Origin of the sequence: Streptomyces cellostaticus (assembly GCF_023630175.1) — a bacterium.
In the GTDB taxonomy this organism is placed as follows: Bacteria; Actinomycetota; Actinomycetes; order Streptomycetales; family Streptomycetaceae; genus Streptomyces; species Streptomyces cellostaticus_A.
On the sequence record NZ_JALLIN010000026.1, the window covers coordinates 55,977 to 106,607 of the forward strand.

The window sequence follows — 50,631 nt, forward strand, 5'->3', positions numbered from 1 at the left end:
CGGTCTACGGCGTCTCCACCGGCTTCGGGGCCCTGGCGACCCGGCACATCAGCCAGGAGCTGCGTGCCCAGCTGCAGCGCAACATCGTCCGCTCGCACGCCGCCGGCATGGGCCCGCGGGTCGAGCGCGAGGTCGTACGCGCCCTGATGTTCCTGCGGCTGAAGACCGTCTGCTCCGGACACACCGGGGTCCGGCCCGAGGTCGCGCAGACCATGGCCGACGTGCTCAACGCCGGGATCACCCCGGTCGTGCACGAGTACGGCTCGCTGGGCTGCTCCGGCGACCTCGCCCCGCTCTCCCACTGCGCCCTGACCCTGATGGGCGAGGGCGACGCCGAGGGTCCCGACGGCGCCGTCCGGCCCGCCGGCGAACTGCTCGCCGAGCACGGCATCGCCCCCGTCGAGCTGCGCGAGAAGGAGGGGCTCGCCCTCCTCAACGGCACCGACGGCATGCTCGGCATGCTGGTCATGGCCCTCGCCGACCTCGACACCCTGTACAAGTCCGCCGACGTCACCGCCGCCCTCAGCATGGAGGCGCTGCTCGGCACGGACAAGGTGCTCGCCCCCGAGCTGCACGCCATCCGCCCGCACCCGGGCCAGGGCGCCTCCGCCGCCAACATGCTGGCCGTGCTCAAGGGTTCGCAGCTCACGGGCCACCACCAGGACGACGCCCCCCGGGTCCAGGACGCCTACTCGGTGCGCTGCGCCCCGCAGGTCGCCGGCGCCGGCCGGGACACCCTCGCGCACGCCCGCCTGGTCGCCGAGCGCGAGCTGGCCTCCGCGGTCGACAACCCCGTGGTGCTGCCCGACGGGAGGGTGGAGTCCAACGGCAACTTCCACGGCGCGCCCGTCGCCTACGTCCTGGACTTCCTCGCCATCGCGGCCGCCGACCTCGGCTCCATCGCCGAGCGCCGCACCGACCGGCTGCTGGACAAGAACCGCAGCCACGGCCTGCCGCCGTTCCTCGCCGACGACGCCGGCGTCGACTCCGGCCTGATGATCGCGCAGTACACGCAGGCCGCCCTGGTCAGCGAGATGAAGCGGCTGGCCGTCCCGGCCTCCGCGGACTCCATCCCGTCCTCCGCCATGCAGGAGGACCACGTGTCCATGGGCTGGTCCGCCGCGCGCAAGCTGCGCACCGCCGTCGGGAACCTCGCCCGGATCGTCGCCGTCGAGCTGTACGCGGCCACCCGGGCCATCGAGCTGCGGGAGGGCCTGAGCCCGGCGCCCGCCTCCCGTGCGGTGATCGACGCCGTGCGCGCCGCCGGCGTGCAGGGCCCGGGCCCGGACCGGTTCCTGGCCCCCGACCTGGCCGCCGCGGAAGCCTTCGTCCGCGGCGGGCGGCTCGTCAGCGCCGCCGAGTCCGTGACGGGGCCGCTGGCCTGACCTCCCGTCCGTGCCCCCGGCGGCCCCGGGGGTGCCTCGTGCGACGGGGCCTCCCGGAGCGCCGCTCCGGGAGGCCGGGTCCGCCGGGTGTCCCCTCGCGGGGACGGGCCGTCACTTCAGCTTGGCCGCCTGGGCCTTGATGACCGGCGCCGAGACCGTGTACGGCTTCTTGGACATCATCGCGCCGATGTTGACCGTGGAGTACGTCGCGAGGGTGTTGCCGTGCCGCACGACCTCGCCGTGCAGCGGCATGGCGCCCTCGTCGGAGCCGGCGTTGGTCGCCGTGAAGGCCACCGACGCGTCACCGGTGCCGGAGGACTTCTCCTCGGCGACCTTGGTGAACTTCCCCTTCTCGCCGTCCTGCTCACCGGTGAAGCCGCCCGAGCACGCCCGTACCGCGTCCGAGACCGACTTCAGGGCCTTCTCGGCGCCGTCGCCGTCGTACGAGGCCAGGGTGACCACGGTGACGTCCAGGTCCATGGACTTGTTGAGCGCCTCCTCGAACTTGCCGTCGGCCAGGTCGTCCAGGGACGTGGCGTCGTCCGTGGGGTCCTTCTTGTCCTCCGTGGCCATCCGGCTGGTCTGCTCCGCCGGCTCGCCGGGCGCGATGGCGGTCAGGGCCCGCAGCAGCGGGTCGCAGCGGCTGTCCTCCGCCTCGACCTTGCTCTTGTCGGGGATGCCGCCCTTGACGGCCTCGACCTTGAATCCCGGCACCTCGCCCTTGGCGATGACCAGGTCCTTCAGCTCGGCGGCGCTCAGCGCCTTCGCCGAGCCCTTCTCGCCGTCCCCGGAGCCGCCGTCGGAACAGCCGGTGATGAGGGCGAGCGACAGGACGCCCGCAGCCGCGGTGGCGCACAGCCGCACGCCCGATGATCTCTTCATGAGCGGACTATGAAGGCGCTGTCAAAGAATCGTCAAGCGGAATTAAAGGCCCAGGCGTTCCCTGCGCACCGAATACACCACGAACCCGGCGCCCACGGCGAGGAACAGGCTGCCGCCGACGACGTAGGGCGTGGTGTCGAAGCTGCCGGTGTCGGCCAGCTCCGTGGCGTCCGCGGCGCCGGCCGTCGTGGCCTCGCTCACGGCCTTCGCCTGCTGGGTGACCGGTCTCGACGAGGCCACCTCGGTCGTCGCTCTCGCCGTGTCGTCCTGCGACGCTTTGGCGGACGGGACGAACCACAGGGCGCACAGCAGCGTCCCCGCGGCGGTGGCGGTCAGCAGCGGACGGCGAGCGGATGACACGGAATATCGATCCCCTTGTGACGCTGGCGAATTGGCCGTGTGGGGGCGATGTTAGTGAAAGTCGCGGGTCACAGGAAAGTCACGAGGGGTTTCAGTCGTACGCTCTCGCCATGGACACGGAAGAGACATCCAGATTTGTACGCCTTCGGGTGGAGTTGGTCCTCGAGGTGGAGGACGAGGACGGGCTGACCAAGGCCGCGCTGCGCCGGCTCGCCGCCGATCCGGACCTGCCGCAGGAGGAGCGGTCGCACGCCGAGGGTGCTGTGACGGAGGACACCGCCGAGGCCCTTGCGTATCTCGTGGACCCGTTCGACCTGGTCAGCGAGGTGCCCGGGGTGGAGCTGCAGCAGGCCTCGTGGTCCAGCGAACGCATCGACTACGACCCCGACTCACCGGACTGGGACCTGGACGAGGATGATGGAGAAGGAGAGGACGAGGAAGAGGGCGGCATCGGCTGAGCGTCCTGGGGCACTTGTGCACCCCGGACGGCAACCGTCGTCCGGGGCTTTGTCGTCTCAAGGGGAGCATGGACGACTTCGGTACCACCCGTCACGGGAGGGCGTGGGATGCCCCACACCCGCGCGCCAGGTGGGGCGGGAGGAATCGCCCGTAGCGTTGAGGGTTCCCATGGGGACTCGGGGTTTTCGCGATTTCGGCAACGATGGAGAAGCGTGTGATGACGGACGGTAAGCGGCGCAAGGGCCTGACGGTCGCGTCCGCACTGCTCGGCGGTGTGCTGGCACTCACCGGGTGTTCCGGAGGCGGCGACGACGCCAAGGCGTCCGGCAGCGGTGACACCTCGCAGGCCAAGGCCGACGAGGCGGCGGCCAAGAAGTCGTCCGCGGCCCAGATCACCATCACGCCGAAGGACGGCTCGAACAACGCCTCCATCAACAACTCGGCCGCCGTCGAGGTCGCCAAGGGCACCCTCACCAACGTGTCCATGACCACCGAGGACGGCAAGGCCGTGTCCGGCGAGCTGTCCGCCGACAGGACGAGCTGGAAGCCCAACGCCCAGCTCGAGCGGTCGACCACCTACAAGCTCGCGGCCGAGGCCAAGGACTCCGAGGGCCGCGTCGCCCACGAGAACGCCTCCTTCACCACGGTCTCGCCGACCAACAGCTTCATAGGCAACTTCACACCGGAGGACGGTTCGACCGTCGGCGTGGGCATGCCGGTGTCGATCAACTTCGACAAGGCGATCACCAACAAGGCCGCCGTGCAGAAGGGGATCTCGGTCACCTCCAGCAGCGGTCAGGAGGTCGTGGGCCACTGGTTCAACGCCAACCGCATCGACTTCCGCCCGGCGGCGTACTGGAAGGAGAACTCCACCGTCACGCTGAAGCTGGCGCTCGACGGTGTCGAGGGCGCCTCCGGTGTCTACGGCGTGCAGCAGAAGACGGTCACCTTCCACATCGGCCGCAACCAGGTCTCCTACGTCGACGCGCAGACCAAGAAGATGAAGGTCACGCAGGACGGCAGGACGATCAAGACCATTCCGATCTCCGCCGGTTCGCCGGAGAACAAGACGTACGAGGGCATCATGGTGATGTCCGAGAAGTTCAAGCAGACCCGCATGAACGGCGCGACCGTGGGCTTCACCGACGACGACGGCAAGGGCGAGTACGACATCAAGGACGTGCCGCACGCCATCCGGCTGACCAGCTCCGGCACCTTCCTGCACGGCAACTACTGGGGTGCGAAGTCCATCTTCGGCAACGTCAACACCAGCCACGGCTGCGTGGGCCTGTCCGACACCAAGGGAGCCAAGGACTCCGGCACCCCCGCCGCGTGGGTCTACGAACACTCCCTCGTCGGTGACGTCGTGGTGATCCGGCACACCGGTGACAAGACCGTCTCCCCGGACAACGGCCTCAACGGCTGGAACATGGACTGGGAGCAGTGGAAGGCCGGTTCGGCCGTCTGATCCCGCCCCCGCCTCCGCACGACCAACTCCGGTGCCGCCCCTGTCCGCAGGGGCGGCACCGGCCGTTCTCCGGGCCCCTGCGGGGCCTCCCGCGGCCTTCCCGGTCCTTTCGCGGGCCGAGGCGCGGCCTTCTCATGGTTCTTTTATCTCGGCCTTATCGAGTCATCACGGCGCGTCCCTAGCTTGCGGGCATGTTCTTCACCTACCTGAGGCGCGAACTGCGCCGCCGCAGAAAGGCGGCCCTGGTCGTCGCCTCCGGTCTCGCGCTCGGCATCGCCCTCGTCATCGTGGTCGACTCGGTGTCCAGTGGCATGGCGAAGGCCCAGGACGAGGTCCTGCAGTCGCTGTACGGGCTGGGCACGGACATGACCGTCACCAAGGCCGCGTCGGCGTCCACCGGCGACGCACAGCGTCCGCGCTTCCGGTTCGACGCGCAGAACGACGGCGACACCACGTCCCAGAGCAGCGACCGGGTCATGGTGCAGGGCCTCACCACCCTCGCCTCCTCGACCGTCGCCGAGGTCGAGCAGCAGCAGGGGGTCTCCTCGGCCGTCGGCGGGCTCAGCCTCAACGTGGTGAAGGTCGACGGCCGTTTCACCCGCGGCCAGTTCCAGCAGAACGGCAGCGGCGGCACGCGGCAGGGCCGCACGGGCGGTGCGGAGGGCGGGCAGCCGCAGGGCGAGGTGCGCGGCGGCGGAGCCGACTTCGACATCAACCAGTACACCGTCTTCGGCACCGACGTCACCAGGTCCGCGCTCGGCCCGCTGACCTCCTCGAAGATCACCAGTGGCCGCACCTTCCGGACCACCGAGACCGACGCCGACGTGGTCGTCGTGGACGCGGCCTACGCCAGGACGAAGAAGTACAAGGTCGGTTCGACGGTCACCGTCAAGGGCACCGAGTTCAAGGTGATCGGCATCGCGACCGCCGGCAGCGGCGACGCGGCGGCCAACCTGTACGTCCCGCTGAAGCGGGCCCAGACCCTCGCCGGTGAGAAGGACAAGATCACCACGATCTACGTCGAGGCGACCGACTCCCAGCGGATCGACTCGGTCAAGAGCGCCATCCGGAAGAACGTCTCGGGTACGACCGTCACCACGTCCGCGGACCTGGCCAGGACCGTCTCCGGTTCGCTCTCCACCGCCTCCTCGCTGGCCACCCGGGTGGGCAGGTGGCTGTCGATCGTGGTGCTCGTGGCCGCGTTCCTGGTGGCGGGCCTGCTGACCTCCTCCGCGGTGTCCCGCCGGGTGCGCGAGTTCGGCACGCTGAAGGCCCTGGGCTGGAGGTCCGGCCGGGTGACCCGGCAGGTGGTCGGCGAGGCCGTCGTCAACGGTCTGGTCGGCGGCGTCCTCGGTATCGCGCTCGGTCTGGCGGGCGCCTACGCCGTGACGGCGCTCAGCCCCAGCCTGCAGGCGCAGCTCGGCGGCGGTACGGGCGGCTCGGGCCTCGGCGGCGGGCCGGGTGGCGGCGGCTTCGGGGGCCCCGGGCGGCAGGCGGCCAGGACGCTCGAGGTGGCTCTCACGGCCCCGGTCGGCGTCACCACGATCGTCCTCGCGGTGGGCCTCGCGGTGGCGGGCGGCCTGATCGCGGGCGCGTTCGGTGGCTGGCGGGCCTCGCGGCTGCGGCCGGCCGACGCGCTGCGGCGCGTGGAGTAGCGGCCGGCCCGCACGAAGCCTCGGCGGTCCCGCGCCGCACACGATCCGAACGCACCTCAGGAGTCTCCATGTACGAACTCAGGAACGTCACCAAGCACTACACGAGAGGCAGGGAGACCGTCCACGCCCTCGACGGCGTGGACCTGACCATCCCCGACGGCGACCGCCTGGTCATCCAGGGCCCCACCGGCGGCGGCAAGTCCACCCTCCTGCAGATGCTCGGCGCCCTGGACCGCCCCACCTCCGGGGAGGTGGTCCTGGACGGCACCGACCTGGCCGGGCTCCCCGAGGCCCGGCTGACCCGGGTCCGCAGCGAGAACATCGGCTTCGTCTTCCAGTCCTTCAACCTGATCCCCACCCTCACCGCCCAGGAGAACGTCGAGACCGCCCTGGTCCCGCTCGGGATGAGGGCGCGGGAGCGGCGCGAACGCGCGGCCGAGGCCCTGAACTCCGTGGGCCTCGGCGAGCGTGCGGCGCACCTGCCCTCGGAGTTGTCCGGCGGACAGCAGCAGCGCGTCGCCATCGCCCGCGCCCTCGTCAAGCGGCCCAAGGTGCTGCTCGCCGACGAGCCGACCGGCAACCTCGACGAGGGCATGCGCGACGAGATCATGGACGTGCTCGAACGCCTGTGGAAGGAGCACGGGCTGACCTTCGTCATGGTCACCCACGACTCCTCGATCGCCAGGAAGGCCCCGCGACTGGCCACCCTGCGCAAGGGGAGGATCACCGTCGAGGAGAACGCGGGCGCCTGACGGCGTGCAAGCAGCCGCGGCGGCCGCCACCGTGGCCGCCGCCCGCGCAACGGCCGTGAGGAACCCCCTGCTGTGCCAGTGGCGGGTGGTGGCACCGACCCTCTCGGCGTTCGTCACCGACCTGGGCCTGTGACAGTCCGGTCACCCGGCCGGTCCACCGGGGGACACGCTCCGGGCCGGAGCCGGTTCAGGCCGACGGCACGCCTCGGGCCGCGTCCGCGCCCCAGCTCGCCAGCAGCCGCAGGGACTGCGCCGACGGGGAGTCCGGCTCGGCGTGGTAGGTGATCAGCGCCTGGTCGGCGTCGTCCGCCAGCCGGAACGTCTCGTAGTTGAGGGACAGCTCCCCCACCAGCGGGTGCCGCAGGCGCTTGACGCCGTGGCTCCGCTCCTTGACGTCGTGCGTCGCCCACAGCCGGCGGAACTCCGCGCTCTTCACGGACAGTTCGCCGACCAGGGCGGACAGCCGGGGGTCGTCCGGGTAGCAGCCCGCGTCCATGCGCAGGGCGCAGACGATGTCGATGGCCTTCTGCTCCCAGTCGATGAACAGGTCCCGGTAGTCCGGGCGCAGGAAGACCATCCGCGCCCAGTTGCGCTCGGCGGGCGCCAGCTCCGACCAGTCCCCGAAGATCGCGGCCGCCATCCGGTTCCAGGCCAGCACCTCCGAGCGCCGGCCCACCACGTACGCCGGGACGCCCTCCAGCGAGTCCAGTAGCCGGCGCAGCGCCGGGCGCACCTGCTGCTGCCGTGCCGCGGGCCTCTTCTTGTGCGCCGTCGGCTTGGCGAGGTGGGTCAGATGGGCGTGCTCGGCGTCCGTCAGGCGCAGGGCCCGGGCGATGGAGTCCAGCACCTCCGCCGAGACGTTCCGGCCGTTGCCCTGCTCCAGCCGCGTGTAGTAGGCCACCGACACCCCGGCGAGCTGGGCCAGCTCCTCGCGGCGCAGCCCCGGCACCCGGCGGCGCCGGCCGAAGTCGGGCAGCCCCACGTCCTGCGGTTTCAGCCGGGCCCGCCGGCTGCGCAGGAACTCGCTCAGCTCGGCCCACCGGTCCAGAGGTGGTCCCGCGGCCGCTTCCGGCTGTACGTCCATACGGCAAGTATCCGTGGTGCCGCGTGGTAGTACGCAGGCGAGCCTGACCCCGCCAGTGGTAGGCACGGCGGTCGTACGAAGAAGCGGACCTGGGTGACTCGTGGGACTTGGGGCACGCTGGAAGACGTGCCTGGCCGGAAGGCTGCCGGGCACCGAGAGTCTGCTAGGAGATCCCCCATGACCACTGTTGCCGCCTATGCCGCGCCCGCCGCGAAGGCTCCGCTGGAGCGCACCACCATCGAGCGGCGTCCGGTCGGCGAGTCCGACGTCCTGATCGACATCAAGTTCGCCGGCATCTGCCACTCCGACATCCACCAGGCCCGTGAGGGCTGGGGCGAGGCGATCTTCCCGATGGTCCCCGGCCACGAGATCGCGGGCGTCGTGTCCGAGGTCGGTCCCGGCGTCACGAAGTTCGCCGTGGGCGACCGGGTGGGCGTCGGCTGCATGGTCGACTCCTGCCGTGAGTGCGACAACTGCAAGGCCGGGCTGGAGCCGTACTGCGACCGCGGCCCGACCTGGACCTACAACGCCGTCGGCAGGGACGGCGAGCCCACCTACGGCGGCTACTCCGAGAAGATCGTCGTCGACGAGAACTACGTGGTCCGCGTCCCCGACGCTCTGTCCCTGGACGTGGCCGCACCGCTGCTGTGCGCCGGCATCACCACGTACTCGCCGCTCAAGCGCTGGAACGCCGGTCCCGGCAAGCGGGTCGCCGTCGTCGGCCTCGGCGGCCTGGGCCACATGGGCGTCAAGATCGCTCACGCGATGGGCGCCGAGGTCACCGTGCTGTCCCAGTCCCTGCGCAAGAAGGACGACGGCCTGCGCCTGGGTGCCGACCACTACTACGCCACCAGCGACCCGGCGACCTTCGAGAACCTGAAGGGCACCTTCGACATCATCCTCAACACCGTCTCGGCCCCGATGGACTTCGGCGCCTACCTGTCGCTGCTGCGCACCGGCGGCTCGATGGTGAACGTCGGCCTGCCCGAGGAGCCGGTCCACGTGGCCCTCACCTCGCTCTTCGGCAACCTGCGCAACCTGACCACCTCCAACATCGGCGGTATCCCCGAGACCCAGGAGATGCTGGACTTCTGCGCGGAGCACGGGCTGGGCTCGGAGATCGAGCTGATCGGCGCGGCCGAGATCAACGAGGCCTACGAGCGGGTGGTGGCCAGCGACGTCCGCTACCGCTTCGTCATCGACACGGCCACCATCTGAACCGTCCGACGGGTGGCTCCCACCGGCCGGCGCGCCGAGCGCGCCGGCCGGCGGCCGCCGGTCCCGCCTCGGCCCGGCCGGCACCGCGGCCGCCTCACACGACGTCGAAACCCTCACCATCGGCGTACGACCGCACGGTCACCGCACCGTCCGCGCCCGGCCGCACCACGTGCGCCCGCCCGCGCCCCGTGATCCGGGCGGCCGGACCGGCCACCTCCACCACGGTGTCCTCGTCGACGGCGACTCCGCAGGGCGCGTCCCCGCGCCCCACCACCGAGACCAGCCGCGCCAGCGTCCCCCACTGCGCGGCGTGCACGTCGACCGCGAACGGCACCAGGCCCAGACCCGGCCGGACCGCGACCTCCTCAAGGTCCTCCGCCGTGTCCCCGGGACAGACGGGAACCCCGTCCACCAGCCAGCCGCCGACGACCGCCCGCCGGGCGGCGACGGCGGCACCCGCGGAGAAGCCCGCGTACGGCAGTCCGCGCTCGGCGAGCAGCCGCGGCAGCCGGTCCGCGCAGCCGGCGAACGCCTCCTGGTAGGCGGGCGTCAGGCCGCCGCACACCAACAGCCCGTCGGCGCCGTCCAGCACCTCCTCCGGCTCGAACCGCCCGCCGAGCGGCACGAGCGCCGGGACCGGCGTGCACCCGGCACCACTCCTGTCCAGCGCCTGCGCGAACCGCTCGAACTGCTCCCGCCCGTCACCCTCGTCCACGACGGCGCAGCGGATCCGCGGCACACCGCCGGCGCGCTCCGCGGCCGCGCGCAGAAACGGCGCGTACACCTCCGCGTGGTCCCGTCCGCCCCCGATCAGAAACGTACGACCGCCCATCCGGCCCCTCCCGTTCACTCGTCCCCACTCGTCCCCTCGTCCTGGTGCGAGGGGCGAATGTACGGGGTCGGGGCCGGCGCCGTCGCCCGAATATGCGCCGCCGGGCGTCAGTCCGCGGCCGTCACCCTGTGGGCCACCGTGTCGCGCACCTGGCAGAAGTGGCGTGCCATGCCGTCGCCCCGGTAGCGCCAGGGCAGCGCGTCGACATGGCCGTCGACCAGCTTGAACTGCTCCAGCGCCGCCTCGTCGCGGTCCTGGAGGTGGAGGTAGAACGCCAGCAGGTGGCGCAGCTCCGGCAGGCGCGGGTGGGACGGGTCGGCGGCCGCCGCGTCCGCGAGGGCCGCCTCCACCCGGGCCAGCATCAGCGGGGTGTTGTCGGCGGCGGTGTCGTCCGAGTCGTCGTGCTCGAAGTGCGCGATGAGCGGGAGCGCGGTCAGCAGGCTGCCGGCCGGCGCCTCGGCCGCGGCGCGCTCGGCGAAGTCGAACGCCAGCCGCTCGGAGCCGCGCCACTTGGCGCACCAGTACTGGAGCGCCGAGAAGTGCGCCTCGTAGTGGTGCGGCGCCCGGGTGGTGATCTGCGCCCAGAGCTTCTCCATCTCGGCGTTCGGGTAGCCGAGTCCCAGCGCCACCCAGATCTCCGTGATGTACGGCGTCGGGTCGTCGGGGTTGAGCGCGGCCGCCCGCGCGATCTCCTCGCGGGCGCCGCGCAGCATCCGGTGGAAGCCTTCGGCCTGCTCCCGCGTCGTGTGCTCGCCCGTCTTGGCGCCGCGCAGCTTCCAGGCGAGGACCACCGTGCTGCGCGCCCGGACCATCGCCGCGTCGGGGTCGTCGGGGCGCGCCGTCTCCCAGGCGAGCAGCCACTCGTCCTCCTCGGCCGCGCGTTCGGCGAGCAGGAAGCCGACCGCCGACCGGCGTTCCCAGTCCCGGCCGATGCCGCTCAGCAGTTCGGCGGCGGGCCGCCAGTCGCCGGCCCGGACCGCGGTGAGCGCGGCCGCCCAGTCCGCGGGCAGCGGGGCGGCGTGCTCGGTGTTCTGCCGCTCGACGGGCAGCAGTCCGAGTCTCTCCGCGGCCTTCGCGGCCGCGGCCGCCTCCGCGGCGTCGGTGTCGTCGTCGGAGTCGGAGTCGGAGGAGAAGAACTCCTTCAGGAAGACCCAGGCCAGCCAGAGTGCGAAGAGCACCGCGGGAGCGGCCAGGATGCCGAGGATCCAGAGCAGGACGGTCATGGGGAGCGGGGTCCGTTCGTCGGGGACGGCGTCGGAGTGCCGGAAGAACCGGCGTGGGGGAGCCGGCGTGGCGTGGACGAGGGGTCGGGTGGATGCGTGGGTGCGGGCGGTGTGCCCGCGGTTCACGCGGGCGGAGTCGCCGCCGGGCTCAGGAGGGCTCGCAGCGGGGCGGTGTCGGGGCGGTCGGCCAGCGCCGCGTCCACGGCCGCGTCGAGCGCGGCCTCGGGACCGCCGTCCGGGTCGCTGTCCGGGGTGCTGCCCGGGACCGGGCCGGTCAGTCGCGCGGCGGCCGCCCGAGACCAGGAGAACTCCCAGCTCAGCAGCGAACGGGTGCTGAACTCGGCCAGCACCATCGTCCGCAGCGACGAGCGGAGCTGGGGACGGACGAACTCACGGAAGGCCCGGCCCTTCGCCGCGGCCGCCTCGTCGGACAGCGGCAGCCGCTCGGCCAGGCGCCACAGCCGGCCGTCGTCGACGACCTCCAGCAGCGCCGGCAGCGTGGCCGGCTGTCCGGTGTACTCGGCCAGCGCCCGGTGCAGCGGGGTGTGCGCGTCGGACATGCCCTGGGCCATGGCGGCGTCCAGCAGTTCCTGCCACGCGGCGGCACGCGGGTACCCGAGAACCTCGTCCGACAGGACGGCGTCCTCCAGCGCGACCAGGGTCTTCTCCGGGTCGGTGAGCAGAGCGAGCGCCGGGCCCCCGGCCTCCGCCGCGCGTCCGTCGGCGGGCAGCGCCTCGAGCCGGCGCACCCGTTCGGCGATCGGCGGATGGGAGTCGTAGGGCGAGGCCGGCGCCGTGGGCAGCGTTGCCCGCAGCCTCGCCAGCTCCTCCTCGCGGGCGGCGAGCAGGCGGCCGAAGCCCCCGAAGAACTCGCCGCGCGGCGGCATCAGCCGCACCGGCAGGCCCAGGGTGGCGTACGAGTCGAGGTAGAAGTCGTGCGAGGCGGACAGGGCGGGGATCTCGCGCAGGGCGGAGGCGATCGCGTCGCGCCCGGCGATCCGGGCGGCGGCCCGGTCGGCCGCGTACTCCTGGGCCCTCGCCGTGGACAGCGAGGCACGCAGATAGAGCTTGCCGTACAGGGTGTAGATCGACGCCATCATCCGGTAGGTGACCCCGGCCCCGGTGGTGTCGACCTCCTTGGCCTCCTTGCCCTTCGCGACCCGCTTGGCGGACGCCTTCTCCTGGCGGCCGCGCTCGGCGGCCACCTTGCCGTCCGCCTTCTCGTGGAAGTGCTCGACGACCCGGGCGATCTGCACCCGGCCGCGCACCACGAGTGCGGACAGCCGGGTGTCGCCGCCCGTGTAGTGGCCGTACTCGTGGGCGAGCACACCGCGCAGCCGTGCCTCGGTCAGGCCGGTGAGCAGCGGCACGCCCAGGTAGAGGCGGCGCGGGCCGGGCCGCAGGCCGAGCAGGCGGGTGTCCTCGCTGACGGCCGCGTTGACGTCGGCCGTCAGCACGATCCGGTCGGGGGCGCGGGTACCGGTCGCCGCGGCCAGTTCCCGCACCAGTGCCCACAGCCGGGGCTCGTCGGCGTCGGTGACCTCGATGCCGGGCGGACCCTCGCCCTTCGGCGTGCGCAGCATGAACATGCCGCGTACGACCGGGATGGCGAGCAGCACGGAGACGGCGACGATCTTCATGCCGGCGGCGCCGTGCACCCACGTGAACACGGCCACGTCGACACCGGCGAGCGCCGCGAGCAGCAGCAGGCTCAGCAGATGGAAGCCGCACAGCAGAACGACGGCGCGCAGCGCGCGCAGAGTTGCACCCATCGGGCAGATCCCCCCCACAGGACCCGGAGAAATGAACAGGCCGACGTGCGCCCCCCGGACGGTGCTGCCGGTGAGTGTGGGGGGACTCGGAGCAGACGTCGAGCGGGCGCGAGGCGGCCTCCGGGATACGCCCGGACCGGCTCCCGGCAAAGCGCGGGCAAAGCCCGGAGCAAGCGGAGTATGCCCTACCGAAGATCGACGGGGCAATCCCAGCGATCCCGGCCGTGACCAGTGCGGACCGGTGCCGGACGGAGCGGACCGGCCGTCAGCCCGGCAGACCCGCCGGGGTGCCGCCGGCCGCCTCGTAGCCGGCCACGGCCAGCGCTCGGTGGGCGGCGAAGGCGGCGGCCGGGTCGGCGGACAGGGTCCATGGCAGCGCGCCGACATAACCGTCGACGTGCGCGAGCTGGTCCATGGCCTCAGGCCAGCGCTCGGCCCGGACCAGGAAGAACAGCAGCAGATGACGGACGTGCGCGACCAGTTGGTCGTCCGCGCGGGCGGTGTGCACCGCGTGCAGTGCGCCCTGCACCGCCCGGGTGACCACCTCGCTCTGGTAGAAGCTCCGGACCAGGTTCACCTCGGGGATGTGCTGGAAGACCGCGAAGAGCGGCAGCGCAGAAAGCAGCGAGCCCTCCGGGGCACGGGCCGCGGCGTCCTCGGCGAAGGCGTACGCCTCCTCGCGGGAACCGTGCCACTCCTCCCCCCAGTACCGCAGCGCGGCCAGATGCGCCCCCATGTGGTGCGGAGCGCGGTCCGCCACGGTCCGCCACAGCTTCTCGAACTCCTCCCGCGGACTGCCCAGACCCCGGGCGGCGGACAGCTCCACGATGTACGGCACCGGGTCGCCCGGGGCGAGCAGCGCCGCCTCGCCGCAGGCCTGCCGGGCCTCCTCCATGATGATCCGGAACGCTTCCGTGCCCGGCGCGGACGTCCGCCACGCCTGCTGCGCGAGGAACTCCGCGTACACGGCCGCGCCGCCCGCGTCCTTGGGCCGCTCCGCCCGCCACACCCGCAGCCACTGCCCGCCGGGCGTCTGGTGTATCCCGCCCGGTTGCTGCGCCAGCTCCAGTGCCGCCGCGCCCGCGAAGGCCTGCACACGCTGCCAGCGCGCCTCGCCCTCCGCGTCGGTGCCGGCCAGCAACTGGGCGGCGGCCCCGTAGTCCCGGGTGCGCCGCACCACGTCCAGCACGTCCAGCAGATCCTTGTCCGGGCCGGGCAACCGCACGTCCAGCTCCTCCTCGGGCACGAGGCCGTAGGCCGCCGCGCGCGCGGGGTCCGGCCGGCCCGCCGGACCGCCCGCGCCCGCCCCTCGCCCGCGCCGCAGGACCGGGAGCAGCACGAAGCACAGCAGGACCAGCGCCATGAGCAGCCAGAGAATCGCCATGCCACAAGCGAACCAGACGCCGCCGACGATTGGCCAACCCCGCCCGCCGCGCCTGTGGAAAACCCGCGCGCCGTGCCTGTGGAAACCCCGGGCGCCCGGCGCCGCCGAAGCCCCGGGACCCGGCGCTCCCGGGTCCGCCGGACACCACCATCCGGCCGAGCGCACTACGCTCGGTCCACATGAGCGACAGGCACATCAGTCAGCACTTCGAGACCCTCGCGATCCACGCGGGCAACACCGCGGATCCCCTCACCGGCGCGGTCGTCCCGCCGATCTACCAGGTCTCGACCTACAAGCAGGACGGCGTGGGCGGACTGCGCGGCGGCTACGAGTACAGCCGCAGCGCCAACCCGACCAGGACCGCCCTCGAGGAGAACCTCGCCGCGCTGGAGGGCGGCCGGCGCGGCCTCGCGTTCGCCTCCGGCCTGGCGGCCGAGGACACCCTGCTGCGTACGCTGCTCAGCCCCGGCGACCACGTGGTGATCCCCAACGACGCCTACGGCGGCACGTTCCGGCTCTTCGCCAAGGTGGTCACCCGCTGGGGCGTGGAGTGGTCCGTCGCCGACACCAGCGACCCGGCCGCCGTACGGGCCGCGATGACGCCGAAGACCAAGGTGGTCTGGGTGGAGACCCCCTCCAACCCGCTGCTCGGCATCACCGACATCGCCACCGTCGCCCAGGTCGCCCACGACGCGGGCGCGCGGCTCGTCGTCGACAACACCTTCGCCACGCCCTACCTCCAGCAGCCGCTGTCGCTCGGGGCCGACGTCGTGGTGCACTCGCTGACCAAGTACATGGGCGGTCACTCGGACGTGGTCGGCGGCGCCCTGATCGCCTCCGACCAGACGCTGGGCGAGGAACTGGCGTACCACCAGAACGCGATGGGCGCCGTCGCCGGCCCCTTCGACTCCTGGCTGGTCCTGCGCGGCGCCAAGACCCTCGCGGTGCGCATGGACCGGCACAGCGAGAACGCCACGCGGGTCGCCGACATGCTCACCCGGCACCCGCGCGTCAGCAGCGTGCTCTACCCGGGCCTGCCCGAGCACCCCGGGCACGAGGTGGCCGCCAAGCAGATGAAGGCGTTCGGCGGCATGGTGTCCTTCCGGGTCCGGGGCGGCGAGGAGGCCGCCGTCGAGGTGTGCAACCGCGCCAAGGTCTTCACCCTCGGCGAGTCGCTGGGCGGCGTCGAGTCGCTCATCGAGCACCCCGGCCGGATGACCCACGCCTCCGCGGCCGGTTCCGCCCTGGAGGTCCCGGCCGACCTGGTGCGCCTGTCCGTCGGCATCGAGAACGTCGACGACCTGCTCGAGGACCTGCAGCAGGCGCTCGGCTAAGGGCTGTCCCGTATTCCCCGGTGGGTCGGCGCACGGCGTCGGATGCGGTGCGTCGCACGGCGGAGGGTCGTCCTCGTACGGGGCGTACTCGGGCGATCCGACAACGCGGCGAGGTGCCGTGGCCGTCGTCGTGCGCCCGCCGGGGATCGCGGGACAGCCCTCAGTGCCGTGCCGGGCGCCGCGAGCCGGTGAACCTCTCCGCTCACGGCATCGGGTGGGGTCCCTCCCGGTCACGGCACCCGGTCGCGTCCGGGACGTCGCGGCGTACGGCCCGGCGCCGGCGCCGCCGCGCCCGGTGCGTGCCCGGGCCGCCCGGTCGAGGGCCGGGGGAGTGCCGACCTGGAGCCCGGGCCCTCGCATACGCATGCGAGGGCCCGGGCTTCTGGCCTTTGCGGCGGTCGGGGCACCCCCGCAAGGCACGCTCCGGGCGCCGGGAACGCCGTCCACGTCACCAGCCGGTGAGCGGCACGGTCGTCTGCGACGGCGGCTCCGCCCAGGGCTGCGCCCGCACCGCCCACACGGTGAAGGCCACGGCCGCCGCGCACAGCAGCAGCCACATCAGGCGGTGCGCGAGCAGCCGGCGCCGCAGCAGCCGGCCGCCGCGGCGGACGGCCTCGGCGTGCAGGTCGGGCGGTACCGGCACCGGGACCTCCTCCAGGATCCGCCGCACGGCGGCCTCCCGCTGGGGGCGGTTCACCGCCGCCTCCCACCCGGTGGCCGCCTCACGACGGCGCCACCCTCGTGCCCATCGCGCCCGGCGCCGCCCTGCGCGCCGGATGCAGGACAGTGGCCGTCGCCCGGTCGCAGACGGCGTGCACCCGTTCGACGGGCAGGCCCAGCAGGGCCGCGGTCTGCTCCTCGGCGACCCCCTCGAACATCCTCAGCACCAGGATCAGCCGCTCCTGCGGCGCCAGCTCCGCGAGCGGGCTGCGCGGATGCGGGCGGGCCCGGCCCGCGGCCCCGTAGTGCCGCCAGGCCTCGTGCGCGAACCGGGTGGCCAGGTACTGGCGTGCGCACTCGTAGGGATCCTCGCCGCGCAGCCGGTGCCAGCGGGCGTAGGTGTGGGCCAGCGCCGGCACCAGCAGCCTCCGCGCGCGCGGGCCGTCGTCCGGGGCCTCTCCGGTGAGCAGGGTCGCGGCATGCAGCAGCCGCCCCGCCGCGCCCGCGACGAACGCCTCGAACTCCCGGTCCCGGCGGGCATCGCGGGACGCCTGCCGATCACGCACCGCGCCTCCCCCCTGAGGGGGTCCCGTCCGGTACGGGACGGACGCACCGCGCACCACGCAGGACCCGGTCTCATATCAGGCCAGTGGCGGCCCGGGGTCAAGACTCGGGACCGCACCCGTCGTCCGGGGGGCGCGTCAGGAAGCGGGCGCCGCCTCGGCCGCCGGTACCGGCTGGACCGCCATCCGGGAGGAGAGCGCGGTATTGAAGCGCGTGAGGAGCGCGCAGAACTGCTCGCGCTCCTCCGGGGCCCAGTCGTGTGTCAGCTCGGCCATCAACTGACGCCTCGACGAACGTACTTCCTCCAGCCGGGCGGCCCCGCGCGGGGAGAGCTGGAGCACCACGGCCCGTCCGTCCTCCGGGTGCGAGGTGCGCTTGACGAGGCCCGTGTCGACCAGCGGGGCCACCTGCCGGGTGACCGTGGAGGAGTCGATCCCCATGCTCGCGGCGAGCGCCTTGACGCCCATCGGACCCTCGCTGTCGAGACGGTTGAGCAGCAGGTAGGCGGCACGGTCCATGGTGTTGCGCACCTGCCCGACGCCACCGAGCCGGGTCTGTTCGGCACGCCGGGCGAACACCGCCACCTCGTGCTGGAGGGTGTCGAGAAGACCGGTGTCACCGACGGTCGTCATGTCCATCGACATTTCAGGTGTTGTGGGCATGGCCGGAGGCTCGCTTCATGAGGGCTGCTGGGTTGGGGGACAGGGTACGCGGCCCGGACGCGGACCGTACCGGCGCTGCGCAAACCCGGTCTCGGAGCTTGGTCACACCCGTCACGTACGACCGTGAACTGCGAGACTCGGTTCATGAGCTACCGCACGGCCGGCTCCTTGCGCTCCGTCACCCTCGATGACGTGCGCGGAGCCCAGAAGATGCTCTCGGGTGTGGCGCGGCGGACCGCGATGGAGGGCAGCCGGCACCTGTCCCAGCTGATCGGCGCGCCGGTGCACCTCAAGTGCGAGAACCTGCAGCGAACGGGCTCCTTCAAGCTGCGCGGCGCCTACGTCCGGATCGCCGGGCTGCTGCCGGAGGAGCGGGCCGCCGGGGTGGTGGCGGCGAGCGCCGGCAACCACGCGCAGGGCGTGGCCCTGGCCTCCTCGCTGCTGGGTGTGCACGCCACCGTGTTCATGCCGAAGGGCGCCCCGCTGCCCAAGATCAGCGCGACCCGGGAGTACGGCGCCGAGGTGAGGCTGCATGGTCAGGTGGTCGACGAGACCCTGGCCGCGGCGCAGGAGTACGCGGCTACGACGGGCGCGGTGTTCATCCACCCCTTCGACCACCCCGATGTCATCGCCGGCCAGGGCACGGTCGGCCTGGAGATCCTCGAGCAGTGCCCGGAGGTGCGCACGATCGTCGTCGGCATCGGCGGCGGCGGGCTCGCGGCCGGCATCGCGGTCGCGGTCAAGGCGCTGCGCCCCGAGGTCCGGATCGTCGGTGTGCAGGCGGAGGGCGCGGCGGCCTATCCGCCCTCGCTCGCGGCCGGCCGTCCGGTCCAGGTGCAGAACCCGGCGACGATGGCCGACGGCATCAAGGTGGGCCGGCCCGGTCTGGTGCCCTTCGAGATCATCGGCGACCTGGTGGACGAGGTGCGCACGGTCACCGAGGACCAGCTCTCGGCGGCGCTGCTGCTGTGCCTGGAGCGCGCCAAGCTGGTCGTCGAGCCGGCCGGGGCCAGCCCGGTCGCGGCCCTGCTGGCCGAGCCCGGCGCGTTCCCCGGCCCGGTCGTCGCCGTGCTGTCCGGCGGCAACGTCGACCCGGTGCTGCTCCAGCGGGTGCTGCGGCACGGCATGACCGCCCAGGGCCGCTACCTGGCGGTCCGGCTGCGGCTGACGGACCGCCCGGGCGCGCTCGCGACGCTGCTCGGGGTGCTGTCCGTGGCCGACGCCAACGTCCTCGACGTGAGCCATGTGCGGACCGACCCCCGGCTCGGGCTCACGGAGGCCGAGGTGGAACTGCACCTCGAGACGAAGGGCCCGGCGCACTGCGTCGAGGTCGGCCAGGCGCTGCGGCAGGCGGGCTACACGGTCATCGACTGAGGCACCGGACCGGACCGCCGTGGGGCGGTGTCACCCGTCCGGGGAAAACCATTGGCGGACGCGATACATCGCGTTATGGTTGGCGGGTCGCTCGCGGTGCGCCGCCGCCCGACGCCGGGACCCGGGGGTGAAAGCCGCTGGTGGAAAACCGAAGGCGGCGGCGGGCACGCGAACCTAGCCTTTCCGAAGCATCCCCGACGACGTGGAGACCCACATGCCAGGCGCCATCTATGCCGAAGGCCTGGTGAAGACCTTCGGCGACGTAAGGGCACTGGACGGCGTAGACCTCGATGTCCCCGAGGGCACCGTCCTCGGCCTGCTCGGGCCGAACGGCGCCGGCAAGACCACGGCGGTCCGCTGTCTGACGACACTGCTGCGGCCCGACAGCGGACGCGCCGTCGTGGCGGGCGTGGACGTCCTCAGGGACCCCGACGCCGTACGCCGCTCCATCGGCCTCTCCGGCCAGTTCGCCGCGGTCGACGAGTACCTGACCGGCCGGGAGAACCTGCAGATGGTCGGCCGGCTGTACCAGATGGGGGGCAGGGCGGCCCGGCAGCGCGCGGTCGAGCTCCTGGAGCAGTTCCATCTCACCGAAGCCGCCGACCGTCCCGCCAAGACCTACTCCGGTGGCATGCGCCGCCGTCTCGACCTCGCCGCCGCCCTGGTGGTCTCGCCGCCCGTGATGTTCATGGACGAACCGACCACCGGCCTCGACCCGCGCAACCGGCAGCAGCTCTGGGAGGTCATCAAGCAGCTCGTCTCCGGCGGTACGACCCTGCTGCTGACCACGCAGTACCTGGAGGAGGCCGACCACCTCGCCCACGACATAGCGGTCGTCGACCACGGCCGGGTCATCGCCACGGGCACCTCCGACCAGCTCAAGGCCCGCACCGGCGGTGAGCGCGTCGAGGTCGTGGTGCACGAGCGGGAGCACATCGCGACCGCCGCCGAGGTGCTGCGCGGCTTCGGCAAGGGCGACACCACGGTCGAGGAGCACACCCGCAAGCTCACGGTGCCCGTCACCGGCGGTGCCAAGCTGCTCGCCGAGGTCATCCGGGAGCTGGACGGACGCGGGATCGAGATGGACGACATCGGACTGCGCCGCCCCACCCTCGACGACGTCTTCCTCTCCCTGACCGGCCATGTGGCGGAGGCCGAGGAGTCCACCGGTGACGACCGGTCCCGCAAGGCCGACAGAGGCAGCAAGGGCGCCCAGGGCGCCACGGGCAAGGAGGCCGTGAAATGAGTGCCGTGACCGAAGCCGCACCTTCCGCGGCCCCCGGCAACCCGGTCGGCCGGGCCGTCCGTGACTCGCTGATCGTCGCCAAGCGCAATCTGATCCGCATGTGCCGGATCCCCGAGATGGTCATTTTCGGGCTGATCCAGCCGATCATGTTCGTGGTGCTGTTCACCTATGTGTTCGGCGGTTCCATCCAGGTCGGCGGATCCAGCTCCACCCAGGCCTACCGCGAGTTCCTGATGGCGGGCATCTTCGCGCAGACCGTCACCTTCGCCACGGCCGGCGCCGGTGCCGGCATCGCGGACGACATGCACAAGGGCCTCATCGACCGCTTCCGCTCGCTGCCCATGGCGCGCGGCGCGGTGCTGACCGGGCGTACCCTCGCGGACCTGGTCCAGACGGCGCTCACCCTGCTCGTCCTTGCCGTGGTGGCGTTGCTGGTCGGCTGGCGCACGCACGAGAACTTCGGCAAGGTGCTCGCCGGATTCGGCCTGCTCCTGCTGCTCGGGTACGCGTTCTCCTGGATCGGCGCGCTCATCGGCCTCTCCGTGCGCACCCCCGAGGCGGCCACGTCGGGCGGCCTGATCTGGCTGTTCCCGCTGACCTTCATCTCGAACGCGTTCGTCGACGCGAACAAGATGCCGCCGTTCCTCCGGCACATCGCGGAGTGGAATCCGTTCAGCGCCACCGTGCAGGCGTGCCGTGAGCTGTTCGGCAACCTCCCCCCGGGCTACCGGACCCCGGACGCCTGGCCCATGCAGCACCCCGTGTGGAGCTCGCTGATCTGGTCGGTCCTGATCACCGTGGCCTTCCGCACGCTCGCCGTCCGCAAGTACCGCTCGGCCACCGCGTGAGGGCATGAAGACGCCCCCGGCGTCCTGGGACGCCGGGGGCGCGACATGAACCCGGTCCGGTGGGTCAGCCCGAGTACGGCTCCGCCTTCAGGATCCGCACCGAGGCCGTCTTGCCGTTCGGCAGCTCGTACTCCGCGTCCTCGCCGACCTTGTGGCCGATGACGCCGGCGCCGAGCGGCGACTGCGGCGAGTACGTCTCGACATCGGCGCTCGCGTACTCGCGGGAGGCGAGCAGGAACGTCATCGTGTCGTCCTCGTCACCGTCGAAGGCGATCGTGACGACCATGCCCGGGGCGACGGCACCGTCCGCGGAGGCCGGAGCCTCGCCCACCTGGGCGTTCTCCAGAAGCTGGGTCAGCTGGCGCACACGGAGCTCCTGCTTGCCCTGCTCCTCCTTGGCCGCGTGGTACCCGCCGTTCTCGCGCAGGTCGCCCTCCTCACGCGCGGCGGCGATCTTGGCGGCGATCTCCGTGCGCGCAGGACCAGTAAGGTACTCAAGCTCGTCCTTGAGCTTGTTGTACGCCTCCTGGGTCAGCCAGGTGACGTTCTCGCTGGTCTGGGTCACAGGGTGCTCCTCGTCGGTACTGGGAAATACAAAGCATCGCCCTACCCAGAAGAATGTTCCCTCATGGATGGGCGAAACCACGAGCCTAACAATTCAACGGCGGAAGGGGGAGGACATAAGCCATCAGAATCACATCGGCACAGGTCACGGCCTGCGCCCGGTCAGCCGGCGTGGCAGCCGAGCAGCTCGGCCGTGGTGCCCCTGGCCGTCGTGCGGAGCGTGACGACCTTGTCGATGCTCGCGGCCGGGCCGGTGAAGCGGAAGTCCGCCCGTCCCACCTCGGCGCCGTCGGCAGACTGGGAGCGCAGGGTGCAGTAGCCGGAGGCACCGGCGTCCTTGTGCACCTCGAGGTGCACCCGGACCTCGTCGTCGGCGGCCTGGAAGGCGATCACCTGGGCGCTGATCTCGTTCCGCGCGACGTAGTGGTAGGCGAAGTAGCCGATCAGGGCGAGGAGGACCACACCGAGCAGTGATCCGACGATCTTGAGCCCGCGGTCGGCACGCTCGTCCGAGGAGCGGCCGTAGCGGCCCTCGGGCAGTCGCGTGCTCGGCGTACCCATGATCGTCCTCTCCGCGGAATTAATCGCCCCCCGATTCCGTCACTATAGAAGCCTGCGATTGCGCCGAGGACACGGGGCGCCGACTTACCGAGGATTGAGTCTTGACTGACCAGCTGCGACTGATGGCCGTTCACGCGCACCCCGACGACGAGTCGAGCAAGGGCGCGGCCACCATGGCGAAGTACGTGGCCGAGGGGGTGGACGTGCTGGTGGTGACCTGCACCGGCGGCGAGCGCGGGTCCATCCTCAACCCCAAGCTGCAGGGTGACACCTACATCGAGGAACACATCCACGAGGTGCGCAAGAAGGAGATGGACGAGGCCCGGGAGATCCTCGGCGTCCGGCAGGAGTGGCTGGGCTTCGTCGACTCCGGCCTGCCCGAGGGCGACCCGCTGCCGCCGCTGCCCGAGGGCTGCTTCGCCCTGGAGGACGTCGACAAGGCGGCCGGCGAGCTGGTGAAGCAGATCCGCTCCTTCCGCCCGCAGGTGATCACCACCTACGACGAGAACGGCGGCTACCCGCACCCCGACCACATCATGACCCACAAGATCTCGATGGTGGCGTTCGAGGGCGCGGCGGACGCGGAGAAGTACCCCGAGGCCGAGTACGGCCCCGTCCACCAGCCGCGGAAGCTCTACTACAACCAGGGCTTCAACCGGCCCCGCACCGAGGCCCTGCACCACGCGATGCTGGACCGGGGCCTGGAGTCGCCGTACGGGGACTGGCTCAAGCGCTGGAAGGAGTTCGAGCGCGTCGAGCGCACGCTGACCACGCACGTCCCGTGCGCGGAGTTCTTCGAGGTCCGCGACAAGGCGCTGATCGCCCACGCCACCCAGATCGACCCCGACGGCGGCTGGTTCCGGGTGCCGATGGACCTCCAGAAGGAGGTCTGGCCGACGGAGGAGTACGAGCTGGCGAAGTCCCTCGTCGACACCTCCCTCCCCGAGGACGACCTCTTCGCGGGCATCCGGGACAATGCCTGACATGAGCGCAAGCCTGGCACTGACGCATCTGGTCCCTCTCGCCAAGGAGGTCGACGAGAACAAGGTCACCCCCGGCGTCCTCGGCTTCATCGTGTTCGCGGTGATGGCCCTGGCCGTGTGGGGCCTGATGAAGTCGATGAGCAAGCAGATGCAGAAGGTCGACTTCAAGGAGGCCCCCGAAGCCGGGGCCGAGGAGAAGACCGGGCCGAAGACGCCGCGGGCCTGACCCGGGAGGGTCAGCCCCGCGCCGGAACCGCCACCCCCATCACCTCGCGGGCGTGGCGGTCCGGGGTCATGCGCAGACGCCATGCCTGCCAGCCCGCCTCCAGGCTGACGCCCCGCTCCAGCAGCAGGGCGTAGGCCGGCACCCACTCGGCCAGCTTGTCGTCCCGCAGCGGATGCGCGGCCCGGGCGAGCCGGGTCAGCTCCTCCTGCGCGACCGCCGTGCCCACCTCCACCCCGCCCGGCGCCGCGTACGGCAGCAGGGTGCAGCGCAGGAACCTCGCCCAGTCCTCCCCGCGGCGGTCGCCGTAGGACGTGAACAGGGGCAGCGCCTCGTCGCACAGGGTCAGCGCCTGCTGGATCCGGCCGTTGCCCGCGTCCACCACCGCCAGCTCCAGACAGGTCCAGGCCTCGCCGTGGGCGACGCCGATGCGCTGGAAGTCGGCGCGGGCGTCGACGAGGAGCTGCCGGGCGAAACCCGAGTTGCGCAGCGAGCCGGTCTGCGCGGCCCGCTGGTCCCGGGTGACCCGCGCCGAGTGGTGCCGGGCGCAGGCAAGGCCGTAGACGTCCCGCATCCGGGAGAACATCTGCCGGGACCGCTCGAGCTCCCGGACCGCCCGGTCCAGCTCCCCCGTCTCCTCCAGCGCCTGCCCGAGGTGGAACAGCGTCCAGGCCTCGCCGCGGGCGTCCTCGTTGTCCCGGTGCCGCGCCGCCGCGCGGCGAAGGTCCTCCACCGCCGGACCGGCGTCCCCGCCGACCAGCCGCGCCCGGGCGAGCTGCGTCAGCGCCCAGGCCTCGCCGCGCGCGTCGTGCGTCCGGCCGTAGCGCTCCAGGGCGGCCCGCAGCTCCGTCTCCGCCCCGGGCACGTCGCCCGTGCGCAGCGCGAGCTGGCCGAGCTGGAAGTGCGCCCACGCCTCCCCGTGCAGGGAGCCGCCCTCCCGGTGCAGGACGAGTGAACGGGTGAGCAGGTCCAGCGCCTCCGGCAGCCGGGCCCGGTCGCGCTGCACCGCCGCCAGCGCGTGCATCGTCCAGGCCCGGTCGGTCGCCAGCTCCTCGGCCGCCTGCAGGTCCAGGGCCTCCTGCAGCCGGGCCGCGGCCTCGGTGAGGTTGCCCTGGTGGTGCAGGGTGATCCCGAGGGAGCACAGCGCGCGGGCGGCGCCCGCGTCCTGGTGGGCCTCCCGGTAGAGGTCGACCACGGAGGCCAGCGTGGTACGCGCCTTGTCGAGCTCGCCGAGCTGCCGGGCCGCGATACCGGTGCGCCACTGCACGGAGCGCATCAGCAGACCCTCGTCCACGGCCTGCGCCAGCTCGCTGATCTCACCGAGGCGGTAGAGGTCACCGCGCAGCAGGCAGTAGTCGCACAGGGCGCCGAGCAGGTTCTGCACGGCGGCCCGGTCCACGCCCTCGGCGTGGCGCAGCGCGGCCGTGATGAAGCTGGACTCGTCGTCCAGCCAGCGCAGCGCCTCGTCCAGCGAGGTGAAGCCGTGCCCGCCGAACTGGTTCGAGCGCGTCGACATGTTGCCGTCGACCAGGCGCAGCACGGAGTCGGCCAGCTCCGCGTAGTTCACGACCAGCCGCTCCTGCGCGGCCGCCCGCTCGGCCGGGTCCTCCTCGTCCAGCAGCCGCGCCTGGGCGAAGGCCCGCACCAGGTCGTGCAGCCGGTAGCGGCTCCCGCGCACGTGGTCGATCAGGCCGGCGTCCGCGAGGGCCGCCAGATGCCGGCCGGCGGCCGGCTCGTCGGTGGCCAGCAGGGCGGCGGCCGCGGCCGCGCCGAGCGAGGCCCGGCCGGCCAGCGCCAGCCTGCGCAGCAGCCGGCGCGCGGGGTCCGGCTGGTCGGCGTAGCGCAGCCACAGCGCCCGCTCCACCGGCTCGACCGGGCCGTACGCGCCGAGGTCCGAGGCGAGCTGCCGGGGCGAACGCGGGCCGAGCGAGGAGCCGGCCACGCGCAGCGCCAGTGGCAGGCCGCCGCACAACTCGCGCACCCGGTCGGCGGACTCCGCGTCGTACGGCCCCGAGGCGTCCTGTGCCGTCGCCCCCAGCAGTTCCTCGGCGCCCGCCGCGTCCAGCTCCCGCACCGGCAGGTGGTGCACCCAGGCGGCGAGCTCCGCGGGCAGCTCGAGCGGGGTGCGGGCGGTGACCAGTACCAGGCTGTCGGAGCGCTCGGGCACCAGGGCCCGCACCTGCTCCGGGTCCGAGGCGTCGTCCAGCACGATCGTCACCGGCAGGCCGGTCAGATGCCGGTGGTACAGCTCGGACAGCCGCTTGACCTGCTGGTCCGGGGAGGAGCGCTCGCGGAACAGCAACTGCTCACGGGGTGCGCCGAGCCGGTTCAGCAGGTGCAGCAGCGCGTCCCGGACGGGCAGCGGCGGCTCGTCCCGGCTGCCGCCGCGCAGGTCCACGACGACCGCCCCGCGGAAGTGGTCCCGCAGGTCGTGCGCCGCGCGGACCGCGAGCGTCGTGCGGCCCGATCCCGGCTCGCCGTGCAGCACGACCACCGTCGGCCGGGTCTCGGTGGCCGCCCTGGCCGCCTGCGCCCACTGCCTGATCCGGGCCAGCTCCGGCCGGCGGCCCGCGAACGGCCCGTCCGGCTCCGGAAGTTGCCCGAAGGACTGCTCCAGCACCGTACGCCGGCGGGCCGCCGCGCTCTTGTCGGCGCCGCGCAGCGCGGGGCCGGTCTTCCTCCTCGGCCCGGCGGAGGCGGCCAGCACCCGCTGCTGGTCGAGGAACGGGCGGATGCCGCGCACCTCCAGCGCGGTCAGCCACTGCAGCCGGAGCTGCTCGGGGCCCCCGGGCTGTCCGGCGGCGCCCGCCCGGTGATGGGCGGCCGGCAGGTGCGAGCCGGCCACCTTCACCACCGTCGCGACGGCGCCCGCGACGCCCGCGGTGACACCGGCGCCGACGGCCGTGCCGGCGCCGGTGCCCAGGGACAGGTCGGCGACGGCGGCGGCCGCCGCGGCGACGGCGGCCACCAGCACCGCCGTTCCGGCGCCCTCGCGCGTGTAGCGCTCGCCGAAGGTGAGCCGGCCGGCCTCGGCCTCGTCGAGCGCGCGGACATAGGTCTCGTACTCCTCGGCGGCCTGCTGGGCCATGGTGTCCAGCGAGCCGCGCGCCCGCGACAGCAGCAACTGCCCGTCGGTGCGGCCGCCGGAGCGCCGCACCTCCTCGTCCACGGCCCGCGCCAGCAGCCGCTCGGCCTCGGTCCGATGGCCGTCCCGCATGTCCCGTCCCCCTGTCGGCGACAACTCCGTTGCCTACGAGTGTCCTTCGGAGGCGGCGGGTTGGCGAGGGGGCGACGATCAGCGGATGGGTGCGGATTTCCGGACAACTCCCTTGTCAGCGGCCGTTTTTCGGTCGTCGTGACGGTGTGCTTTCCTCACTCGTACGCGGTGCCGTGGGCGATAGTCACACGGGGCCGCGGGATGCGGGAAGGGCTCGGACGTCCGGCCCGGCCGCGGTCCGTCACACCGAAGCGGAGCGCTTCCACGCCCCGGCCCGTCGCATGGCCATGCCGGAGCGAGCCGCGCACCGAGCCGTTCCTCGCCGCGGCCGACGTCCCGGTCCAGCAGGACCGGGGCCCGTCCCCGGCGGGCGCCCGGCCTCAGCTCACCGCCGTCACCGGCTCAGCTCGGTGGCCCGCTGCAGCGCCCGCTCGGCCCGGGCCAGGTGGCCGTCCTGCTGCTCCAGCGCGCCGGCGGTCTCCACCGCCCGGCGGGCCGCGTCCAGGGCCTGCTCGGCACGGCCCAGGTCGGCCTGGCGCTCGGCCAGTTCGATGAGCGTCCTGGTGAGGCCGCGCAGCCCGTTCTGCGTCCGCGCCCGCCGCTCGTAGGCGTCCACCAGGCTCTCCGCGAGCAGCACCGGGAACTCGCCGAACACCGTCACTCCCGACGGTACGGCGTCCAGCAGGTCGGCGGGCAGGGCGGGGTTCTTATCGGCCAGGGCGGTCAGCGCCTCGGCCAGCGGTGCCGGGTAGCCGCCGGCCAGCGCCACCTCGACCGCCGCGGGAGAGACACCCGGCAGCAGCGACAGCAGCTCGGTCAGGCGCCGGCGGACCTGCGGACGGGTGTGCGCGGCGCGGGCCAGCACGGTCAGCACGCGCCGGTCCTGATCCTCGCTGGTCTCCATCAGAGCGGCGAGCAGGAACCGGGGTGTGGCGACCTCGGCGACCAGCTCCTCGTCCAGCGCGTCGGGCAGCGACTCGCTCCAGTAGCCGGGGTCCCCGGCGGCCGGCGGGTACATCTCGCGCAGCCACCGCGCGACCCGGAGCCGCAACTCCGGTTCCTCCAGGGCCTGCAGGTGCCCGAGGGCGGCGAGGGCCGCCTCCTCGTCGGCGGCGCCGCACAGGACGGCGGTGGCGGCCGCACCGGCCACGACGCCGGCGGGCAGCTCCAGCCCGTGCTCGTCCGCGGCGGCCCGCAGATAAGCCAGTTCGCACCGGAGCAGCAGGCCCTCGTCCTGCCCGCCCGTACCGGCGGACGGCGCCAGTGCCGTGGCGAGCACCGCGGCCTGCAGGGCGCCGGGCAGCGACGGCGCGTCCCGGGTCGGGACGGCCGCGGCGGCCGGGGCGCCGAGGGCCGCCGCGTAGTCCCGGGCGGCCTCGAGCACGGCGTCGGCGTGGCCCTGCCCCGCCGTGTCCGGTGCCCCGAGCTCCTCGTACGTGTCCGCCGCCGGCCGGGGGCCGTCCGTGCGGGCGAGCAGCAGCAGGCGGACCGGTGCGCCGGACTCGCGTGCCGCCGCCTCGGTCCGGAGCCGGGCCACCTGCTCGCCGCGGGTCTCGGCGCTCTCCACGACCACCAGCAGCGGCCGCCCGGTGTCGGGAAGGCCTGCTCCCCGCGTCGGGAACACCACGTCCCAGTCGCCCGACTCGCCCACGCGGTCGGCGAGTTCCAGGGCGAGGCGGGACTTGCCGCTGCCGGCCGGCCCGGACACCAGATGGGTCCGGGTGCCGCTGCCCGCACACCACTGGGCGAGCCGCTCCAGCTCGGCGGTCCGCGAGCGGAACCGCGCGGTCCGGGCGTCCGCGCGCAGCAGCACACCGGGACGCGCCGCCGGCGCGGCCGTCTCCTCGGCGGCGGCCTCCGCACGGGTGGCGGCACCCGAGGCGGCGGCCCGCAGCTGTGCCGCGATGCGCGGCAGCGCCTCGCCCAGCGGGTCCCGGATGATGTCGGTGGCGATGGCGTCGTAGGGCGTGGGATCCCAGTTGACGATGACCAGGGTCGCCCCGGCGTTCACCGCGCTCGCGCACAGCGAGCCCGCGGGCTCGACCGTGAGTGTCGTCCCCACGGCGAGGATCAGGTCGCACGAGGTGACGGCCTCCTCGGCCCGGACGAACGTCTCGGGGGACATGGTCTGCCCGAACATGGTGCTGGCGGTCTTCTGGATGCCACCGCACCGCGGGCACGGCGGCGTGGCCTCGCCGGCCTCGATCCTGGCCAGCACGTCCGTGGTCGGCGAGCGGTCCCCGCACGCGACGCACAGGGTGGTACGCATCGTGCCGTGCAACTCGAGGACCCGGTCGGCGGGTGTGCCGGCGAGCTGGTGCAGCCCGTCGGTGTTCTGCGTCACGACCGTCGTGTCGATCCCCGACTCGCCGAGCGCTGCGACCGCGCGGTGGCCGGCGTTGGGCTCGGCTCCCCAGACGGGGTGCTCGTAGCGCGTCTTCCAGTAGCTGACCCGGAGTTCGGGATCCGCCATGAAGGCCTGGTACGTGTGCTTCGTCTGGAGTCCCGGGCTCAGGGTCCAGACGCCGGAGGGACCGCGGAAGTCCTGGATGCCGGAGTCGGTGGAGATGCCGGCACCGCTGAACACCACGAGCCGGCGGACGCCGTGGGCCCAGTCGGGGATGTCGCCGGGCGACTGGTCGGTCGGGTGTGTCGTCATGAGGGCCTCCAGGAAGTGTCGGCGCGGTCGGCCACGGCCGCCGAACGGTGCGCCATCAGTGCACGGCGCTTTCGCCGGTGAACCGGGCGAGGGCGCCGACGCCCTCGCGCGGGGCGACCACCAGCCGGTCGGCCGGGCGGGGTGCCGTTGCGGGGCGGGTCGATCGACCGTTCCTCGCCGGCCTGCTCCGGGCGGCGGCCGGTGAGCATCGAGCGCCGGCGGCGGCAGCGGCGTCCGGCGCGGTCCTCGTGGCCGTTCGCCGGGCCGCGCGAGGCCGCCGGAGGAGCGGGCCGGTCTCGACGGCGACTTCTTCGGGCCGGGCGCAGGCGCACTGCCGGCATGACCGGTGTCGAAGCCGATAAAGCGCGCAGAAATAGCCTTCCTCAAGGAGCCGCTGTAATAGCATCGCAGCGTCGAAGCATCAAGGGATTTACCGGCCTGGCCGAACACCGGCGGAAGATTCGCCCATGTGGTCTCGGGTATTGAGGGACCACGAACCTGCCCGAGCGTAGTCCAAAGTGACTGTCTGTCAACCGAGAATGTCGCCGCATTCGGCGGTCGTACGTCCCCGCGTGCTGTGCCGAACGGCCTCCGTCGTGCGACGATGCCGGTATGAATCGACTGGCTCACTCCCAGTCTCCGTATCTCCTCCAGCACGCCAGCAATCCGGTGGATTGGTGGCCATGGGGAGAGGAGGCGATGCAAGAGGCCAAGAGGCGCGACGTTCCCATCCTTCTTTCGGTGGGTTACTCGTCGTGCCACTTAGCCGGCTGATCACTGGTGCCACGTCATGGCCGGTGAATCGTTCGAGGACCAGGCCACGGCCGACTACCTCAACGAGCACTACGTCAGCATCAAGGTCGACCGCGAGGAACGCCCCGACGTCGACGCCGTGTACATGGAGGCGGTCCAGGCGGCCACCGGTCAGGGCGGCTGGCCCATGACCGTGTTCCTCACCCCGGACGCCGAACCCTTCTACTTCGGCACCTACTTCCCGCCCGAGCCCCGGCACGGCATGCCCTCCTTCCGGCAGGTGCTGGAGGGCGTCCGGCAGGCCTGGGCCGACCGGCGGGGCGAGGTCGGCGAGGTCGCGCGGAAGATCGTGCGGGACCTGTCCCAGCGGGAGCTGGGCGACCAGGGCACCGAGCCGCCCGGAGAGCAGGAGCCGGCCCAGGCGCTGCTCGCGCTCACCCGGGAGTACGACGTCCAGCGCGGCGGATTCGGCGGGGCGCCCAAGTTCCCGCCGTCGATGGTGCTGGAGTTCCTGCTGCGGCACCACGCCCGCACCGGTGCCGAGGGCGCCCTGCAGATGGCGTCCGACACCTGTGAGCGGATGGCCCGGGGAGGCATCTACGACCAGCTCGGCGGCGGCTTCGCCCGCTACTCCGTCGACCGCGACTGGGTGGTGCCCCACTTCGAGAAGATGCTGTACGACAACGCCCTGCTGTGCCGGGTGTACGCCCATCTGTGGCGGGCGACCGGATCCGAGTTGGCCCGGCGGGTCGCCCTGGAGACGGCCGACTTCATGGTCCGCGAACTGCGCACGGAGCAGGGCGGGTTCGCCTCGGCCCTCGACGCGGACAGCGACGACGGCACCGGGCGCCATGCCGAGGGCGCCTACTACGTCTGGACGCCGCAGGAGCTGCGCGAGGTCCTCGGCGGCGAGGCCGAACGTGCCGCCAGGTACTTCGGGGTGACGGAGGAGGGCACCTTCGAGCACGGCCGGTCGGTGCTGCAACTGCCGCAGACCGAGGGCGTCTTCGACGCCGAGCAGGTGGCGTCGGTCAAGGAGCGGCTGCTGGCGCACCGCGCGCTGCGGCCCGCCCCCGGCCGGGACGACAAGGTCGTCGCCGCCTGGAACGGGCTGGCGATCGCCGCGCTCGCCGAGACCGGCGCCTACTTCGACCGGCCCGACCTCGTCCGGGCCGCCGTCGCGGCGGCCGATCTCCTGGTCCGGGTGCACCTGGACGAGCACGCCCGTCTCGCCCGGACCAGCCGGGACGGCCTGGTGGGGCCCAACGCCGGGGTGCTGGAGGACTACGCGGACGTCGCCGAGGGCTTCCTCGCGCTCGCGTCCGTGACCGGGGAGGGGGTGTGGCTGGACTTCGCCGGGCTGCTCGTCGACCAGGTGCCGGCCCGCTTCGCCGACCCCGCCGGCGGCGCCCTGTACGACACCGCCGCCGACGCCGAGCAGCTCATCCGCCGGCCGCAGGACCCCACCGACAACGCCACCCCCTCCGGGTGGAGTGCCGCGGCGGGCGCCCTGCTGGGCTACGCCGCCCACACGGGCTCCGAGCCGCACCGCGCCGCCGCGGAGCGGGCGCTGGGCGTCGTGAAGGCGCTGGGCCCGCGGGTGCCGCGGTTCGTCGGCTGGGGGCTGGCCGTGGCCGAGGCCCTGCTCGACGGCCCGCGGGAAGTGGCGGTGGTCGGCCCCTCCCTGACCGACGAGGCGACAACGGCCCTGCACCGCAAGGCACTTCTCGGCACCGCGCCGGGCGCGGTGGTCGCGGCCGGGACACCCGGCGGCGAGGAGTTCCCACTGCTCGCCGACCGCCCGCTCGTGGACGGCCGGCCGGCGGCCTACGTCTGCCGGAACTTCGCCTGCGACGCCCCGACGACGGATCCGGAGCGGCTGGGCCGGGCGCTGAACACCACCTGAGCGGCGGGCGGTGTCAGCCCTGTCCGCTGAACTCCGCCAGGGCGCGCTCCACGATGGCCTCGAGCCGGTCGTGGTGCGCGCCCTTCCAGTAGGCGCGGCCGCAGTCGCCGCACCGGGCGAAGACGTCGTAGGTGTGCCGGGTGCCGTGTTCGAGCTGTCCGGCGACCTCCTCCTTGGTGACCTCCGCCAGCAGGCCGTTGCAGGCGGTGCAGCGGGTCCAGGGGCGCAGCTCGGGGGCGAAGCGCTCGAGGACGTCGCGGAGCTGGTCCTCGGGGCGGGTGCTGTAGACGTACGCTCCGGCCCACAGCTCGCGGCGGCGCAGCAGGCCGCGGTCCCGGCTGAGCATGACCCGCTTCTCCGCGGCCGAGCGCGCGGCGAGCGCCGGGTCGCCGATGTCGATCGACTCGTACGCCGTGTCCACGCCGAGCAGGCGCAGCCGGCGGGCGAGGGTGCCGAGGTGGACGTCGAGCAGGAAGCGGAGCGGTGCGCCGGGGACCCGCTGGGGACGGACGACGGAGCGGACCTCCACCGAGTCGCCCGCGCCGGGGACGTAGGAGGCCGGCACCTCGCGGCCGTCGACCCGCAGGGCTCCGACCTCGGTCAGCGGGACGCCCGCCGACTCGACGACGTGGCCGAGGGTCGAGACGCCGTCGGTGACCAGGGCGGTGGCTCCCCGGCGCCGTCGGCTCGGGACGAACAGGGCCAGACCGGGGGCGAACTCGACGTGGATCTCGGGACCGTTCACCCGGCCAGGATGACACGCCGCGGGGCGCCGGGGCTCAGGGATTTCCGGTGGGCAGACCGTGCTCCAGGACGTCCAGGGCCCGATGCACGAGGTCGCGCAGATCGCCCTCGAAGTCGTTCTCCGCCCAGGCCATGTAGACCTCCATCATGCCGCCGACCAGGGACATGGCGTAGACGCGCACCTCCAGGGCGTCCGGGTCGAGGCCGGCCCGCTCGGCGAGGGCGCCGCGCAGCAGCCGCCCGGTCTCCGACATGCTCTCCACCATCCGGGAGCGGACGGCGGGGACCTGGACGCCGAGGTGCGCCCGCATCCGCAGCACCTCGGGGTTCTCCCGCGCCATCGCGTCGATGGACTTGTCCATCACGTACCGCAGCGAGTCCATCCACGGCTCACCGGCCGGCCGGGACCGCAACTCCCGCACCATCAGCGGGTCGTACTCGTCGGTGAGGACGATGTCCTCCTTGGTGGGGAAGTACCGGAAGACCGTCGACGGCGACACCTCGGCCCGCTCGGCGATCTGCTCGATCGTCGTGGCGTCGTACCCCTGCTCCCCGACCAGCGCGTACGTCGCGGAGCGGATCGCCTCGCGGGTCTTGATCTTCTTGCGTTCCCGCAGGCCCGGCCGGGGGCGGTCGGCGGGGGAGAGGGGAGAGGGTGCTGCCGTCATGCGGTCATTGTCCGGCATCCGGCCCGGGGGTGACCATCTCGGGACCGGTGCGCGAGACCCCGCGCGCGGAGGGCTCGCCACCGGGCAGGAGTGCCGCGGCCGGCAGCGCGGAGACCAGGGCGGCGATCGCGCAGACCAGCAGGACCAGGCCCATGCCGTGCACATAGGCGCTGTCCGCGGAGGCCGCGAGCCCGTCCGAGCCGGTCCGCGCGGCGACCAGGTGCGCGGCGACCACGGAGTCACCGGCGGTGCCGGCGGCCCCCGCGGGCAGGCCGGTGACGTCCAGCCGGTCGCGGAAGACGCCGGACAGCAGGCTGCCGAGCAGGGCGATCCCGATCGCGGAGCCGACCTGGCGCATCGTCAGCAGCAGCCCGGAGCCGCTGCCGGCGCGGTCGCGGGGCAGGGTGGCGAGCGCCCCTGTCATCGACGGCACGAGCGCGAAACCCGAACCGAGCCCCGCGACGGAGAGCCACAGCGCGGTGAAGCCGTAGCCGGACCCGGTCGTGGTGCGGGTGCCGAGGAGACCGGCGAAGGCGAGGACCACCAGGCCGGCGGCGACCGTGGCGCGGGCCCCGAAGCGGGTGGTGACCGGCGGGGCGAGCTTCGCGGCGACGGCCAGACCGAGCACCAGCGGCAGCAGCCGGACGCCGGTGCCCAGGGTGTCGTTGCCGAGGACGGCCTGGAGGTAGGGCGGCAGCACGAACAGCAGGCCGGACAGGACGAACATCACCAGGGTGGCCGCGATCGTGTTGAGCAGGAAGCCGCGGCGGGCCAGCAGTGCCATGTCGAGCAGGGGGCGCTCCATCCGCCGCTCGCGCAGGACGAGCCCGGTGAGCAGGACGGCGGAGCCGGTGAGCGTCCCCAGGACCAGCGGATCGGCCCAGCCCCGCTCGGGCGCCTCGATGATCGCGTAGATCAGGGCGCCGAGACCCGCCGCGGTGAACGCGGTGGAGCGGACGTCGACCCGGGGGGAGGCGGGGTCGACGGTCTCGGGGAGCAGCAGGGCGCAGGCGGCGATGCCGACCGCGACCATGGGCACGTTGATCAGGAAGACCGAGCCCCACCAGAAGTGGTCCAGCAGCCAGCCGCCGATGATCGGACCCAGCGGCAGACCGAGCGCGGAGCCGGTGGAGACCAGGGCGATCGCCCGGCCCTGCTCGTCGGGTGCGAAGAGCGACGGCAGCACCGACAGCGCCAGCGGGGTGATCAGCGCGGCGCCGACGCCCATGACGGTACGGGCGGCGATCACCTGGTTCACGTCCCCGGCCAGGGCGCCCGCCAGCGAACCGGCCAGGAAGATCCCGAGGCCGGTGATCAGCATCCGCCGCCGTCCGAAGCGGTCGCCGAGCAGTCCGGCGGGCAGCATCAGCGCCGCGAAGACGACGACGTACGCGTCCGCCGTCCACTGCTGCTGACCGGTGGTGGCGCCGAGCCGGTCGGCCATGGTCGGCAGCGCCACGTTGAGGATCGTCATGTCGAAGCCGAGCGTCAGCATGCTCGCGACCAGGGCCCCGAGGGCCCACCAGCGGCGGGGGTCGCGCCGCGTCTCTCCCCTGTCGATGACAGTAGCCATGAAATGACAGTAACTATCAAAACAAGCTTGCTGTCAATCGGGAGGTGCTTTCGGGCGCACGAAGAACGGCCACGGCTGCGAGCCGTGGCCGTGGAGTGCGCGGGGGCGCTCAGGCGTGCTGGTACGCCACCAGCGAGATGCCGACGTAGTGGACGACGAAGGCGGCGAGGGTGAAGGAGTGGAAGACCTCGTGGAAGCCGAACCAGCGGGGTGAGGGGTTCGGCCGCTTGATGCCGTAGATCACGCCCCCGGCGCTGTACAGCAGGCCGCCGACGATGACCAGAACCAGGACGGCGATACCGCCGCTGCGCATGAAGTCGGGCAGGAAGAAGACCGCCGCCCAGCCCATCGCGATGTAGCACGGCGTGTACAGCCAGCGCGGGGCGCCGACCCAGAAGACGCGGAAGACGATGCCCGCGGCGGCCGCGGCCCAGATGCCCCACAGCAGCCACTGGCCCTTGGCGCCCGGCAGGAGCAGCATGGTCAGCGGTGTGTAGGTGCCGGCGATGATCAGGAAGATGTTGGCGTGGTCCAGGCGGCGCAGGACGCCGTCCATCCGCGGGCTCCAGTCGCCCCGGTGGTAGAGCGCGCTGACGCCGAAGAGCAGGCATGCCGTCAGGACGTAGATGCCGCACGCGATCCGGCCTCTGCTGGAGTCGGCGAGGGCGGTGAGCACGAGGCCCGCGACGAGCACGGCCGGGAACATGCCGAGGTGCAGCCAGCCGCGCAGTCGCGGCTTGATCGGGTGCGGCAGTGAGAGCGCCACGGGACCGCGGCCGGCGGCCGGCGTGTCCTGGGGCGCGTCGGGGACGGGCGCAGTCATGCCGGGCATGGTACCTACGGCTCCGTAAGTCGTGTGTCAGGGCGCCCCCATGAGAGCCCCAACGCAAAAAGTCCTTCTGTCGAACTTCATGTGTACGCAAAGAACCGCGGTAACCGTGGTGTTCCTCACGTCGCTCACCTGTGATGCCCTCTGGACAGATGGGCACTAGAATCGGATGATCAAATGAGTGCGGTCGGCACCGGATGAGCGGCTACGAAGCGTCCGGGTCGAGGCCCCCACGGGGCGACAAGACAAAAAATCCCTCATTTAGGAGCAATCGTGGCGCGCGACATCGCGGCTCCCACCGGCGTCCCCACCCATCACCAGGAACTGATCTCGTGGGTCAACGAGATCGTCGAACTGACGCAGCCGGACAGCGTGGTCTGGTGTGACGGATCCGAGGCCGAGTACGAGCGCCTGTGCGAGGAGCTCGTCCAGAAGGGCACCTTCCGCAAGCTCGACCCGATCAAGCGCCCGAACTCCTACTACGCGGCCTCCGACCCCACCGACGTCGCGCGCGTCGAGGACCGGACCTTCATCTGCTCCGCCAAGGAGGAGGACGCCGGCCCGACCAACCACTGGAAGGCTCCGGCCGAGATGCGGGAGATCTTCCAGGGCTCCGGCGGCGAGGGCGGTGTCTTCCGCGGCTCGATGAGGGGCCGGACGATGTACGTCGTCCCGTTCTGCATGGGCCCGCTGGGCTCCCCGCTGTCCGCGATCGGCGTCGAGATCACCGACTCCGCCTACGTCGCGGCCTCCATGCGCACCATGACCCGCATGGGGCAGCCGGTCCTGGACGAGCTCGGCGACAGCGGCTTCTTCGTCAAGGCCGTGCACACCGTCGGCGCCCCGCTGGAGCCGGGCCAGGAGGACGTCCCCTGGCCGTGCAACTCCACCAAGTACATCTCCCACTTCCCCGAGGACCGCGAGATCTGGTCCTACGGCTCCGGCTACGGCGGCAACGCCCTGCTCGGCAAGAAGTGCTACGCGCTGCGCATCGCCTCCGTCATGGCCCGGGACGAGGGCTGGCTGGCCGAGCACATGCTGATCCTCAAGCTCACCCCGCCGCAGGGCGAGTCCAAGTACGTCGCCGCCGCCTTCCCGAGCGCCTGCGGCAAGACCAACCTCGCCATGCTGGAGCCGACGGTCTCCGGCTGGACCGTGGAGACCATCGGCGACGACATCGCCTGGATGCGCTTCGGTGAGGACGGCCGGCTGTACGCCATCAACCCCGAGGCCGGCTTCTTCGGCGTCGCCCCCGGCACCGGTGAGCACACCAACGCCAACGCGATGAAGACGCTGTGGGGCAACTCGGTCTTCACCAACGTGGCGCTGACGGACGACAACGACGTGTGGTGGGAGGGGATGACGGAGGAGACCCCGGCCCACCTCACCGACTGGAAGGGCAACTCCTGGACCCCCGAGTCCGGTACGCCCGCCGCCCACCCCAACGCCCGCTTCACCACCCCGGCCGCGCAGTGCCCGATCATCGCGCCGGAGTGGGAGGACCCCAAGGGCGTGCCGATCTCGGCGATCCTCTTCGGTGGCCGCCGGGCCAGCGCGGTGCCGCTGGTCACGGAGTCCTTCGACTGGAACCACGGGGTCTTCCTGGGCGCGAACGTGGCCTCCGAGAAGACCGCCGCCGCCGAGGGCAAGGTCGGCGAGCTGCGCCGCGACCCGTTCGCCATGCTGCCGTTCTGCGGCTACAACATGGGCGACTACATGGGGCACTGGGTCGACGTGGCCAAGGACAAGGACCAGGCCAAGCTGCCGAAGATCTACTACGTCAACTGGTTCCGCAAGAACGACGAGGGCAAGTTCGTCTGGCCGGGCTTCGGCGAGAACAGCCGCGTCCTGAAGTGGATCGTGGGCCGGCTGGACGGCACGGCCGAGGGTGTCGAGACCCCGATCGGCATCCTGCCGACCAAGGCGGCGCTGGACACCAAGGGCCTCGAACTGTCCGACACCGACCTGGACTTCCTGCTCACGGTCGACAAGGAGGTCTGGCGCGAGGAGGCCTCCCTGGTCCCCGAGCACCTCAACACCTTCGGCGACCACACCCCGAAGGAACTGTGGGACCAGTACCGGGCGCTGGTGCAGCGCCTGGGCTGAGGCCGGCACCCCATGACTCCACGGCCGGTCCGGATGCCCTGACCAGCGATCGTCACGGCCGGCCGTGGTGACAACCCCGGCGGGGACTCGCACAAAGGTGCGGGTCCCCGCTGCGTGCCCCCTTGCTACTGGATCTTCACACCGGTTGGATGACGTCCACAGGCGCCCCATCGGCACCGGTGGAGCGCCCAACCAAGCCTGTGGGGGGCACAGTTGAATACTGCACACCGATCCGGACGGCTCGCGGCCACGCTGCTGACCGCCGCTCTCGCCGGGACCGGACTGACCGTCGCCGCCGCGCCCGCCGCCTACGCGGCGGCCTCGGACGCCGTGGTCAAGCTGCCGATCTCCTCGTACTCCGCGATCGCGGTCGACTCCGTCCACCAGCGCGTCTTCGTCGCGGACAGCAACACCGGCTACTACCTCAACAAGGGCACCATCGCCGTCTACGACTTCCAGGGCGAGCGGGTCGCCACCCTGCAGACGCCGGCCCATGTCTCCGGTCTCGCGCTCAACGCCGACAGCTCCCGGCTCTACGCCGGCCTGCGCGAGCAGATCCAGACCTACGACACCACCACCCTCGAGCCGGCCCTCCTCACCAACGCCAGCACCGACACCTGCGGCCGCGACCTGGCCTTCTCCGGAGGGCAGTTGTACTTCACCACGCCGTACTCCCAGTACCTCGGGGAGTGCCCCACCGCCCAGACCTACCTGGACGGCGTGGTCAACGGGGCGTACACCCGTACCGGCTGGAACGACTCCGGCAAGCTCCAGCTCGAGGCGGGGCCCGGCGGCCGGATGCTGATGGGCCAGCCGCTCAACGCGAAGGCCGCCGACCCCTTCGTCACGGTCTACGACACCAGCGGCGACTCCCTCGTCCGCAACGCCGCGCGCCGCTTCGCCGACAGCGCCGGCCACGGTGCGCTCAACCTGAAGGACATGGCGTTCTCCGCCGACGGAAGCAAGGTGGCCCTCGCCGACGCGGCCTACGGCACCCGGCTGCTCAACACCGACGACCTCTCCGACACGGCGGACGCCTACCCGGCCCTGCCGGCCGGCGCCACCGCCAGCTCGGTCGCCTTCAGCGGTGACGGCAAGTACCTGGCGCGCGGCGCGGCGGCCACCGGTGCCACGCCCGACCTGCTCCTCCAGCCGGCCGACCCCACCGACGCGACGGCCCCGCTGGAGTTCGTCTTCGAGGGCAGCCTCGACGGTGACCGGGTCGCCCCGCGCGGCATGGAGTGGTCGGCCGACGGCTCCCGGCTGTTCGCGGTGACCACCAACGCGGCCGGCAGCCAGTACTGGCTGCACGTCATCCAGCCCCCGGCCGTCCAGTACGACACCGCGTTCACCGGCGGTCTCACCCACAGCCCCTCGGCGGCGGTGGCGGGCGAGCCGCTGGCGGTGCGCGGCCGGCTCCAGTGGGACGGGCCCGATCCCGCCGGGCCGCTCAAGGTGACCGCCGTCCGCCAGGACGCCGACGGCACGCACCAGCTCGGCACCGCGACCGTCAAGGAGGACGGCACCTTCACCGTCCTGGACGAGCCCGACCTGGTCGGCGAGGCCACGTACACCGTGTCCTTCCTCGGTGACCTGACCCACCGTCCGGCCACGGACGTCACCACCACCGTCACGGTCGGCAAGGCGCCCAGCTCGATCACGCTCACCGCGCCCGAGGAGGCGACCATGAGCGGGGGCGTGCACATCACCGGGACGTTCGCCGCCCAGGGCAAGGCGCTGCCCGAGCGGGCCACGCTCACCGTGAAGCGCACGGACCGGCTCGGCACCGGCACCCTGTCGTCGGTCACCGTCGCCGCCGACGGCTCCTTCGCCGTCGACGACCTGCCGCGCGCCCGCCGCGACACGACCTACACGGTCGCCTGGGCGGGTGACGCCCTGCACGAGGGCGCCACGGCCTCGGCGACGGTGTACGTCCGGCGCTGAGGCCGGCCGGCTGTGTGGCGCCCGGTCCGCGCGTCGCTGCGGGTGCGCGCGGACCGGGGCCGTTCGGGGGACCCTGGGCGGGGTCAGTGGGCCGAGCTGAGTTCCCTCGGCCCGGCCAGGGCGGCGGCGTGCGCGTCCATCCGCTCGGCCGACAGGATCGCCGCCGCGGTGTCGGCGCGGGAGGCGGCGACCACCAGCGCGCGGCCCGCCAGGGCGTGCGCCCGTCGGTGCAGGCCCTGGGGTCCGCCGGCGGCGGACGGCTGGGCGCGCAACGGCGCCCGCCCTCCGCGCAGCCGGGCCACCTGGGCCGCGAGCCGCTCGGCGGCCGTCTCCAGGTCGGTGCAGGGGGTGAGGGCGCGCAGTTCGTCGGTGACGGCGAGCAGGGCCGCGAGATGGCCGGCGAGCTGGATGTCCAGCTCCTCCTCGCGCGAGCGGTGGGGGAAGTCGGAAGGGTCGCCGGCCATCGTGCTGTGGACCGACTTGGTGCGGATCGGTTCGTACATGGGGGATGGCCTCCTGTGCTCTGACAGGAAGCCATCCTAGCTTGGATTTCGTCTAAAGTTGAGTCGGGTCACGGATCGCGGCCCTCCGGCTACCGTCGGCAGCATCCGAGGCTCCGGGGCCGGTCCCCGGGCTCTGTGGTCGGACTCCTGTCCGCCTCACAGCACTAGGGCTGGCCGTAGCCGTCGAGGAAGGTTCCGATCCGGGTCACCGCGTCGCGGAGATCGCCCGCGCTGGGGAGGGTCACCACGCGGAAGTGGTCCGGCTCGGGCCAGTTGAACCCGGTGCCCTGGACGACCATGATCTTCTCCTGGCGCAGCAGGTCCAGCACCATCCGCCGGTCGTCCTTGATCTTGAACACCTGCGGGTCCAGCCGCGGGAAGAGGTACAGCGCGCCCTTGGGCCGGACGCAGCTCACCCCGGGGATCTGGGTCAGCAGCTCGTAGGCGACATCCATCTGCTCCTTCAGCCGGCCGCCCGGCAGCACCAGGTCGTCGATCGTCTGCCGGCCGCCGAGCGCGGCCACGACCCCGTGCTGACCCGGCATGTTCGCGCACAGGCGCATGTTCGCCAGGACCGTCAGGCCCTCGATGTAGGAGTCGGCGTGCGCGCGCGGGCCCGAGATCGACATCCAGCCCACGCGGTAGCCGGCCACCCGGTAGGCCTTGGACATGCCGTTGAAGGTGAGGGTCAGCAGGTCGGGGGCGACCTTCGCGGTCGGGGTGTGCGTGGCCCCGTCGTAGAGGATCTTGTCGTAGATCTCGTCCGAGCAGACCAGCAGGTTGTGCCGGCGGGCGATGTCGGTCAGGCCCTTGAGCACCGACTCGTCGTACACCGCGCCCGTGGGGTTGTTCGGGTTGATGATGACGATCGCCTTGGTGCGGTCGGTGACCTTGCGCTCCACGTCGGCGAGGTCGGGCATCCAGTCGGACTGCTCGTCGCAGCGGTAGTGCACGGCCGTGCCGCCGGACAGGGAGACGGCCGCCGTCCACAGCGGGTAGTCCGGTGCCGGCACGAGCACCTCGTCGCCGTCGTCCAGCAGGCCCTGCATCGCCATCACGATCAGCTCGGAGACGCCGTTGCCGATGTAGACGTGCTCGACGTCCGTCTCGATGCCGATGGTCTGGTTGTGCATGACGACCGCGCGGCGGGCGGCCAGCAGGCCCTTGGCGTCGCCGTAGCCGTGCGCGCCGGAGACGTTGCGCAGAATGTCCTCGAGGATCTCCGGGGGGCACTCGAAGCCGAACGCGGCGGGATTGCCCGTGTTGAGCTTCAGGATGCGGTGCCCGGCCGCCTCCAGGCGCATCGCCTCCTCGAGAACCGGCCCCCGGATCTCGTAACAGACGTTGGCGAGCTTGGTCGACTGGATCACCTGCATGTCCGTGAGCTTACGACCCGGTAACGGCTCATGGGTGGTGTCTTCCGCCACTTGAGACGATGCGGTTTGCCTTGTTATCGGCGGTAGCTGTCTCGGAAGTCACTCGCGTCCCTAGAATGCGCCGCGGTGCCGTTGCGCCGAGGCCGCCGATGGGCCTGGTGCGACAGGGGTGCGGCGCGAGGACGGTCGGTCAAGGGGAGGGTGGGGTTGTACGAGGCGCACGGTGGCGGCGGCGAGCCGGAGGTTCAGCCGAACGTGTACCACCCGCAGACGGTCGCGGCTCCCTCCTACGAGGAGTACGCCGATCCCGCCGCCGCCCACGGCTGGCAGAACGCCTACGACGAGACCCGCGAGCTGCCCGCGCTCTCCGGGCCGCCCGGGTCCGGCGGGCCGCGGGTCCCGGGCGGGCCGGACGGCGGCCGCCGCGACCGGCGCCGGAAGCGGCGGGCGGGCGGCCGCCGGACGGCACTGCTGGCCGGAGGCCTCGGCGCGGTCGGCGCGGTCGCGGTGATCGCGGTGCTCGCCTGGCCGGACGGCGCCCCGTCGGGAACACGCCCCGCGGGCGACGGGCCCGGCCGCGCCCCCGGTGCCGCGCCCACCCGCGCGGACTCCCCGGACCCCGCGACGACCGCGCCCGGCACGGAGGGCGGGCCTCCCGCGGCGTCGTCGTCCACCGCTTCCGTGCCCGCCGCGGCCGGTGCGACGGCCACCGCCACCGACGGCTCCACCGCCACCGGCGCGCCCGAATCCCCGAACGCCTCGGCCTCCGCCACGCCCGCACCGACGCTCACCGGTGCCACGCCGACCCAGTCCGACTGGAGCACCCCCGGCGGCGGCCGGGGCCACGGGCACGGCGCGACCAAGCGCCCCCAGTAGCCGGCGCCGGCGGTAGCGCGCCGCCAAGTGGGTAGCGATTGAGGTGGAGTTGTGGTCCGCCGCTCGGCCGGATGGCGGTCCGCCGCCCGACAAACGTGCGCGTATGCCCCGGGCGGTCAGGTCGTCGCATACAACTGCTTGCCCCCGCACGCCCCTCTCATGAGAATGCTCATGACAAGACGTGAGGCGGCCGGAAGATCTCCGGTCGCCCAAGTCGTAAGAGGGGACCCCCACATGAACAAGCCTCTCCTGGCCGCGCTCTCCTCCCTGGCCATCGCCGGACTGGGCGCGACCCCCGCGGCCGCCGCACCGCAGGCCAAGGCGGCCCACGGCGTGACCGTCAACTTCGCCGGTACCGTCTCGCTCAGCAACTGCTCGGGCTCGGTCATCCGCTTCCCCGGCTCCGCGGACACCGACCCGGCGCTCGTGCTCACCAACGGCCACTGCCTGGAGACCGGCTTCCCGGCGCCCGGCCAGGTCATCACCGGCCAGTCCTCCAGCCGCAGCTTCGGCCTGCTGAACTCCTCCGGCCGCAAGGTGGCCACGCTCCGCGCCAACCAGGTCGTCTACTCGACCATGACGGACACCGACGTCACGATCTACCGCACCACCACCACCTACGCGGCGATCAAGAACTCGTACGGCATCGGCCCGCTCACCGTGCAGGACACCCACCCGGTGGCCGGCACCGCCATCAAGGTCGTCTCCGGCTACTGGAAGCGCGTCTACAGCTGCAACATCGACGGCTTCGTGTACCGCCTGAAGGAGGGCGGCTGGACCTGGAAGGACTCGGTCCGCTACACCTCCGCCTGCAACACCATCGGCGGCACCTCGGGCTCGCCGGTGATCGACACCGCCACCGGCAAGGTCGTCGCCGTCAACAACACGGGCAACGAGGACGGCCGGCGCTGCACCGAGAACAACCCCTGCGAGGTCGACGAGAGCGGCAACGTCACCGTCCGCCAGGGCATCAACTACGCCGAGGAGACCTACAACATCCCGGCCTGCTTCACCACCGGCAACAAGCTGAACCTGAGCGCGTCCGGCTGCACCCTGCCCAAGCCGTAGCCCCGGCTGCCACGCGCCCGGTCCGGGCGCGTGGCCCAGGGCCGGGCGGTCACACCGGTGACCGGCGGACCGCCCGGCCCGCCGACACGTCCGTGCGGCGGCCGTCGTCGATCGCGAGCCGGCCGTCGACCAGCACGTACGGAATCCCGGCCGGGAGCACGCTGGGCTCGGCGAAGGTGGCACCGGAGGCGACGGTGTCCGGGTCGAACAGCACCAGGTCGGCCCGGTACCCCTCGCGCACCAGCTCCCGGTCCGGCAGCCGCAGCCGGACCGCGGGCCGCGCGGTGAGGTGGGCGACGCACTCCTCCAGCGACAGCACACCCGCCTCCCGCACATAGTGGCCGAGATAGCGGGGGAAGGTGCCGTACGCGCGCGGGTGCGGCTTGGCACCGCGCAGGATGCCGTCGGAACCGCCGGTGTGGGCGCGGTGCCGCATGATCGTGCGGACGTTCTCCTCGTGGCCGACGTGCTGGAGGACCGACGTGCCGAGCCGGTCCTCGACGAGCAGCCGGCGGGCGGCCGTCCAGGGGTCCTCGCCCCGCGCGTCCGCCGACTCCCGCACGGTCCGTCCGACCTCGCCCGCCAGGGCAGGGCCGGTCACACCGGAGATCTCGATCGTGTCCCCCTCCACCGGCACGCCGTGACAGCCGTCCGAGCCGGTGACCTCCAGGTCGGCCTCCCTGACGATGGAGACGATCCGGCCGCCGTCGACCACCACGTCGGCGCGGTAGGCGCCGGCGCCGCTGCCGTCGACGACGTCCGCGTCCCCCGGACGACCAGTTCCGCCACGTCGCGCCCTAGAAGAACGTGCGGATGTAGTCGACGACCGTCCCGTCCGCCTCGGCCAGCGGGATGAGCTGCCACTTGTCGAAGGAGGTGCAGGGGTGGGACAGGCCGAAGCCGACCCAGTCACCGACCTCCAGATCAGCCTCCCCGGTGGTGCGCAGCCAGGCGTGCTGGTCGGACAGGCCGGTCACGGTGACACCGTCGGCCGGACGCTCGGTGCCGTCCCGGCGCACCACCTGGGCCTCGGGCAGGTCGAGGTCGTGGGCCGCGTCCCGCTTGCCCGCGTTGACGAAGGCCTGTTCCGCGGACGGCCGGGAGACGACCTGCGCCCACAGCCGGAACGCGGGCTCCAGGGCGCCCTCCTGGGGGACGCGGGTGAAGGGGGTGAGCCTGCGGTAGTGCCCGTCGTCGTGCGAGACGTAGGCGCCCGAGCGGAGCAGTTTGAGCACCGGCGCGGACAGTTCGGGGATCGCGGCGAACACGTCGGCCACCGCGTCGAACCACGCGCTGCCGCCGGCGCTCACCACGATCTCGTCCACCCCGGCGAACCGGCCGCTCCTGTCGAAGTCGGCGGCCAGCGCGGTCAGTCGCCGCAGGTAGGCCGTCACCCGCCCGGTGTCGGCCCGCGGCACCTCGCCCTCGTACCCCGCGACCCCGACCAGCCGGAGCGTCGGCACGGCGGCCACGGCGTCGGCGACGGCCGCGCACTCCGCCTCCGTGCGCACCCCGGTCCGGGCCCCGTCGCCCGCGGCCAGCTCCACCACGACGTCCACCGGCCGGGCGGCGCCCCGCAGGGCCGCGTCCATCAGCTCGACGCCGCGCACCGAGTCCACGTAGCAGACCAGGCGGAACGCCGGGTCGGCCGCGAGCTCGGCGGCGACGCGGCGCAGCGCGGCCGGGTCCACCAGTTCGTTGGCCAGGAAGATCCGTTCGACGCCGAACGCCCGGGCCACCCACACCTGGTGCGGCACCGCGAGGGTGATGCCCCAGGCGCCGTGCTCGATCTGCCGCCGGAAGAGCTGCGGGGCCATCGAGGTCTTGCCGTGCGGCGCGAAGGCCAGGCCGTGGCGCTCCGCGTAGGCCTCCATGAGCGCCAGGTTGTGCTCCAGCCGCTCGGCGGAGAGCGCGAGGACGGGCGTGCTGAACCCGCCCGTGAAGAGGTTGCGGCGCTGGGCCGCCAGCTCGGCGACGGTCAGGCCCTCGGCGTCCGGCGGGAGGCCCTTGAAACGGTGGTCCACCCGTTCCTCGGTGAGGCGGGCGAGCGCTTCGGCGCCGGTGCCGCGGGGCATGTGACCTCCTGATCCGGTGCGTTGCACTGCATGCAACGTCCATTGCGTATGTCGCTCACCGCTGTCCAGCATCTCACCCGACACGGGCAACATCCTCCAGGTCGCGGGCCAGGTCGGCTTCCTGCCCGCCGAGGAGGGCAAGCCCCCCACACCCGCCGGCCCGACGCCGCGCGAGCAGACCCTGCAGACCCCCGCCAACGTCCGGGCGATCCTGGAGGAGGGCGGCGCCGGCTGGGACGACGTGATGATGATCCGCGTCCACCTCACCGACGTGGACCACTTCGCCGAGATGAACGACATCTACGACACCTACTTCGGCGAGCAGGGCCTCACCCAGCCGCCCGCCGCCCGCCGCCCGGACCACGGTCTACGTCGGCCTGCCGCCCGGCCTCCTCGTCGAGATCGACGCCCTCGCCGTCCTGGGCTGACGACGGCTCGGGTGCCTGCCTCCCCAGCGCCCTCCCTCCGGGGTCCTCTCCGGCGCCGGGCGGTGAGCCTGTTTGTGCAGGAGTGACCCGTGTGGACCCTCAGGAAGAGCGAGCTGACTGGTTCCGGCACAGGAATGTCGTCCATACTGCCGCCGTGGACCAGCGCATAGGATCGAGCAGCCAGCCCCTGAAGGGCGAGCCCGTCAAGGGCGCCGGTTTCGACCCGGCCTTCATCCCGGGGATCACCGCACCGGCGACGGAACCGGAACCGGCGGACGCCACGCCGACGACCGGGCCCGGGCCCGACGTCGAGGACGCGAAGCCGGCGACCCGGGAGCCCGCCGAAGCGGCGTCCGCCGAACCGGCGTCCGCCGAACCGGCGTCCGCCGAACCGGCGTCCTCCGAACTGCCCTCCTCCGAGACGGCGGACGGCGGACCGGAGAAGGAACCGGCACAGGCGAGCGCACCCGAGGACGGCGCCCCCGTCTTCGAGGCCTCCGACCGCCGGGCCCGGTTCGCGGCCGACCACCGCGGCGTCCGACTCCGTCTGGACGAGGAGGACTGCGAGTTCCACTGGGACGAGATCGCCGCGGTCGAGACCGAGTCCGCCCGTTTCGGCAAGCGTTTCACCATCACCGTGCACACCCCGGACCGCCGCTGGTACCCGATCGAGATCGAGGCGACGTCCAGGTCCCGCTTCAAGGAATGGGAGTCCCGGTTGGACGCGGTGCTCGACGCGTACTTCGAGGAGGCGTAGGGCCGCGTGACGACGGGGGCGCCGGGAGGGACCCGGCGCCCCCGCCCGCGCCCCTCCTAGCCGCAGTACTGGGCCTCTTTCCCGATCGACCGGTACATGCAGTCCGCGTTCTCCAGCAGTTGCAGCACCGCGTCCCGGTTGCGCGAGGTCTCCCGCTCGATCACCTCGTCGGGCGGGTAGAAACCGCCGTTCCAGGAGGACGTCGGATACATCTCGAAGGTGTAGTCGAAGATCCTCTGCGTGCCCCACAGATAGTCGTCGATCGACCCGTCCGTGATGTACAGGTCGCTCGACTGCTCGGGGGTGTAGCCGTTGCTGGCCGCCATCTTCCGGCCCACGGCCTTGAACGCGGCGGCGTCGTCGGCGGTCATCCCGGGGGCGGTGTCCGAGTACGTGTACCCGAACGGCCACAGCACCAGCTCGCTGTAGGTGTGGAAGTCGATACCGGCCCTGATCTGCTGCTTGCCCCCGACGACCCGGCTGCGCACGAAGTCGGAGACGACCTTCACCTCGGGCGCGGACTCGGCGGCGGTGCCGCGGTAGGTCTCGGACGACTTCGTCCTCGACGAGCCGCCGCAGCAGCCCCACTTGTAGTCCCAGTTCCGGTTGAGATCGGTCCCGACGTACGAGGAGCCGGAGTTGGGCTGCCGGTTCTTCCGCCACGACCGGTACGACCCGGTGGCGATGTCGTACTCACCGCCGTCCGGGTTGAGGTCGGGGACGAGCCAGATCTCGCGGCTGTCGACGAGGTTCGTGATCCTTGGGTCGCTCCCGTACCCGGCGGCGAACTCGCGCAGCAGGTACAGGGCCATCTCCACGGTCAGGTGCTCGCGGGCGTGCTGGTGGAAGGTGAACAGCACCTCGGGCTCGTTCTCGTCGGTGCCCACGTTGTCGCTGACCTTGACGGCGACGATGTCCCGGCCCTGGTACGACTTCCCGATCACCCGCTTGCTCATGATGTCCGGGTGGGCGGCGATCCGCTGGTCGATCTCGGCGTTCGCCTCGGCGTAGTTGTGGTACTTCGAGTCGGAGCTCGGGAAGTCGTGCAATCGCTGCTCGCCGCGGGCGCCGGTCCGGTCGGGCGGCGCGCCCAGGGGCGTGACGTCGTACCCGAGCCGGCGCAACCGCCGGATCTGGTCGGCCCGGCCGGAGACGACCACGGTCTCCTCGTCGGCCTCGTCCACGGTGACACCGGTGGCCTGGATGGCCGTCCGCGTCACGGGATTCGTACTGCGGTGGATCTCGTACTGCCGGATGTCCTCGGTGGACGCCGGATCGGTCCTCCGGGCGCTCTCGGCGGCCGCGTGCGTGGCGGAGGCCGAGACGGGGGCGGCGAGAGCGAGGGCCAGCAGCGCGCCGAGTGCGGCGGTACGCCTGCTGCCGCGCGCGCCGGAGCCGCGGATGCGAAGTCGCATGAACTCTCCTTGGATCTCCAGGGATTCCGGGGTCGCCGGAAGTGGGGGAGTGGAGCTGGGAGCTGAGGTGCCTCAGTGCGACGTGCGGGTGCGGACGCGGGGAGCCGGTGGCTGTGGGTCCGCTGTGCGGGGCTGGCGCTCATGGTCCGACCTTGGCATGATCAGGTCAATACTTGCCGGTGTGCCCGCGGTCTCCGGCCGAAACTCGCCGTAGCCCGCACACACGCGGCCAACCCGCCGCATCCGGCCGTCGGCCGGACCTCACCTGAAGGAAACGGTCAGCCAGGGACTCTCCGGGTCGGGCATCAGGACCCGGTGGACGTCCACCATGTCCGTGTACCAGTTCCCGAACTCCTCGTCGTCGAAGTGCAGACAGCGCCCCAGGATGTACCCGGCGGCGAAGTCCCGCCACGACTTGTACGACAGCGCGGCGGCCCGGCCCGCCGCCACGACGGCGGCCTCGGCCTCCGGCGGCGAGCAGTACCGCGCCGTGCGAGCACCCGCGCCCGGTCCAGGGGAGCCCTGTCCCGCGCGCCGTGCCGGGCCCACGCGACGGAGCGCGGCGGCGCGGAGGGCAGGAACGCCTCGCACGGGGTCCCCGGGTTGACCACGATCATCGCCGGATCCGTCGGCGCCCACACCTTGGCGAACCACCCGAGCTTCTGCCGGTCGAGCACCCGGTGCGGATCGGGCGCGGGCAGCATCCCCTCCGTGTGCACGGCCCACACCCGCCCGCCGGCCACCCGCGGATCGTGCCCGAAGACGGGAACCGTCCGGCTCGGATCCGCGTCCGCCCCGTCACGCCGTACCTCGAAGTACAGCCGACTGTCCGCGAGGGTCTCGAAGTACGCCGTCCAGTCCTCCCGCGCCTTCGCTTCCGTCAGGGCCTGCTCGATCTGTGTCGGCGGCGTTCGGGCGGGCGGCGCGGCAGGCCTGAAACCCGCGGGCGGCGGACCGAACGACATGGTGTGCCTCTCTCGAATTGTGTGTCTTCGCGGAACTAGCCGACCCTGCCGGCGGTGGGGCCCGGGGTCTTCAGCGCGTCGATGAAGGGGGTGAACGCCTGGGCGGCGAAGGTGAGGGTGGCTCGGGCGGGGGCTTTCGAGTCACGGACGGCTATGCGGGTGGTGCCTTCGGCGATCTCGACGCAGTCGTTGCCCTCGCCTCCACCGGAGAACGACGACTTCTTCCACACGGCGGGCATGGTCATGCCGGTCCTCACAGCTCCTTGGCCAGTTGGTGGATGAGTTCGCGTGACTGCCGCGGTGGCAGTGCCGCTCCCTTCACCCTATGGAACAGCTTTCGAAAGTGTTCCAGCTGCGCCTCGGAGTCGACGAAGGCCGTGCCGTGCGGAGCATCACGCACGACGGTGTCGAGCCGAGGGACCGCGCCGCCCAGGTGCACCATGGTGGCACCGGCACCCGCGAAGTCGTCCAGCTCGAAGGGGATGACCCGAACGGTCACGTGGCCGGCCCCGGACACCTCCAGGATGCGGTCCAGCTGAGCCCGGGAGGCGGTACGTCCGGCGACCCGGATGCGTAGCGCCGCCTCGTGGATCACGGCCTCGTACGGGATGGGCTCGGGCCCGTCGATGACGACCCTCCGCTTCATCCGGTGCTCCACACGGAGATCGACCTCGCTGTCCGGGAACTCGGGGTTCAGGTAGGCGAAGAGGGCGCGGGCGTAGTCCTCCGTCTGGAAGAGACCCGGCACATGGATGACGGCGACGTCGTGACGGTACCGCGCGTGGTGGTCCAGCTCGGCGAGGTCCTGGTAGGCGGCGGGGAGTACGCCTCGGTAGTCCTCCCACCAGCCGCGTGTACGGTCCCTCGCCATGACCGCCAGGGCCTCGATCAGACCTTCGTCGGAGCAGGCGTAATTGGCGGCGAGCCGACGCACACGCTGCTCGCTCACCCCGGCGATCCCCGACTCCATCTGGCTCATCTGTACCGAGTTGACCCCGAGCAGGCCGGCCGCCTCGGTCGCCTTGAGTCCAGCGGCTTCCCGGAGTCTGCGGAGTTCGATCCCCAGGCGCATCTGTCGTGCTGTGGGGTGCCGTCTTGCTGGCACGACGTCCTTCTTTCCTCAACTGCGAAGGTGTGGCCACTCGTTCGGGGTCAGATTACGGGACTGGCTTGCAGCGGCATAAATTTATGACCTACCGTCAGTCACGCCTTGAACGCGCAGCGGAAGCGCACCGTGTCGTCCTGCCATGGCGACGGCGGCATCGCCACCGTGTGC

43 protein-coding genes and 3 pseudogenes (1 of these 46 cut by a window edge) are annotated in these 50,631 nt (G+C 72.5%); 20 read left to right on the plus strand and 26 right to left on the minus strand.

What is annotated here, in order from left to right; all coding sequences use genetic code 11:
- Positions 1 to 1,385: the 3' portion of a histidine ammonia-lyase gene (gene hutH, locus MXD57_RS18140; protein ID WP_250402555.1), read on the plus strand. It extends 154 nt beyond the left edge of the window; only the last 1,385 of its 1,539 coding nucleotides appear in the window; its start codon lies off the left edge, out of view; it ends in the stop codon at positions 1,383 to 1,385.
- Between the two features lie 111 nt (positions 1,386 to 1,496).
- Here the strand turns inward: hutH and MXD57_RS18145 are convergent, their stop codons facing one another.
- On the minus strand, positions 1,497 to 2,267 hold the full coding sequence (locus MXD57_RS18145) for a hypothetical protein (protein ID WP_250402492.1): 771 nt from the start codon (positions 2,265 to 2,267) through the stop codon (positions 1,497 to 1,499).
- A 42-nt stretch (positions 2,268 to 2,309) separates the two neighbouring features.
- Entirely contained in the window at positions 2,310 to 2,627 is a 318-nt protein-coding gene (locus tag MXD57_RS18150; RefSeq protein ID WP_250402493.1) for an LAETG motif-containing sortase-dependent surface protein, read from the minus strand.
- Between the two features lie 110 nt (positions 2,628 to 2,737).
- Here MXD57_RS18150 and MXD57_RS18155 point away from each other — a divergent pair, with 110 nt between their 5' ends.
- The 5 genes from MXD57_RS18155 (at position 2,738) to MXD57_RS31555 (ending at position 7,094) form a co-directional block, all read left to right on the plus strand.
- Complete coding sequence (locus MXD57_RS18155) at positions 2,738 to 3,085, plus strand: hypothetical protein (protein ID WP_250402494.1); 348 nt, start codon at positions 2,738 to 2,740, stop codon at positions 3,083 to 3,085.
- 203 nt (positions 3,086 to 3,288) lie between these two features.
- Complete coding sequence (locus MXD57_RS18160; protein ID WP_250402496.1) at positions 3,289 to 4,554, plus strand: L,D-transpeptidase; 1,266 nt, start codon at positions 3,289 to 3,291, stop codon at positions 4,552 to 4,554.
- A gap of 191 nt (positions 4,555 to 4,745) precedes the next feature.
- A complete protein-coding gene (locus MXD57_RS18165) occupies positions 4,746 to 6,209 on the plus strand; it encodes an ABC transporter permease (RefSeq protein WP_250402497.1) in 1,464 nt (487 codons plus the stop codon).
- Between the two features lie 68 nt (positions 6,210 to 6,277).
- Positions 6,278 to 6,961 (plus strand): ABC transporter ATP-binding protein, encoded by a 684-nt coding sequence (locus tag MXD57_RS18170; RefSeq protein WP_250402499.1) that lies wholly within the window; start codon positions 6,278 to 6,280, stop codon positions 6,959 to 6,961.
- Positions 6,962 to 6,965: 4 nt separating this feature from the next.
- Entirely contained in the window at positions 6,966 to 7,094 is a 129-nt protein-coding gene (locus MXD57_RS31555; RefSeq protein ID WP_284505743.1) for a hypothetical protein, read from the plus strand.
- Between the two features lie 54 nt (positions 7,095 to 7,148).
- On the opposite strand, the gene MXD57_RS18175 is transcribed toward MXD57_RS31555, so the two are convergent.
- Positions 7,149 to 8,045, minus strand: a complete 897-nt coding sequence (locus MXD57_RS18175) for a helix-turn-helix domain-containing protein (protein WP_250402500.1) — start codon at positions 8,043 to 8,045, stop codon at positions 7,149 to 7,151.
- A gap of 177 nt (positions 8,046 to 8,222) precedes the next feature.
- Here MXD57_RS18175 and MXD57_RS18180 point away from each other — a divergent pair, with 177 nt between their 5' ends.
- On the plus strand, positions 8,223 to 9,263 hold the full coding sequence (locus MXD57_RS18180; protein WP_250402501.1) for an NAD(P)-dependent alcohol dehydrogenase: 1,041 nt from the start codon (positions 8,223 to 8,225) through the stop codon (positions 9,261 to 9,263).
- A 94-nt stretch (positions 9,264 to 9,357) separates the two neighbouring features.
- Here the strand turns inward: MXD57_RS18180 and MXD57_RS18185 are convergent, their stop codons facing one another.
- The 4 genes from MXD57_RS18185 to MXD57_RS18200 form a co-directional block, all read right to left on the minus strand.
- Positions 9,358 to 10,095: a hypothetical protein gene (locus MXD57_RS18185; protein ID WP_250402502.1), complete on the minus strand. Its 738-nt coding sequence runs from the start codon at positions 10,093 to 10,095 to the stop codon at positions 9,358 to 9,360.
- A 107-nt stretch (positions 10,096 to 10,202) separates the two neighbouring features.
- Positions 10,203 to 11,318 carry a hypothetical protein gene (locus MXD57_RS18190; RefSeq protein ID WP_250402503.1) on the minus strand — a complete coding sequence of 372 codons (1,116 nt, stop codon included), beginning with the start codon at positions 11,316 to 11,318 and terminating at the stop codon, positions 10,203 to 10,205.
- A 122-nt stretch (positions 11,319 to 11,440) separates the two neighbouring features.
- A complete protein-coding gene (locus MXD57_RS18195) occupies positions 11,441 to 13,090 on the minus strand; it encodes a M48 family metalloprotease (RefSeq protein WP_250402504.1) in 1,650 nt (549 codons plus the stop codon).
- Positions 13,091 to 13,355: 265 nt separating this feature from the next.
- On the minus strand, positions 13,356 to 14,474 hold the full coding sequence (locus MXD57_RS18200) for a hypothetical protein (RefSeq protein ID WP_250402505.1): 1,119 nt from the start codon (positions 14,472 to 14,474) through the stop codon (positions 13,356 to 13,358).
- Between the two features lie 179 nt (positions 14,475 to 14,653).
- On the opposite strand from MXD57_RS18200, the gene MXD57_RS18205 reads away from it, so the two are divergent.
- Positions 14,654 to 15,808 (plus strand): cystathionine gamma-synthase, encoded by a 1,155-nt coding sequence (locus MXD57_RS18205; protein WP_250402507.1) that lies wholly within the window; start codon positions 14,654 to 14,656, stop codon positions 15,806 to 15,808.
- A 448-nt stretch (positions 15,809 to 16,256) separates the two neighbouring features.
- Here MXD57_RS18205 and MXD57_RS18210 read toward each other — a convergent pair whose 3' ends face one another.
- From MXD57_RS18210 to MXD57_RS18220, 3 genes are all read right to left on the minus strand, one after another.
- Entirely contained in the window at positions 16,257 to 16,505 is a 249-nt protein-coding gene (locus MXD57_RS18210; protein ID WP_250402509.1) for a hypothetical protein, read from the minus strand.
- Between the two features lie 25 nt (positions 16,506 to 16,530).
- Positions 16,531 to 17,034: a sigma factor-like helix-turn-helix DNA-binding protein gene (locus MXD57_RS18215; RefSeq protein ID WP_250402511.1), complete on the minus strand. Its 504-nt coding sequence runs from the start codon at positions 17,032 to 17,034 to the stop codon at positions 16,531 to 16,533.
- A gap of 135 nt (positions 17,035 to 17,169) precedes the next feature.
- Positions 17,170 to 17,676 carry a MarR family winged helix-turn-helix transcriptional regulator gene (locus MXD57_RS18220; RefSeq protein ID WP_250402556.1) on the minus strand — a complete coding sequence of 169 codons (507 nt, stop codon included), beginning with the start codon at positions 17,674 to 17,676 and terminating at the stop codon, positions 17,170 to 17,172.
- A gap of 162 nt (positions 17,677 to 17,838) precedes the next feature.
- On the opposite strand from MXD57_RS18220, the gene ilvA reads away from it, so the two are divergent.
- The 3 genes from ilvA (at position 17,839) to MXD57_RS18235 (ending at position 21,162) form a co-directional block, all read left to right on the plus strand.
- Positions 17,839 to 19,068, plus strand: coding sequence for a threonine ammonia-lyase (ilvA, locus tag MXD57_RS18225; protein ID WP_250402512.1), 1,230 nt, complete (start codon positions 17,839 to 17,841; stop codon positions 19,066 to 19,068).
- Between the two features lie 214 nt (positions 19,069 to 19,282).
- A complete protein-coding gene (locus MXD57_RS18230; RefSeq protein WP_250402514.1) occupies positions 19,283 to 20,314 on the plus strand; it encodes an ATP-binding cassette domain-containing protein in 1,032 nt (343 codons plus the stop codon).
- Positions 20,311 to 21,162: an ABC transporter permease gene (locus tag MXD57_RS18235; RefSeq protein ID WP_250402516.1), complete on the plus strand. Its 852-nt coding sequence runs from the start codon at positions 20,311 to 20,313 to the stop codon at positions 21,160 to 21,162. Before MXD57_RS18230 ends, MXD57_RS18235 begins: the two co-directional genes overlap by 4 nt.
- A gap of 64 nt (positions 21,163 to 21,226) precedes the next feature.
- On the opposite strand, the gene greA is transcribed toward MXD57_RS18235, so the two are convergent.
- Positions 21,227 to 21,727: a transcription elongation factor GreA gene (greA, locus tag MXD57_RS18240; protein WP_250402518.1), complete on the minus strand. Its 501-nt coding sequence runs from the start codon at positions 21,725 to 21,727 to the stop codon at positions 21,227 to 21,229.
- Positions 21,728 to 21,888: 161 nt separating this feature from the next.
- On the minus strand, positions 21,889 to 22,287 hold the full coding sequence (locus MXD57_RS18245) for a DUF4307 domain-containing protein (RefSeq protein ID WP_250402519.1): 399 nt from the start codon (positions 22,285 to 22,287) through the stop codon (positions 21,889 to 21,891).
- 122 nt (positions 22,288 to 22,409) lie between these two features.
- Here MXD57_RS18245 and mca point away from each other — a divergent pair, with 122 nt between their 5' ends.
- A complete protein-coding gene (mca, locus tag MXD57_RS18250; protein ID WP_250402557.1) occupies positions 22,410 to 23,270 on the plus strand; it encodes a mycothiol conjugate amidase Mca in 861 nt (286 codons plus the stop codon).
- On the plus strand, positions 23,263 to 23,496 hold the full coding sequence (locus MXD57_RS18255; protein ID WP_374114719.1) for a hypothetical protein: 234 nt from the start codon (positions 23,263 to 23,265) through the stop codon (positions 23,494 to 23,496). The genes mca and MXD57_RS18255 overlap by 8 nt, the downstream gene beginning before the upstream one ends.
- 10 nt (positions 23,497 to 23,506) lie before the next feature.
- Here the strand turns inward: MXD57_RS18255 and MXD57_RS18260 are convergent, their stop codons facing one another.
- Both MXD57_RS18260 and MXD57_RS31825 read right to left on the minus strand, forming a co-directional pair.
- Positions 23,507 to 26,710, minus strand: coding sequence for a tetratricopeptide repeat protein (locus tag MXD57_RS18260; RefSeq protein ID WP_250402522.1), 3,204 nt, complete (start codon positions 26,708 to 26,710; stop codon positions 23,507 to 23,509).
- Positions 26,711 to 27,104: 394 nt separating this feature from the next.
- On the minus strand, positions 27,105 to 29,369 hold the full coding sequence (locus tag MXD57_RS31825) for a Sir2 family NAD-dependent protein deacetylase (RefSeq protein ID WP_308290818.1): 2,265 nt from the start codon (positions 29,367 to 29,369) through the stop codon (positions 27,105 to 27,107).
- A 612-nt stretch (positions 29,370 to 29,981) separates the two neighbouring features.
- Here MXD57_RS31825 and MXD57_RS18270 point away from each other — a divergent pair.
- A pseudogene (locus MXD57_RS18270) lies at positions 29,982 to 32,028 on the plus strand (thioredoxin domain-containing protein).
- 13 nt (positions 32,029 to 32,041) lie between these two features.
- On the opposite strand, the gene MXD57_RS18275 reads toward MXD57_RS18270, so the two are convergent.
- From MXD57_RS18275 to trhA, 4 genes are all read right to left on the minus strand, one after another.
- Positions 32,042 to 32,773, minus strand: a complete 732-nt coding sequence (locus MXD57_RS18275; RefSeq protein ID WP_250402523.1) for a Mut7-C ubiquitin/RNAse domain-containing protein — start codon at positions 32,771 to 32,773, stop codon at positions 32,042 to 32,044.
- Positions 32,774 to 32,807: 34 nt separating this feature from the next.
- A complete protein-coding gene (locus tag MXD57_RS18280) occupies positions 32,808 to 33,440 on the minus strand; it encodes a TetR/AcrR family transcriptional regulator (RefSeq protein WP_250402524.1) in 633 nt (210 codons plus the stop codon).
- Between the two features lie 4 nt (positions 33,441 to 33,444).
- Positions 33,445 to 35,013: an MFS transporter gene (locus tag MXD57_RS18285; RefSeq protein WP_250402526.1), complete on the minus strand. Its 1,569-nt coding sequence runs from the start codon at positions 35,011 to 35,013 to the stop codon at positions 33,445 to 33,447.
- 109 nt (positions 35,014 to 35,122) lie between these two features.
- Positions 35,123 to 35,836 carry a PAQR family membrane homeostasis protein TrhA gene (gene trhA, locus MXD57_RS18290; RefSeq protein WP_250402527.1) on the minus strand — a complete coding sequence of 238 codons (714 nt, stop codon included), beginning with the start codon at positions 35,834 to 35,836 and terminating at the stop codon, positions 35,123 to 35,125.
- Positions 35,837 to 36,115: 279 nt separating this feature from the next.
- On the opposite strand from trhA, the gene MXD57_RS18295 reads away from it, so the two are divergent.
- Complete coding sequence (locus MXD57_RS18295; RefSeq protein WP_250402529.1) at positions 36,116 to 37,948, plus strand: phosphoenolpyruvate carboxykinase (GTP); 1,833 nt, start codon at positions 36,116 to 36,118, stop codon at positions 37,946 to 37,948.
- Positions 37,949 to 38,161: 213 nt separating this feature from the next.
- On the plus strand, positions 38,162 to 39,892 hold the full coding sequence (locus MXD57_RS18300) for an Ig-like domain repeat protein (RefSeq protein ID WP_250402531.1): 1,731 nt from the start codon (positions 38,162 to 38,164) through the stop codon (positions 39,890 to 39,892).
- Between the two features lie 83 nt (positions 39,893 to 39,975).
- Here the strand turns inward: MXD57_RS18300 and MXD57_RS18305 are convergent, their stop codons facing one another.
- Together MXD57_RS18305 and MXD57_RS18310 are read right to left on the minus strand one after the other, a co-directional pair.
- Positions 39,976 to 40,395, minus strand: coding sequence for an SCO4983 family protein (locus MXD57_RS18305; protein ID WP_250402533.1), 420 nt, complete (start codon positions 40,393 to 40,395; stop codon positions 39,976 to 39,978).
- A 164-nt stretch (positions 40,396 to 40,559) separates the two neighbouring features.
- Entirely contained in the window at positions 40,560 to 41,771 is a 1,212-nt protein-coding gene (locus MXD57_RS18310; protein ID WP_250402534.1) for a pyridoxal phosphate-dependent aminotransferase, read from the minus strand.
- 201 nt (positions 41,772 to 41,972) lie between these two features.
- On the opposite strand from MXD57_RS18310, the gene MXD57_RS18315 reads away from it, so the two are divergent.
- Together MXD57_RS18315 and MXD57_RS18320 are read left to right on the plus strand one after the other, a co-directional pair.
- A complete protein-coding gene (locus tag MXD57_RS18315) occupies positions 41,973 to 42,647 on the plus strand; it encodes a hypothetical protein (protein ID WP_374114720.1) in 675 nt (224 codons plus the stop codon).
- A 234-nt stretch (positions 42,648 to 42,881) separates the two neighbouring features.
- Complete coding sequence (locus MXD57_RS18320; protein ID WP_250402536.1) at positions 42,882 to 43,715, plus strand: S1 family peptidase; 834 nt, start codon at positions 42,882 to 42,884, stop codon at positions 43,713 to 43,715.
- A gap of 49 nt (positions 43,716 to 43,764) precedes the next feature.
- Here MXD57_RS18320 and MXD57_RS18325 read toward each other — a convergent pair.
- Positions 43,765 to 44,388: pseudogene (locus MXD57_RS18325) on the minus strand (amidohydrolase family protein); the annotation flags it as partial.
- Positions 44,389 to 44,512: 124 nt separating this feature from the next.
- A complete protein-coding gene (locus tag MXD57_RS18330) occupies positions 44,513 to 45,790 on the minus strand; it encodes an amino acid deaminase (protein WP_250402538.1) in 1,278 nt (425 codons plus the stop codon).
- A gap of 85 nt (positions 45,791 to 45,875) precedes the next feature.
- Between MXD57_RS18330 and MXD57_RS18335 the strand changes: the two are divergent.
- Positions 45,876 to 46,218: pseudogene (locus MXD57_RS18335) on the plus strand (RidA family protein); the annotation flags it as partial.
- A gap of 154 nt (positions 46,219 to 46,372) precedes the next feature.
- Positions 46,373 to 46,975, plus strand: coding sequence for a hypothetical protein (locus MXD57_RS18340; protein ID WP_250402540.1), 603 nt, complete (start codon positions 46,373 to 46,375; stop codon positions 46,973 to 46,975).
- Positions 46,976 to 47,031: 56 nt separating this feature from the next.
- On the opposite strand, the gene MXD57_RS18345 is transcribed toward MXD57_RS18340, so the two are convergent.
- From MXD57_RS18345 to MXD57_RS18360, 4 genes are all read right to left on the minus strand, one after another.
- A complete protein-coding gene (locus MXD57_RS18345; protein ID WP_250402542.1) occupies positions 47,032 to 48,390 on the minus strand; it encodes a M14 family metallopeptidase in 1,359 nt (452 codons plus the stop codon).
- 261 nt (positions 48,391 to 48,651) lie between these two features.
- Positions 48,652 to 48,939: a DUF1266 domain-containing protein gene (locus MXD57_RS31830; protein WP_250402544.1), complete on the minus strand. Its 288-nt coding sequence runs from the start codon at positions 48,937 to 48,939 to the stop codon at positions 48,652 to 48,654.
- A 451-nt stretch (positions 48,940 to 49,390) separates the two neighbouring features.
- Positions 49,391 to 49,600 carry a DUF397 domain-containing protein gene (locus tag MXD57_RS18355; RefSeq protein ID WP_250402545.1) on the minus strand — a complete coding sequence of 70 codons (210 nt, stop codon included), beginning with the start codon at positions 49,598 to 49,600 and terminating at the stop codon, positions 49,391 to 49,393.
- Positions 49,601 to 49,608: 8 nt separating this feature from the next.
- On the minus strand, positions 49,609 to 50,460 hold the full coding sequence (locus tag MXD57_RS18360) for a helix-turn-helix domain-containing protein (RefSeq protein WP_374114721.1): 852 nt from the start codon (positions 50,458 to 50,460) through the stop codon (positions 49,609 to 49,611).
- Positions 50,461 to 50,631: the final 171 nt, after the last annotated feature.

Bases quoted from the DNA above. Each gene is read 5' to 3' on its own strand.
- MXD57_RS18235 (WP_250402516.1), top strand. From the start codon at position 20,311: ATGAGTGCCGTGACCGAAGCCGCACCTTCCGCGGCCCCCGGCAACCCG.
- MXD57_RS18155 (WP_250402494.1), top strand. From the start codon at position 2,738: ATGGACACGGAAGAGACATCCAGATTTGTACGCCTTCGGGTGGAGTTG.
- MXD57_RS18280 (WP_250402524.1), bottom strand. From the start codon at position 33,440: ATGACGGCAGCACCCTCTCCCCTCTCCCCCGCCGACCGCCCCCGGCCG.
- MXD57_RS18230 (WP_250402514.1), top strand. From the start codon at position 19,283: ATGCCAGGCGCCATCTATGCCGAAGGCCTGGTGAAGACCTTCGGCGAC.
- MXD57_RS18200 (WP_250402505.1), bottom strand. From the start codon at position 14,474: ATGGCGATTCTCTGGCTGCTCATGGCGCTGGTCCTGCTGTGCTTCGTG.
- mca (WP_250402557.1), top strand. From the start codon at position 22,410: ATGGCCGTTCACGCGCACCCCGACGACGAGTCGAGCAAGGGCGCGGCC.
- MXD57_RS18185 (WP_250402502.1), bottom strand. From the start codon at position 10,095: ATGGGCGGTCGTACGTTTCTGATCGGGGGCGGACGGGACCACGCGGAG.
- MXD57_RS18195 (WP_250402504.1), bottom strand. From the start codon at position 13,090: ATGGGTGCAACTCTGCGCGCGCTGCGCGCCGTCGTTCTGCTGTGCGGC.
- MXD57_RS18220 (WP_250402556.1), bottom strand. From the start codon at position 17,676: ATGTCGATGGACATGACGACCGTCGGTGACACCGGTCTTCTCGACACC.
- MXD57_RS18205 (WP_250402507.1), top strand. From the start codon at position 14,654: ATGAGCGACAGGCACATCAGTCAGCACTTCGAGACCCTCGCGATCCAC.
- trhA (WP_250402527.1), bottom strand. From the start codon at position 35,836: ATGACTGCGCCCGTCCCCGACGCGCCCCAGGACACGCCGGCCGCCGGC.
- MXD57_RS18245 (WP_250402519.1), bottom strand. From the start codon at position 22,287: ATGGGTACGCCGAGCACGCGACTGCCCGAGGGCCGCTACGGCCGCTCC.
- MXD57_RS18190 (WP_250402503.1), bottom strand. From the start codon at position 11,318: ATGACCGTCCTGCTCTGGATCCTCGGCATCCTGGCCGCTCCCGCGGTG.
- MXD57_RS18345 (WP_250402542.1), bottom strand. From the start codon at position 48,390: ATGCGACTTCGCATCCGCGGCTCCGGCGCGCGCGGCAGCAGGCGTACC.
- MXD57_RS18175 (WP_250402500.1), bottom strand. From the start codon at position 8,045: ATGGACGTACAGCCGGAAGCGGCCGCGGGACCACCTCTGGACCGGTGG.
- MXD57_RS18285 (WP_250402526.1), bottom strand. From the start codon at position 35,013: ATGGCTACTGTCATCGACAGGGGAGAGACGCGGCGCGACCCCCGCCGC.
- MXD57_RS18165 (WP_250402497.1), top strand. From the start codon at position 4,746: ATGTTCTTCACCTACCTGAGGCGCGAACTGCGCCGCCGCAGAAAGGCG.
- MXD57_RS18180 (WP_250402501.1), top strand. From the start codon at position 8,223: ATGACCACTGTTGCCGCCTATGCCGCGCCCGCCGCGAAGGCTCCGCTG.
- MXD57_RS18305 (WP_250402533.1), bottom strand. From the start codon at position 40,395: ATGTACGAACCGATCCGCACCAAGTCGGTCCACAGCACGATGGCCGGC.
- MXD57_RS18355 (WP_250402545.1), bottom strand. From the start codon at position 49,600: ATGACCATGCCCGCCGTGTGGAAGAAGTCGTCGTTCTCCGGTGGAGGC.
- MXD57_RS18310 (WP_250402534.1), bottom strand. From the start codon at position 41,771: ATGCAGGTGATCCAGTCGACCAAGCTCGCCAACGTCTGTTACGAGATC.
- MXD57_RS18260 (WP_250402522.1), bottom strand. From the start codon at position 26,710: ATGCGGGACGGCCATCGGACCGAGGCCGAGCGGCTGCTGGCGCGGGCC.
- MXD57_RS18330 (WP_250402538.1), bottom strand. From the start codon at position 45,790: ATGCCCCGCGGCACCGGCGCCGAAGCGCTCGCCCGCCTCACCGAGGAA.
- MXD57_RS18255 (WP_374114719.1), top strand. From the start codon at position 23,263: ATGCCTGACATGAGCGCAAGCCTGGCACTGACGCATCTGGTCCCTCTC.
- MXD57_RS18170 (WP_250402499.1), top strand. From the start codon at position 6,278: ATGTACGAACTCAGGAACGTCACCAAGCACTACACGAGAGGCAGGGAG.
- ilvA (WP_250402512.1), top strand. From the start codon at position 17,839: ATGAGCTACCGCACGGCCGGCTCCTTGCGCTCCGTCACCCTCGATGAC.
- MXD57_RS18160 (WP_250402496.1), top strand. From the start codon at position 3,289: ATGGAGAAGCGTGTGATGACGGACGGTAAGCGGCGCAAGGGCCTGACG.
- MXD57_RS31825 (WP_308290818.1), bottom strand. From the start codon at position 29,369: ATGACGACACACCCGACCGACCAGTCGCCCGGCGACATCCCCGACTGG.
- MXD57_RS18145 (WP_250402492.1), bottom strand. From the start codon at position 2,267: ATGAAGAGATCATCGGGCGTGCGGCTGTGCGCCACCGCGGCTGCGGGC.
- MXD57_RS18320 (WP_250402536.1), top strand. From the start codon at position 42,882: ATGAACAAGCCTCTCCTGGCCGCGCTCTCCTCCCTGGCCATCGCCGGA.